This window comes from Neobacillus bataviensis (assembly GCF_019969725.1).
In genome coordinates, this window is the sequence record NZ_JAHXYW010000002.1 from 519,045 (window position 1) to 576,715 (window position 57,671).

Genomic DNA, 57,671 nt, shown 5'->3' on the forward strand with positions numbered 1-57,671 from the left:
CGGAAGCGGGGATATCGTCATTGCTTTTTCAACGGCTCATAAAATAGCGCATTTTTCGGATGAGGTGACGGAAATCCGTAAACAGCTTCGTGAAGACCATCCAATCATAAACCAGCTATTTGCAGCTGCTGCTGAAGCGGCGGAAGAGGCAATCTTCAATTCTCTATCGCAGGCAAATACGACTAAAGGCAGAGCCGGACGAATCGTCCACCATATCGACTTACTAAAAGAGGAGTAAATAACGTGTACCTTACCATAAAAGAAACAGCAGAATATTTATCGATACCGGAGCAGACTGTCAAAAGTCTAATCCAGCAAAAGAAAATCCGCGCCCTCTTTAACGGCAGCGAATATTTAATTTATAAAGAACAATTCAACACTCATTTAAAACAAATGGAAAAATACAAACAACTCGTAGAAGAAATATTAAGCGAACCCATTCCAGAAGATTTAGATGTAAAGGATGAGGACTAGTGAGGGAAATTTTTTTAAAAAGAATTTATGAACCTTTTGATGAGATGGATGGCAGCCGCATTTTGATTGACCGGGTGTGGCCGCGGGGGATGTCGAAGGAAGCAGCGAAGTTAACCCATTGGTTTAAGGATATTTCCCCAAGCCCTGAGCTTCGGAAATGGTTTTGTCATAAACCTGAGCTATTTGATGAATTCCGCAGTAAATATATTGATGAACTCCGGACTGACGAAAAGAAGCTTCAGCTGATCGAGCAAATTATGGATGCCTCCGCAAATAATAAAGTAACTTTACTTTATGGTGCAAAAGATCCAGTGTACAATCATGCTCGCGTTTTGCAGGAAGAGCTTAATAGAAAAAGACAGATAGGAAATGGTTATGTTGAATAAAAAGATTGCATTATCCTGGAGCGGCGGGAAGGATGGATGCATGGCATTGCACCACTTAGTGGAGCAGGGTTATGAGGTTGCATGCTTACTTACGACCGTTCCAGTCGAAATCGGGAGAACCTTTGGTCATGGAGAAAAAACCGAAATGATCAAGCTTCAAGGAAACTCGTTAAATATACCCGTACATTTTATCGCATGTTCCTTTGATCATTATACTGAAGACTTTATTAAAACTCTTAAACAACTAAGAGATCATTATGATCTAAGCGGTATTGCATTTGGAGATTTATATTTTGATCCTCACCGTGAGTGGGGAGAAAAAGTTGCGGAGGCCGCCGATGTTAATGCTATCTATCCCTTATGGATGAAGCAGGAAGAGGCCTCGCAGGCACTTGAAGATTTTGTTCGAAGCGGCTATAAAGCTGTGGTTATTCGAGTAAGAGAAGATATTTTAGATGAGTTGTGGCTTGGCAGAAAAATAGATTCTTCATTTGTTAAGGATATTCTGGTTACTGAAAGTTGTCCGATGGGCGAAGCTGGTGAATACCACACCTTTGTTTATGATGGTCCATTATTTTCAAAAAGAATTCAGCTTGAAAAAGGAAAAATTATTACCCTTGAAACTACAAAGAAATTAGAATTTGAGTATTTTTGTCTAACGGACCATGACTGATAAATATTATTAAAAACTAGGCTGTGTTAAACGATATTGTTGTTTTTTATACTCTGTTGATTGGAGCGGAAATCAACAGACAAATTTAACAGAACCAAAAACTAAGAAATATTATTGTATTCTTTATACCACTCGACAAACTTTTTGATTCCCTCTTTAACAGAAGTTATAGGTTTATAGTTAATATCATTTACTAAGTCGTCAATATCAGCATATGTTTCGAGGACATCGCCTGGCTGAAATGGTAATAATTTCATAACAGCATTCCTTCCGAGGTGTTCTTCGAGCACTTGGATAAAGTCATTAAGGTTTACTGGATGATTGTTACCAATGTTATAGATTTTATAATAAGAATTAGATTTGTCAGGCGGTCCTTTTTTTATAAGTCGATATATGGATTCTATTACATCATCAATATAGGTAAAGTCTCTTTTCATATTTCCATAGTTATAAACCTCGATAGGTTCTTGATTCATGATGGCATTCGAAAATGTAAAGTATGCCATATCCGGTCTGCCCCAAGGTCCGTAAACTGTAAAAAAGCGAAGCCCGGTTGTAGGGAGTTGATATAATTGGCTGTATGAATAAGCCAATAGCTCATTAGCTTTTTTTGTAGCACCATATAAGCTAACCGGATTATCAACACGATCATTTACAGAAAACGGTATTTTTTTATTGTTCCCGTAGACAGAACTTGATGATGCATAAATTAGATGTTTGATTTGATATTTTTTACAGCAGTCAAGTATATTTGCAAATCCAACAAGGTTTGATTGGATATACACGTGGGGATTTTGCAGACTGTATCTTACTCCTGCTTGAGCTGCCAGATTAACAACAATGTCAATGTTATATTGGTCAAAGATACTTTCCAATAACTCGAGGTTTTCGATGGAACCTTTAATGAATGAAAAATTTGGATAGTTTGCTAGAATGCTTAATCTATCATATTTTAAAGTTGTGTCATAATAATTATTTATATTATCAATACCAAGCACATGGAAACCTTCATCTAACAAGCGCTTAGAAAGATGGAAACCTATGAAGCCTGCACAACCAGTGACAAATACGCCTCCAGTTAATCTTTGCACGTTTATTCCTCCAATTCTATTTAACCAAATGCTGCTGGGGATAAACAGTTCGACACAGCAGAAAACTAGGTTATTTTCCTTCCTCGTTAAAGTCTGAAGAATTTTTAATCTGCGAAAAGCTTCCTAAGATAAATTGTAAGTTTCTGATCTCTTCATTTATTCCTATTAGTTTAGTGTTAATTCCAAAAATGGAGTTTGAAAGTAGCGGACTTACATTCATTATTTTGGTGTTTTTAAGAAGAATACTATGTTCAACCATACAATTAATGAGTGATGAATCATCTTGAATTGAAATATAAGGACCTATTTTTGCGTTTTTTAAAATGCAGTTATTTCCAATCAAAACAGGGCCTTCTATTGTGCAATTTTCAAGTATGGTGTTTGATCCAACTTGCACTTTATCTCCCAGCATTTTCGAAAGCACCCATTCGTTGGCGGCCAGCCATCTTCCAATTGTTCCTACATCTGAAAAAGGTTCTTTTGTAATAGAATATGAAATGGAATAATCATGATTGATCATCCACTGAATGGCATCAGTAATTTCATATTCTCCTCTTTTGGAAAGGGATATATTGCGGATAGCATCAAAAATAGATCCATCGAATATATACATCCCGATTACAGCAAGATTACTTTTAGGATGCTTTGGTTTTTCTTCCAAACTAATAACTTGGTGATTTTTGATTTCAGCAATCCCAAAATCACTTCCATTTTTTACTTCTGTTAGAAGGATTGCTCCGTTATTACCTTTAAATGCTTGAATAAGAGTTTCAAGGGGCTCGAGAATGATATTATCTCCGAGCATTAATATAAAAGAATCATTGCTAATAAATGATTCCGCCTGGCTAAGTGCATGTGCGAGTCCCAATTGCTCTGTTTGATAAATATATTGAATCTTTAATTCTTTATGGAAAAAGGAAATATAGTTAATAATTTCCTTTTGTCCGGGATTCATTACAATACCAATTTCAGTTATTCCAGCTTTTTTCATCTTTATGATGCAATCATTAAGTATTGGCTGATTTGCAACAGGTAAAAGAGTTTTTGGTACACTAGAAGAAAAAGGCTGCATGCGTGTCCCTTTACCTGCACAAAGTATGACTCCCTTCATAATATTTCTCCTTTCTGGGTTAAAAATCTGGCATACCAACTCCTGCATAATGGTAGCCCAACTTCTTCATGTCAGATGCATTAAGGACATTTCTGCCATCGAATACAAATGGGGAAGAAATAATACTAATAGCGGTTTTCCAATCAATCTCAATAATTTCTTTCCATTCCGTTAGTATAAGGACAGCATCAGCCTCATTTAATGCTTCCATAGGATTGGATGTATAAATAATAGAAGGATAAATTTTTTTGACATGTTCTGTACCTTGAGGATCGTATGCAGTAATAAAGGCATTATTTTGCAGGAGATAATCGATCATTTTTAGGGAGGGAGCTTCTCTAATATCGTCTGTGTTAGGTTTGAATGTTAAGCCTAATATAGCAATACGTTTTCCTGAGAGTGTACCTAATGCCTTCTTTATTTTTTCCAAAAACCAATCTGTTTGTGTTTGGTTTACATGTGTGACAGCTTGAAGTATATTCAAGGTGATATTATTTTCGGATGCCAATGCCATTAATGCGCTGATATCCTTCGGAAAACATGACCCTCCATAGCCTATTCCCGCCTGGAGAAACTGAGTACCAATCCTGCTATCCATCCCCATACCTTTTGCTACTTCGCCTACATTTGCTCCAATTCTTTCACAAAATCTTGCCAGTTCATTTATAAAGGAAATTTTTGTAGCTAAAAATGCGTTTGAAGCGTATTTAATCATTTCTGCATTTATTGGGGTTGTAAAAAGTATTTCGGAGCTGACATTGTTATACAATTGCTTCATCATTTTTTGTGCTTTCCTTGTTTCACAGCCAATCACAATTCGTTCAGGATGCAAGGCATCGTATAATGCCTTTCCCTCTCTTAGAAATTCGGGATTCGAAATCAGGTCGAAAGGTATCTTCAAATTTCGTTTTGTTAGTTCATTTATGATTATATTTTTTATTTTTGCACTAGTTCCTACAGGGACGGTACTCTTCATAACAATTACTTTGTATTCGTTCATTAAATTTCCAATTGCCCTTGCCACTTCTTCTACATAGGACAAATCAGCTTGTCCGCCCAATAATGATGGAGTACCTACTGTAATGAAAAGGATGGAACATTGATCAATACATTCATCCAATCGGGTTGTGAAAGAAAGTTTTCCAGTTACTGTGAGTTTTTTTAACAACTCTTCTATATCTTCTTCATAGAAGGGAAGGCTTGCAGTTTTAAGTTGTTCTATTTTTTCCTCATCATGGTCAATGGCAAAAACAGTATGTCCACTCAATGCTAAAGCGACGCTTGTTGTAGTTCCCACATAGCCCGTCCCGATTACTGCTATGTTCATTCGTTTGACCTCCTTACCATATTTTTCAAATAAATCCTTATGATTAATGTAGTTTATGAGATGAATCAAGGATTTGAAACAGTTAAAAACCTAATCTACTGAAAGTTTTACTTTAAAGTGGGTGAGTTTTTTTATTACTTCCGCATATGGCCCTTTCATTACTTGTACGATTTCATATCATAAAATAAGTCTATTTGAGGAATCTGTAACAATCAAACTAAAAAAATGGTCTCGCTTTAGCGGACTTCAAAGGAGGGTTATTTTGAAGGAGATAGTAATTCTTCCATGGGAAGAAAGGGAAGATATTAAAGTCTTTGTACCCGATTATGTTAATGCATTAGCAAAAGAGGTTATTAAAAATTATAGTTTTCAGGTTAATAGCATGGAGGTTATAGCAACTAAGGCTGAACAAGGCGGAGCTATTTGGAAAATTTCCACCAGTAAGGGGCCCAAAAGTTTAAAACTGTTACACCGAAGGCCGACCAGAAGTTTATTCAGCCTTGGGGCACAAAGATACTTGGTTGATGTTAAAGGTGCAAGAGTGCCAGCAATCGTCAAAACAAAACATGGACAAGATTTTATTGAAGCTGGCGGAAAAGTATGGTTTGTTGCTGAATGGATTGAACCACTGACCCCGATATCAAAGGATTTGGAAGGAACAAAGCAGCTTTGTTACACTCTTGGTCAATTTCATGCTCAAACTAGGGGCTATGTCCCACCAGATGGGGCTGAAATTGCTTCAAGATTGTATAAATGGCCAAGGAAGTATGAAAAAATGATTACCAAAATGGATTGGTTCAAAAATTTATCCCAAGCCTATAATCACATGCCAGCAAGTTCAACTATATTGAATGTAATCGATAAATTTCAAGATCAAGCCAAAACAAGTCTAAATAGACTGAATCAATCTAAATATTTAGACTTAATAAAAAAAGGAAATAAAGAATGGGGCCTTGCTCATCAAGATTATGGATGGTCCAATTCACAAATGGGACGTAATGGAATGTGGATTATCGACCTGGATGGTGTCGCCTATGACCTTCCCATTCGGGATTTGAGAAAGTTGATTACTGGTAAAATGGCAGAATTATATAAATGGGATGTAACATGGGTTCGTGAAATGATTTTGGCTTATCACAAAGCAAATCCAATATCCCCTGAACTATATGAAGTATTAATGATTGATTTATCTTTGCCCAATGAATTTTACAGATTTATGAAAGACATTGTGAAGGAACCGGAATTATTCCTAAATCCAGTAACAGCAGAAGTAATTACAGCTCTTATCGAGACGGAACAATCCAAATGGCCTGTCTTAAAAGCGATTCAAAATGATTGGAGGAAATAGGAAAATATGAAAATATTAATGGTTTGTACAGAAAAACTTCCTGTTCCCCCAGTATTAGGAGGAGCAATCCAAACATATATTTCAGGGATATTGCCATATTTAAGTAAGCTCCATGATATTACTGTATTGGGGATCAATGATGCAGCTTTGCCGGAAACTGAAACGAAAAATGGAATCCATTATGTTCGTGTACCAGGGAAAATTTTTGAAATCTATCGTGAAGGGGTTGTTCGCTATATTCAAAACAATCACTTCGATCTGATCCACATATTTAATCGCCCACGACTTGTTCTGCCCGTCCGGCAAGTTGCTCCTCAGTCCAGAATTACCTTAAGCATGCATAATGATATGTTCAATTTGGAAAAAATTGATCCGTCAGAAGCAAATGCCGTTGTACAAGAAGTATCAAAAATTGTAACTGTGAGTAATTATGTCGGAAATGTCATCCGCAACCTTTATCCACAAGCATCGACAAAACTCCAAACCATCTATTCCGGAGTGGATACGGAACGATTTCTACCTGGCAGACATTCCAAAATGTATAAAACTAGGAATTCGATTCGAAAAGAACATGGATTAGAGAACAAGACGGTCATTTTATTTGCGGGAAGACTTTCAGCCAACAAAGGAGTCGACAGATTAGTCAGAGCCTTACCATTGCTTTCTAAAAAATATAAAGATTTGGCTTTAGTCATCGTCGGAAGTAATTGGTTTAGCCAAAATGAGATAACCGATTATGTAGCCTATGTTAGAGCATTAGCGGCAACACAGTCAGTACCTGTTATGACAACAGGCTTTGTTAGTCCATATGATATCCAAAACTGGTTTGCAGCGGCTGATTTATTTGTCTGTACCTCAATTTGGCAGGAACCTCTGGCAAGAGTTCATTATGAAGCAATGGCAGCAGGTCTCCCAATCGTTACAACGGCAAGGGGAGGAAATCCTGAAGTTATTCTTCCAAAGGAAAATGGATTAATAGTGGAAAATCCGGAGGATCCAGAGAATTTTTACAAAAAAATAACCGAAATATTATCTGACAAATATATGATGAAAAAAATGGGGGAAAAAGGAAGAGAACTTGCTGAATCCAAATACCAATGGACGAGAGTAGCAGACGAGGTACTTGAAGTATGGAAGCAATCTGAAAATGCCGAAATTCAAATTTCAGAAAAGGAAAGCATGATAACAGAAGATGGAGTCGAGAATGCCGGAATAGAAGTCGAATCCAAAATAGATAATGCCACAGACAGTAAAGATTCTAAAAAAGATAAAGACAAAAACAGTAAAGATCACAAAAAACATAATAGGAAAAATCGATCACATCGATCACATCGATCACATCGATCACATCGATCACATCGATAAAACGGAGTAGATTATTCAACCTTAAATATATGTGAAATGGCTTGGAGGATACCTCCGAGCCATTTTATAAGAATATTCATATTATATAACATACAAAAACACACTAAAGAAATGCGCAAGGCTGCCCAGCAATATGAAAATATGAAAAATTTCATGAAAGCCTAAATACTTAAACTCCAAAAACTTCGGCTTCGCCCCATAGATGACACCTCCAATAGTATAGAAGATGCCGCCTAACACCAATAAAAATAAACCCCAAGGATTTAAACTGCCGGCAAGCGGCGAAAAAACAAACACAATCATCCAGCCCATCGCGATATAGAGTGCCGTCGAAATCCAGCGGGGACAATTAAACCAAACCATTTTAAAAACTACTCCACTTATCGCTACTGCAGAAATAATCGAAAAAAGAATCGCACCGGTTTTTCCGTTCAAACTAATGAAGCAAAAAGGCGTATATGTTCCTGCAATCAAGACAAAAATCATTGAATGATCAAGCCGCCTTAAAAAGGCAATCACTTTATCTCTGGCGATAACCATGTGGTAAGTAGCCGAGGCGGAATAAAGCAAAATCATACTTACACCAAAAATGATAACAGCAGCAATGGTCATTGGTGATGGAGATGACATGGATGCTTTGATAACCATCGCGAGCAGCCCCACAAAGGATAAAAGAGCCCCTGCTAAATGGGTGAGTCCATTGATTGGTTCCCGAATGTAATTGTTCATTTGAATGCCTCCTATCGTAACATGTAGTTTTAATAACTACATATAATGATACTAGTGTGTTATCATCTAGTCAATGCTTATTTCATAAGGTATAATGAAAAATATCAAGCATGAGAACGGGGTAATTAAAATCATGGAAAATATCCATCAACTTATTGAACAGCTTGGCCTAGAAGCGAGTCTGACTTTGGAGGAAATTCCTAATATCGATTTATACATGGACCAAGTCATTCAGTTATTTGAAAATAAATTTGCTGAATCAAAGCGGAATGACGAAGAAAAGGTTCTTACTAAAACGATGATAAATAACTATGCGAAGGGAAAGCTGATTTTTCCAATAAAAAATAAAAAATATTCAAAAGAACATCTCATCTTAATCAGTCTGATTTATCAGCTAAAAGGGGCTTTATCAATCAATGATATTAAAATATTGCTTGATGGCGTCAATAAAAAAATTATCAAAGAGGAAATCAATTTAGACTCCTTTTACAATAGTTATTTAAATCTAACCAGCAAAAATGTCGGGGACTTTAAAATGGATTTACAGGATCGAGAGTCAGAAGTAAAAGATGCGATGGACGATGTTGCCCCGTACCTAGAGCAGGTACTCATGATTTCCTCGCTTGTTCATATGAGTAATTTATATAGAAAAGCTGCCGAAAAGCTAATTGACCAAATTCCAATTGAAAAAGAAGAAAAGCGTCAACGATAGGTTTTGACGCTTTTTGTACTGGAGTTTTCAATCTTAATATCTTGGATACCTTGACCCACATCAATGGATTTAGGAGAGGAATTTTCTATCTCCACGTCACAAATCCGAACACTCTCCGCCCGATTTTCTCCTCCCAATACTTTAATGCCTGCTCCTGCTGTTTTAAAATCCTTAATCAAAATGTTTTTCAAAACTACATTTCTAGCACGATATTGGATCGCCATGACTGGGTTTCCTTTGTAGTCATAATACGGGTCGCCAATCAAGGTAAACTGATTAATGACGACATTTTTATATGCGGAAACAACCAAGCCTCGCGGTGTGGAATCCTTATATAAATCGGAAAAAATCGGAGCGATACATAATAGATTTGCAGCCATGATATTAAAGGCCGTTTTTGATTCAGCATCCGTGCTTTTGTGATGACCGATATGGCGAAAATTATAGGAGCGGTTATCATTCACTGAAATATGTCCAACAATTTGGATATTAGCTGCTGCGGATGAATTTTCATGAGCCTTTATTTCCACTCCGCCAAAGCAGCGGGCAGTAGAATTATTGACGAGCAAGACATTCCGTGAGCCGTCATCAATTTCAATCCCGTTTGAATTTGAGAAGCCCTTTTGATGGGCCCTTCCGCTTGGGTCGCACATATGTGAGTTCGAGATGAAAATATTATCACTATGATGGGTGGTAATGCCGTCATCGCCAAATCCATAGCCATTTAAATGATCAAGCCACACATACATGCTGCCGCCCCGGGCACGAAAACCATCCCCTGCATAATTGTACAAGGTAGAGGAAATGTCAAAACAATGAAGACCTGGATTGATTGCCTCTACATCCTTTACCCAGCCATACGTTACATTTGCGTATGTTAAACAGCTTGAATGATTACCCCAAGTACTCGTTTTTGGACTGTCGCCAAGTCTCTCCACATTCCAGTCCAAGCTCAATGACCCAACGAAAAGATGGTGGTTTCCTCGCCAATGATTGGCGTTAGTAATAAGCCTTGTTCCTTTAGGAGCATCGTCATGCAGCTTAATTGTAGTCACACCTTTTCCAGCACCCTCCAGAATGGTCCAAGACGGCAGGCGGATCCCCTTGGTAACATAAATTCCCTTTGGGATCATTACTTTTACAGAGCCCATTCCTAATGCTTTTTGAAAAGCCGCAGTACAATCTGTCAAACCATCCCCAATTGCACCATAATCAATGATATTTACTTCTTTAATGGCTCTATTTTGTAATTTAGTGAATTCATTGTTTAATAAATCTATCCATTCTGGATAAACCATTCCTTGAGAATCCACATTCATTATGGGTGGAATGCTAAGCTTAGACCTTTTTGAAAAAAGCCGGAAAAACATTTCTGATAAAGAAACGCGTTTCTTAACAACTTTTGGAGCAGAAAATTCCTTTTGATGGAACTGCTTAAAGAGAGCTGCAGTTTCCTGAACAACCATAGAAGGATTATTCGCAAGGCTAGCTAGTATCGCAGCATTTTGATTCGGATCATAGTTTTTAGATAAATCAAGCATTGTTCTCACTCCGTTATTACATTGTTGACTGCCCTTTCGGCAATGGTATTGGTGCAAATTCTAGCTGCAATTTGTTTCCATCGTTGTATTTTTAATCATTTTTTTAATAAATATAATGGTTATTATCTTGCTGTACTTGATTTTAAAAAATATAAGCGAACCGGTCACAAAGGGGTTAACCAATATTAGTGTATAAAATAAAACTTTTGAATCCAAGGAGGGGGATAAATTTTAAGAAAAGAAAAATACTAACAAATGTTCGGAGGTGAAATTTTTCATGGAAGAGAAGGATTTTGAAAAAATTTATGAACAGTATAAACATCAAGGTAAGCAGCAAGCCCAATTGGAAGCAGGTCAAGGTAATAATAACGGAAAAGAAGAGTTCGTCGCTGTAAGGAAAAACGACGATGGCGATATTATTGCTTTTAAGACAAACACAGGGCGGGAGCTGGATTATATCACTGCTCTGGATGAAGCAAAAGCTGGCAAGCTTGCTCATGTTGATGTCTTTCATAAATATGGAAGGGACATCATTCGCAGCGAACCTGATGGTATCAAAGAAAATAATTTAGATCGATTACCGGGATTTTAACAATAAATCGCTGAGTGGCCTTGTAGCTGCTCAGTTTTTTTCTGACTTGAAGGATAATACCATTTTTTGGTGAATATATACACCAATGAAGGTAGGGGAGATACGTATGTACTGGATTACTAGATTGGCAGTTTTAATGCTCGTTTTAACAATGCTATCCTCCTGTATTCGGACGATGGGTTGTCCAGATGGAGCAATCGAATGGGTAGACCTCCTAATGATAAATAATATGAAATATCAGCACCATTTTCCTGAACCAGCAGATGAGGAGATCCACCTGCAAATTGAAAAGGGAAAGCCATTAGGAGAGATAAAATTTAAAATGGCGGATAAAGCCTGCAGTGATCATAAAATGAAAAATGGTGATGCTGCTTATGTTGAAGAAGGAACCACTATTTATGCTGTAAAAGGATACCCCGCGTCTCTTATGGTGGTAGCTAATGACAAAGTATATATTGCTGAGGAAAATAAGTCAGCTAAAACATTAGGGGATTTATATCCCATTAACAATCTTGTGAAAAATATCTATATTGAAAGTACGGAGGACGGTAGAAGAATACATACATTTTCTCCGGAGGTAAAGGAACTATTTTTAAATGAATGGCTGAAATTAAAAATAGAGGATTATAACGTATTACAACAAAAGAATGCTTTTGTGGGGGAACCGGCATTTTTAGAAATAGAATTAAACAATGGCGTTTCATTTAGGCATCTGTATTGGCCTAACTCAAATGCTTTTGGTCAAAATTCCCTGGGGAACAAGACACTTCAAGAATTGATGATGCATGAGCTTGCATCTGCAGGGAATTAAAAAAGAGCTTGGAGATCCAAGCTCTTTACTTATGCGCAAGTTCATATTCACTAATTTTTTCTTCGTAGCTTAAGGTTACGCCAATTTCATCCCAGCCGTTAAGCAGCATTTGTTTTGGGTAGGGAGCAATATCGAATTTAATTTCATAGCCTTCGTTGTCATATACAACTTGGTCTTCTAAATTAACAATTAAGGTATAACCTTCAGTTTGTGCCTTTTTCATAACGGTTTGGACTTGTTCTTCACTTGCTTGAATCGCAAGAATGCCGTTTTTCACGCAGTTATTTTTAAAAATATCGGCGTAACTTGGAGCAATGATGACCTTAAAGCCGAAATCCTGAACAGCCCAAGGAGCATGCTCGCGAGAAGAGCCGCAACCAAAATTTTCTCCTGCAACTAAAATGGAAGCACCTTGGTATTGCGCGGCATTCAGAGGAAAATCCTCGCGTAAATTTCCATCATCATCAAAGCGCCAGTGATAGAACAGGAATTGGCCAAAACCGCTGCGCTCAATCCGTTTCAAAAACTGCTTCGGGATAATTTGGTCTGTATCAATATTGGTTCTGTTTAAAGGACAAACAAGGCCTTGATGAATTCGTAATGGTTCCATTTTTTATCCAACCTCCTGAGCAGTAAATTGACGGACGTCAACAAAATGTCCAGCAACCGCGGCAGCAGCTGCCATTTCTGGACTGACGAGATGAGTACGAGCTCCGTTACCTTGACGGCCTTCAAAATTGCGGTTAGAAGTAGAAGCACATCGTCCGCCAGGAGGCACAATATCGTCATTCATCGCTAAGCACATGCTGCAGCCAGCTTCACGCCACTCAAATCCTGCTTCTTTAAAGACTTCATCAATACCTTCTTTTTCTGCAGCAAGCTTAATGCTGAAAGAACCTGGAACAACAATGGCTTTAACGTTAGGGTTAACCTTGCGGCCGCGGATAACTTCAGCTGCATTGCGCAAGTCGCTTAAGCGTGAATTTGTACACGAGCCGATGAAGACATGGTCAATTTGAACACTTGAAATGGACTGGCCAGCTTCAAGACCCATATACTGCAGGGCACGGGTAATTTCATCTTTTTCACTTGGTTTGTCTGTTTCATCTGGGCTAGGAACATTCGCAGTGATTGGGATACACATTCCTGGGTTTGTTCCCCATGTTACCTGCGGTTCTACTTCCGCCGCTTCAATTTCAACGACAGCATCATAAGCGGCGCCTTCGTCGGTTGCTAATGCTTTCCAGCGGGCGACCGCTTTTTCAAATTCCTCACCTTGAGGAGCATGACGTCTGCCTCTTAAGTATTCAAAAGTGGTTTCATCCGGTGTGATAAGTCCTGCTCTTGCGCCAGCCTCGATTGACATATTACAGACAGTCATCCGTTCTTCCATTGACAGGGCACGGATTGCTTCGCCAGTGTACTCCATTACATAGCCAGTTCCAAACTGTACGCCAAACTTTCCAATGATCGCAAGGATTAAATCCTTTGCTGTAACGCCTGTCCCAAGTTTTCCATTTACTTTTACATTAAGGGTCTTCGGTGGTGCCTGCCAAAGTGTTTGCGTCGCAAGGACGTGTTCCACTTCACTTGTGCCGATACCAAATGCTAGTGCTCCGAATGCCCCGTGAGTAGAGGTATGGCTGTCACCGCAGACAATTGTTTTTCCAGGTTGAGTAAGTCCCAGCTCAGGACCGATGACATGGACAATTCCGTTGTCTGGATGATGAATATCAGCGAGCGGCACCCCAAAATCCTGACAGTTTTGCTGAAGGGTATCGATTTGCTTTTTCGAAATGGGGTCGTTGATAGTAAGACGCTGACGGGTTGGAACGTTATGATCCATCGTCGCAAACGTTAGGTCTGGGCGGCGCACTTTCCGGCCGTTCATTCGTAAGCCCTCGAATGCCTGAGGAGAGGTTACTTCATGAACGAGATGCAAATCAATATAAAGCAAATCCGGCTTTCCTTCTTCTTGATATACAACATGCTGTTCCCAAATTTTTTGGATAATATTTTTTGGTGTTTGCATAGCTTCCTTCCTCACATTAATAGATTTTAATTCTAGAAGGAAACCGCCAGCTCATTATCGAGAGCCTGGCGGTTTCCGTAAATGCTTCTTAAACGTAACAGCTCATGATACATTTTGAAGGACTTTGAGATTTGATATAATCTACAACCAATCGGGTCATTTCAGCAGTTCCTACTTTGCGTCCTTCAGCAATTTGCAGGTCGGCTGTATGGAAGCCAGCATCAAGTACGGATTGAACCGCGTCCTCAATCATCTTCGCCTCGTCATCAAGCTTGAATGAATACCTAAGCATTAAGGCAGCAGATAGAATCATAGCAACTGGGTTAGCAATACCCTTTCCAGCAATGTCCGGTGCAGATCCATGAACAGGTTCGTATAGGCCAACCCCAGACTCATTCAAGCTGGCTGAAGGGAGCATGCCTAGCGAACCAGTCAATACAGAAGCCTCATCACTAAGGATGTCGCCAAACATATTCTCAGTCACAACAACATCGAAATACGAAGGATTTGTAATCAGCTTCATTGCTGCCGCATCCACTAGAACATGTTCAACGGCAACGTCAGGATACTGAACCTTTTTCTCTTCAACAATTTCCCGCCATAGCTTGCTGGATTCTAGCACGTTTGCTTTATCTACAGAAGTAAGGCGGCCGCGGCGGCCTTGAGCTGCTTGAAACGCTTTGTCTACTATTCTTTCAATCTCTTTGCGGGTATAGGCAAGAGTATCAACCACTGTCTGACCATTGTCACGACGCTCACTTGGAGTTCCAAAGTAAATGCCGCCAGTTAATTCACGTACGATAAGGAGGTCGCTTCCTGAAACTACTTCTTCCTTTAATGGTGAAGCATGAAGCAGGTTTTTAAAGCCTTTGATCGGACGAAGGTTTGCATATAAATCCAGTGCCTTTCGGATACCAAGCAAGCCTCTTTCTGGACGCAGGTGCGAAGGGTTGTTATCCCATTTTGGTCCCCCTACAGCACCAAGTAAAACCGCGTCGGCTAGCTTACAGGCATCAACGGTTGATTCTGGAAGGGGAGTGCCGTAAAGGTCAATGGCTGCTCCTCCGATTTCATGGGTTTCGAAGCTAAAAGAGTGGTTATATTCTTCAGCAATTGCATTTAATACATCTTTCGCAGATTCAATAACTTCCTTGCCGATACCATCACCGGGAAGTAAGACAATTTGTTTTTTCATTAGAAGCAACCTCCTCATTTTTTTGGTTTATGATGGGCGCCTGCTATTAGGCGCCAAGTTTTTTATAGTGCTGCTGGTTCTTTGATAAAAGCTTTTTGGTTAAAAAATACACGATTGACAGCGTTCAAGAATGCTTTTGCGGAAGCTTCGAGCACATCCTGCGCGGAGCCGCGGCCGCTGACATTCGTTCCGTTCACAGTCATTTTTACATGGACTTCTGCGAGAGCATCGCGTCCGCGTCCAACTGAGCTTAAATTAAAATCAGTCAAATGAATTTCTTCCTTAACCAAAGCCTCTAAAGTGTTAAATAAGGCCTCTACACTTCCGCTTCCTGTACGGGCAGTCTCTGCACGGATACCTTCTGGAGTCGTAAGGGCAACCGTTGCAGTAGGAAGGTTTGCTGATGCGTACTGGACTTGGAATGCGACAAGCTCATATTTTTTCACATCGATCGCTGCTGTTTGGATATCCATTAAAATTGTAAATAAATCCTCATCTGTTACTTCTTTTTTCCTGTCTGTTAATTGCTTAAAGGATTTAAAAGCATCGTTAAGCTTTTCTTGTGATAATTCAAAGCCCAGCTGCTCGATTTTATCTTTAAAAGCATGGCGGCCGGAATGCTTTCCAAGAACAAGGTCGTTGGATCCAACTCCAACCATTGAAGGTGTAATAATTTCATAAGTTAATGCATTTTTTAAGACGCCATCTTGGTGGATGCCGGATTCGTGCGCGAAGGCATTTTTTCCAACAACAGCCTTATTAGGAGGGACCTTCATCCCGGTAAAGCGGCTCACCAAGTCACTGGTTCGTTTGATTTCTTTTAAAACTAGATTAGTAGTGAAAGGATATTTATCCTTACGAATATTTAAAGCAACAGCAATTTCCTCTAAAGAAGCATTACCTGCACGTTCACCAATACCATTAATAGTACCTTCTACCTGGGTAACGCCATTTTCAATCGCTGCAAGTGAGTTGGCAACGGCCATCCCTAAGTCATCGTGACAATGGCATGATAAGGCTGCCTTATGAATATTTGGAACGTTTTCCCTCACGTAACGAAACATACGGCCATATTCTTCAGGTGTCGTGTAACCAACTGTATCAGGAAGATTAATGACAGTTGCGCCGGCATCAATGACTTTCGTAATAATTCGGACAAGAAAATCAAGATCTGACCGGGAAGCATCTTCAGCTGACCATTCAATTTGCGGAAATCTTTGTCTAGCGTATGAGACCATATCCACAGCTGTCTGGACAACTTCATCCTCAGTTTTCATTAATTTATATTTCATATGGATAGGGGAGGTAGCAATGAAAACATGTAATCTTGGTTCGGCTGCATCTTTTAAGGCATCCCACGCAATGTCAATGTCCGATTTTGTTGCACGGGCCAAGCCAGTCACAGAAGAGTTTTTAATTGCTCTGGCAATGGCTCTTACGGCTTCGAAATCGCCTTGAGAGGAAGCCGGAAAGCCGGCCTCCATAATATCAACGCCAAACCGCTCAAGCTGTCTGGCGATTTCTAATTTTTCAAGCTGGTTTAAATTTACACCAGGAGATTGTTCGCCATCGCGTAAGGTTGTATCAAAGATGTTAACGTGAACCATTTACCACCACTTCTTTCTTTTGGTTTACTGGTTTTTTAATAAATGGCATTAAGGCACGAAGTTCACGACCGACTACCTCGATTTGATGATTGTTTTCGCTGCGGTTAATTGCATTGAATTGTGGACGGTTTGCTTGGTTTTCAAGGATCCATCCTTTTGCAAATGCACCTGTTTGAATATCTTTTAATACTTCTTTCATGCGGGCCTTTGTATCTTCGTTAACAACGCGTGGTCCGGAAACGAAATCGCCCCACTGAGCAGTATCTGAGATAGAGTAGCGCATATTTTCTAATCCACCTTCGTATAAAAGGTCAACGATTAATTTTAATTCATGTAAGCACTCGAAGTAAGCTACTTCTGGCTGATAACCAGCTTCTACAAGCGTTTCGAAGCCTGCTTTGATTAGGGCAGTAGTACCGCCGCAAAGAACAGCCTGCTCTCCGAATAGATCTGTTTCTGTTTCTTCTTGGAATGAAGTTTCTAATACACCTGCACGAGCAGAGCCAATACCTTTTGCATAGGCAAGGGCAAGTTCACGTGCTTGACCTGTGTAATCCTGGTAAACTGCATAAAGGGCAGGGACGCCGGCACCTTCAGTATACGTACGACGTACTAAGTGTCCTGGACCTTTTGGTGCAACTAGGAATACGTCAACATCTGCAGGTGGTACGATTTGTGTAAAATGAACGTTAAAGCCATGAGCAAAAACTAAAGCATTTCCGGCTTCAAGATTTGGTTTGATGCTTTCTTCATAAACTTTTGGCTGCATTTCGTCTGGAAGAAGAACCATTACTACGTCTGCTTGACGAGCCGCTTCTGCAACTGAAGTTACTTCTACACCATCTTCAACAGCTTTATCCCAAGATTTCCCGCCGCGTAAGCCAACAACTACATCAAAGCCGCTTTCCTTTAAGTTAAGAGCATGGGCATGACCTTGTGAGCCATAACCGATTACCGCGATTTTCTTTCCTTGTAAAACTGCCTCTTGAATATCACCGTTATATAGTACTTTTGCCATTATGAATCATCCTCTCAAATATATTAGTTATTTTAATAGTGAATATGTTGGTAGATCGTTTACTTGTGGCTGATGACCTCGTTGGAAGGCTGTCAGCCCTGTTCTGGCAATTTCTTTAATGCCGAAAGGCCGTAGTAACTCTATCAAAGCATCGATTTTGTCAGGGCGGCCTGTAATTTGAACGGCTAAACTATCTTTACTCACATCGATAATCAAGGCGCGGAAAGGATCAATAATTCCGTTGATTTCGCTGCGAAGCTGTGAACTGCTGGCCACTTTTATGAGTGCAAGTTCCCGTACAACGATTGCTTTATCCGTAATATCGGAAACTTTTAAAACATCAATTTGCTTGTTTAATTGTTTGGTAACCTGCTCAAGTCGCTGATCGTCTTCCACTTCAACAACCAGAGTCATTTTTGAGATTCCTTCGGTTTCGGTTTTCCCAACTGAAATACTCTCAATATTAAATTGCCGCCTTTGTAACAGGCCAGTAACTCGATTCAAAACACCACTTCGGTCTTGAACTGTTAGAGTGATAATTCGTTTCATGATGGTTTCACCCCAATCATTTCATGTATCCCTTTACCCGGAGCAATCATTGGAAAAACTTTTTCCTGCTGGAGAACTCGGCAATCCATAAGAACAGGACCATCATAAGCAAATACTTCCGGAAGCTTTGTGATTAGTTCTTCCTGTGTTTCAATCTTTAACCCGCGAATATGATAGCTTTCTGCCAGCTTTACAAAATCAGGCTGTGATTGAAGAATCGATTCGGAAATGCGGTTCCCATGAAGCAGTTCTTGCCACTGACGAACCATTCCGAGCGCTCCATTATTAACGATAATGATTTTGATTGGCAGGTTTTGTTCATATATAACAGATAGCTCCTGCAGGGTCATTTGGAAACCAGCATCCCCAACAATGGCTACGACAGTGCTTTCTGGAGCAGCCATCTGCGCTCCTATTGCGGCAGGAAAGCCAAAGCCCATCGTTCCTAGTCCGCCGGAGGTTACCCAGCGATGCGGCCTGTCAAAATTGTAAAATTGTGCAGCCCACATCTGATGCTGGCCTACATCCGTTGTTACCACTGCTTCCCCATTTGTAACTTTATGGATTGCTTCAATCAGCCATTGTGGGCTCATGCCGGTAGGACTATGTTTATACCAAAGTGGGAATTCCGCTTTATATTGTTTAAGCGTCTCTAACCAGGCTAAGTGTTCCGGCGATTCAGCTGTCTGATTGATCAGCTCGACTAAAGCTTCTTTGGCATCGGAAACGATAGGAATAAGAGTCGGAACATTCTTACCTATCTCGGCTGGATCAATGTCAATATGGGCCACTTTTGCAGTTGGTGCATAGTGTTTTAGGTTACCGGTAAGACGGTCATCAAAACGGGCGCCGATATTGATAAGCAAATCACATTCATACATTGCCATGTTTGCGGTATAGGTACCATGCATACCACCCATTCCTAAAGACAGAGGATTGTTGGCTGGAAATGCCCCTAGACCAAGCAATGTTGTTACCACTGGAAGTTGATGTTTTTCTGCAAATTCCGTTAATTCCGCAGAAGCTTTGCCGTGAAGAACACCTGCACCAGCAAGAATGAGAGGCTTTTTCGCCTTTCCAAGTGCATCCGCCAGTTTTTTGATTTGAAGCGGGTTTGGCTTAGTAGTCGGCTGATAACCTGGCAAATGAATGCTTACTTCTTGTGGCTCTTCGAATAGTTCCCCAGCGGAAATATCCTTTGGAATATCGATTAGGACTGGTCCGGGACGCCCGGTTGAAGCAATATGGAAGGCTTCCTTCACGATTCTTGGCAGGTCGGAAATGGATTGCACCTGATAATTATGCTTGGTTATTGGAGTCGTGATGGCCATAACATCTGCTTCCTGGAAAGCATCTGTTCCGATGACGCCTCGGGCAACCTGTCCTGTAAAAACCACAAGCGGTAAGGAGTCCATCATAGCATCTGTAATTCCTGTCACCAGGTTCGTTGCTCCAGGTCCTGATGTGGCAAGGACGACTCCTGGTTTCCCAGTAATTCGTGCATAACCTTCCGCAGCATGGATGCTGCCTTGCTCATGACGGAAGAGGACGTGATTAATTCTTGCCTTTGCCCGATAAATCGCATCGTAGATTGGAAGAACAGCCCCGCCTGGATAACCAAAAATGGTTTCAACTCCTTCATTAATTAATAAATCAATGAGAAGGTCTGCCCCTGTTTTTGGTGCGGTACTGGTTTGGAATTCCAGTTTTGCTTCTACTTTCACCTTGTATTCCCTCCTTAAGGGTATTTGAATATTTAAAATACTCAGCCTATGGCTGATTTTGTTCAAGCGCAGTAAAAAAGGCCCTATTCTACCCGAATAAACTGCATTCAAGAAATCAAAAGCAGAATAATCGGGGAGAAAAGGCCTTTTCATTTTCTCGGTACCACCCGGTTTCACAGCATTCTTACGAATACTGCCTTATGAAGCGACAATTAAAAAAACGCTTCTTTTGGTAACAGGTGCTATTAATTTAACACCCGATTGCACCTAGTAAGCGAGAAGCTTTTCAGCGCAACACTCAGGGATGATGTCAGAATAAGTTGTATTACTGGGCTTCCAGCAACCCCAGCTCTCTGAAAATACAAATTCTTATTCCTTTATTCCCGTCATCGATTTATTATATTTTTTTGTCAATTGATTCTTCACTTAACACGTTTAGTACCTTAGCTTCCTTGGGAAGGGGAGGGGTACTACTAATTCCCTGCGTTTTCAAACTTTGATTACTGTCTAGCTCCAGCAACCAGCGACTAGTGTCCTTCGCTCTCCGCCCTACGATAAGTCAAGCACGAATGCGCTGACGCTCTTCGTGTTTCCTTTATCTCAGTTGGAGCGCTCCAGGCCTGTCGTGCGCTAAACGGTCGCTTCCGCTTTTCTCTATATCTTCATAATCCCGCCAGTATTGGCAGAGGTAACAAGCTTTGCATATTTTGCTAGATAACCAGTTTTAATTTTTGGTTCTGGTTTAACCCAAGAGGAGCGTCTTTCAGCTAAAACCTCTTCATCTACGAGAAGTTCAATGGAGCGTGCTTCAAGATCAATTAAAATTTTGTCGCCATTTTCAACAAGGGCGATAGGACCGCCTTCGGCTGCTTCCGGTGAGATATGACCGATTGAAATCCCTCGGCTTGCACCAGAGAAGCGGCCATCAGTAATGAGGGCAACTTCTTTCGCTAACCCGCGTCCAGCAATTGCAGAAGTAGGTGCGAGCATTTCCGGCATCCCCGGTCCGCCTTTTGGACCTTCATATCGAATAACAACAACGTGGCCAGATTTTACAGTGCCGTTGTTAATATTTTCTTGTGCCTCATCCTGTGATTCAAAAACAATCGCTTCACCAAGGAAGGTTTTAATCGATGGATCTACTGCTCCAACTTTGATAACCCCGCCATCCGGTGCAATGTTTCCATATAGGATGGACAGGCCGCCAACAGGGCTATATGGATTATCTTTTGTCCGGATAACAGCCTCATTTGTGATTGTTGCTTCCTTCACATTTTCAGCAAGAGTTTTTCCTGTAATTGTTAAGCAGTTATCATGCAGGGCACCTTCCACTTTATACAGCTCATTGATGATTGCACTGACACCGCCTGCACGATGAACATCGTCCATAGAATAATCAGATGCCGGCATAATTTTTGCTAAATATGGAACTTTTTCAGCGATTTTGTTAATATCGCGGAGATCGTATTCAATTCCGGCTTCATGGGCGATGGCTAGTGTATGTAACACTGTATTCGTTGAGCCTCCCATTGCCATATCAAGTGCGAATGCATTATCAATTGCTTCTCTTGTAATGATATCGCGTGGGCGAATATCTTTTTTGACTAATTCAATCAAATGTCTTGCAGCCTGACGAATTAACTCATGTCTTTCTTCTGAAGTCGCGACGATGGTCCCGTTTCCTGGAACGGTCATTCCGAGTACTTCCATGAGACAGTTCATCGAATTGGCTGTAAACATCCCTGAACAGGATCCACATGTAGGGCAGGCCTGAGTCTCGATGTCTAACAGCTGCTGCTGACTAATGGTACCGTTATGGTAGGCACCAACTCCTTCAAATACTGAAGTGAGGGAAAGCTGCTTTCCAGAAGAGGAAACACCTGCTTCCATTGGACCCCCAGAAACAAAAACAGAAGGTACATTGGTTCTGGCGGCTGCCATTAACATTCCCGGAGTGATTTTGTCACAGTTTGGAATGTAAAAAACACCGTCAAACCAGTGGGCGTTAATAACTGTTTCGGCACTGTCAGCGATGATTTCACGGCTTGGGAGGGAATAACGCATTCCGATATGTCCCATGGCAATACCGTCATCAACGCCAATTGTATTAAATTCGAAAGGTATGCCGCCGGCTTCCCGGATAGCTTCTTTAACAATTTCACCGAAATGATTAAGGTGTTTATGTCCAGGGATAATATCAATATAAGAGTTGCAGACACCGATAAACGGTTTTTCTAAGTCACTCGTCTTTACCCCGGTTGCGTATAATAGGCTGCGGTGGGGAGCACGGTCAATTCCCTTTTTAATCATATCGCTTCGCATTTTTCTATCTCCTAACTGACGATGGCATGGTTTGCGCCTGTCGGATAACAAGCCACACCGTCGGTTGTGACAATTTGTCTAAATTCCTCTAATAATTGGTTCGTTATTTCTCCAGGCTTGCCGTCTTTAATTACTCGTTGATCCACTTCAATGACGGCAATAACTTCTACTGCTGTTCCAGTTAAGAAAACTTCATCGGCCACATAAACATCATGTCGTGTGAAAGGAGTTTCCCTCACTTCGAAACCTTTTGCTTTAGCAACATCAATAATGGCATTTCGTGTAATGCCTTCTAATGCACCTAAGTAAACGGGAGGAGTATAGATAACCCCATTTTTTACAATAAAAATATTATCTGCTGAACCTTCTGTTACATAACCTTGATCATTTAGCATTAATGCCTCTTGAACGCCAACCTGATTGGCTTCCAGTTTAACAAGGATATTATTTAAGTAATTCAGCGATTTAATTTGTGGGCTCAGTACATCTGGGCGATTTCTTCTGCTCGCAACAGAGGCGATTTTAATTCCATGCTCATAAAACTCTTTTGGATACATGGTTAATTCCTCAGCGATAATGATGACATTTGGATTAGAGCAGGAAGAAGGGTCCAGTCCAAGATTCCCTTTACCGCGTGAAACAACGAGACGTATATAGGCGCTTTCTAGCTGGTTTCTTCTAATCGTTTCCACGATTAGCTCCGTCATTTCCTCCTGTGTATATGGAATCTTCAACATAATGGATTGAGCGGATTCATATAGCCTTTTCAGGTGGGCATCGAGCCTGAAGACGTTCCCGCTATATACGCGAATACCTTCGAATACTCCGTCACCATATAAAAAGCCATGGTCAAATACTGAAACGACAGCATCCTCTTTCTTGACGAACTGGCCGCCAAGGAATATCCATTGACTTCCCAACTTAACCACTCCTCTTTCATGATAAAACGCTTTAAATGATTAAATCCTCATTTTAAAAGAATAGCCTTGCCCCATCCCTGTTGTAGGGGATGAACAAAGGCATCATTTATCTATTAGATTCTTATTGACGATAATCATACAACCAATCGGAAACATGGTCAATACAAAAATCAGACAATTCAAATTAATCAAAATAATTGTTAGCGTTTTCATTCTTGTCATGATAAGGAAAAGGAGAGGAAAAATTTTTTTGAAAATTTTTTTAAGTGAATATTTTTGCCGTAGAAAGGAGGGGGGGAAACCAGAGGGAAATAACGTGATAGTGTTGGAAACTCGGATTAATTGCATTTTTAGCATTTAGTCCATTTAAGCAGAAAACACTACTGTAAAATAGCGTTTTTACTTATTCCAGCTTTGCGAGATATTCGTACACCTCCCTTAAATTACCGAAACCTTTCTTCTGAGCTATCTCTAGATAATATCGCCAAACTTGTGCAGTCATAGCGGCATCTCCCAGCGCATGGTGCCGATCCTTAATCTGAATTCCGCAAATGCCGCATACGTCTTCAAGCGGCATTGATTTCAAATAAGTATCCGATAGACGGATTAAAAATGAGGTATCAATGATGCGATGATTAAATTTGGTTCGTAAAAAGTCCCAGGTTATTTTTTTCATAAAGATCTGTTCATGGTTGGCGTGATGGGCAACTAGGATAGCTCCGTCAACGAATTTGAAAAACTGCATTAATACTTCTGCAGCAGTCGGCGCATTTCGCAATTCTTCTTCACTCAGATTGGTTAAGGCGGCAATTTCATCAGATAGTGATTGCTCTGATTTTATCAGTGAATAAAACGTTTCTGCGGTCTCGATATGCGGCCCCTTCATTTTAATGGCGCCGATAGATAGAACGTAATCCCCTTTTTCAGGGTAAAATCCTGTTGTTTCTATATCGAACACAACTACTTTTAATTCGTTAAGCGGGGAGTCTAGAGTGTTTTTTTGTCTCATTTCTTTTTGCAGATTCCTGATAAAGGCCATCTGTTGAGGAGTAGATTGTCCTTGTATTCCTGCATAAATATTCAAATTGAGCTTTCCAGAAATTTGCCGAAAAAATTGGAACATCTCATTCATTCCCACTTTTAATCATCCTTTTCTATTAATCTTCTTACTAATCGAAAGAAGGCGGCCCCGTTTCTAATAATGGTTTTTAACTCTTTATTTTGTTCTTTGCTGAGGATTTGGATGGGTAAAAAATGTCCAGATTTATAGTCAGTGTGATTTCCATATAAAAGCCGGTAGTTTAGTAACCTTAAAAACAGCGTTTTGTATATGTCCTTTTCAATGGAAGAAAGACCTGCCTCCTTCAGCTGCTCGAGTCTCGAAAGGGTAGAGGTCCCGGTCACATTAGCTTTAATAGCTAAAAGTCGTACAGCATTAACATATGGAAAGAGTCCTGCTTCTTTTAGATTGAGAGAACCGGCATATGGACCGTGTGTTTCGATTAATAGATTTCCTAGTATGTTTACGCCTTTCTTAAGGTATAGTGTATTTCCTAAAACCTTAGAGATAAGATGTTCTTTATGGATCGTTTGATAGACGATTGATTTTAGTTTTTCTATATTTTCATTCCCGCCATATAGGGATCTTCCATCGATAAAAATGAGTAAATACCGTATGGATTCGAAAGAGGAGTCGAGAAGCCAATTTGTTAACTGCTGCTGCCATTCGAACATGGATTTACACCACATTGGATTGTTGGACATAACACCGCCATCACAGTAATCGTAACCTGTCTGATATAATCCTGCTGTAATCTCCATTCCTAATTCCAAAAAATAGGCTTGTGCTTCTGGGCTTAGTTCCTGATAAATGATACCGTGGTCTTGGTCACTCCAAATAGACTGTTCCGATCTGCCAGCGCTGCCCATGACAAAAAAAGAAAAGGAACAGGGAGGGGAACCATACTTTTCTTTTGTTCGGCAGACGGCTAATTCGATTACTTGTTTCATGATTTCATCATGGAGATTATTTAGCCTAAAGTGGTCGCGAGAAACCTCCCCTATCCGGCTATCCCTGTAATTTCTAATCTCTATGTAGCTGGAGTTCCCCATCCGTTTCACCGCTTTTCTTTAATAGTTAACCCCCACCCCAAAAACGGAGGGGCAGGAATCATGATACATGAAAATTTTATGCATTTAGTTTTTGTTCTGCCTTCATTAATTCAGGGTAGCCGTAACTGCCGTGTTCGCTCATATCCAGCCCAATGATTTCTTCTTCTTCGGAAACGCGAAGTCCGTTCATAATTGCTTTCATAATGGATAGAAGAATGAATGATACGATAAAGGCAAAAGCGCCGCAGGCAAGAACTCCGATTGCTTGAACACCTAACTGATGCAGGCCGCCGCCGTAAAATAATCCTGGCTGACCAACGGTTGCTAATTCTTTTGTTGCAAAGAAGCCAGTTGATAACGTTCCCCAAACTCCAGCTGTTCCGTGAACAGATAGTGCAGCAATTGGATCATCTATTTTTCTTTTTTCAAAAAAGCGGATGCTGTAAAAAACAAGAATTCCTGAGATAAAACCAATCAGGACAGCTGCCCAGGTATCAACAAAAGCACAAGAAGCAGTAATAGCAACTAACCCTGCCAACGCGCCGTTTAACATCATTGGAACATCAGCTTTTCCTAAAACCATCCACGAAATTATCATTGCTGCGACAGTACCTGCGGCGGCTGCCAAATTTGTATTGAGGGCAACGAAGCCGAAGAAGCCTTTGTCAACGGATAAAGTACTGCCGGCGTTAAATCCAAACCAACCAACCCAGAGAAGTAATACACTTAATGCTGTAAACACTTGGTTATGGCCAGCTAAATTGTTCGCAGATCCATCTTTATTATATTTACCAATCCTTGGTTTTAAGATAATGGTTGCGGCCAGGGCTGCCATCGCTCCAGTTAAATGGACTACGGTGGACCCGGCAAAGTCTTGTTTCCCATGCTCTGCCAACCAGCCGCCGCCCCAAATCCAATGGGCGATTGGAGGATAAACGATTACAGAGAAAAGAACAGCAAATACTAGGTAAGCACCTAATTTAGCGCGTTCGGCAAATCCGCCAAATGCGATCGTTAGTGATATGCCCGCGAAGGCTAATTGAAATAAAAAGAAAACAGCACCGGAGAGTGATAAACTATCGATATCATAGCCTGAGTAAAAGAAATCGGAAAAGCCGATCAGGGAATTGCCGCTTCCAAAAATTAACCCAAAGCCCACAGCCCAAAATATAATAGAGCCAATTCCAAATGTAAGGATCGTTTTGCCGGCAATGTGCCCGGCATTTTTCATGCGGGTCGAACCGGTTTCTAATAAGATGAACCCTCCAATCATTAAAATGACAAGGACAGCTCCCAACATGACCCACATACTGTTCATCAAGAATATTGTATCCATTAATGCTCCTCCTTTTAACTATGTTAATTTTCTTAACATTCGGTGTAGTTGTATTTTTACATGGATGTGGATGATGTTTCTATAAGTTTGTTAGAATACCTCACATGGTTTTTGCTTTTACCAAAAAAAGAACCAACTTCTGTTAGGAAGTAGGTCCTTTTCGTAATCCAAACTGGGCGTTTAGTTGCCCTTGGATCATCTTTCTTCTGACATCTTCTTGGTTTTGTTTCTTTTGGGCGCGCAGCATTTCCTTTCGGATTTCATGTGTCTGGACGCCGTCTTCAATTTTGTTGGCGATTTCCACCAACAGCTCTACGTCGGCAAAGGAGTATTTTCGGCTGCCGCCTGGTGTTCTTTCAGGGAAAATCAATTTTCTTTCCTCGTAATAGCGAATTTGACGTTCGGAAAGACCGGTCAGGTCCCTGACGACCCCTATGGTAATAACCTTTTTATCTTTATAGGACATGTCATTTCCCATGACTTCTATCACCACACAATATTAGCATTCTATAAAACTGTTACGTACAAGATATTTTATGTTATATTTTCTCACATGAGATGGGGATTTGGAACAAAAATGATTAAATTTTGAAAAAATATATCATGAGGGAGTTGATTTTTATTTGTTGTCAGGGGAAAAAGCTTTTTTGTAAATACCCTTCAGTTCACTTATTGTAAGAGAGGTAAGTTTAGGGTCAGTGGATTGAAGGGTACCTGATTCTAACAGTCTTTTAATATAAAAAGTCCGCAGCTTCTCTATTCCATCCCTGAAATGTTTTCCCAACCTTTTCCTCTCCTTTATTAGCAATTTTGGAGTGTTCTTAAAAGTTCATTTGCTCTAGAGCCAAGTGTTTTCATTAATTCTTCATACAGCTCATCTCTTAATTGATCTAATTTAAGTATTTTTTCAGCTAATTGAATGTCATTCTTTTGATACATAATAATCTCCCTTTCAATAGTTTATAATGAAAAGTTAGCTGAATTTTTGCAGTTTGTCAGCGAATCTGTTAGATAAATTAACAACCTTTTTCCACTATAGGTTGGTTTTGAAAGTGATTCTCACAAAAAAGAACCAGGCAATTGCCCAGTTCTGTATTTTTTAGAATTCTCCATCAAAAGGTGTAAATGGAATGTTAAATCTTCTTTCCAAGACACGAAGCCGTTGATTAACGCGCTGCAGCCGGCGTTGAAGCTGGTTGATTTCTCTCTCTTGGCGCTCATTTTGCCTTTCAAGTTGATTGAGGCGGCGCTCTATTTGCTGAGGTTGTCTATCAGGTTCATAATGTTCATAATGTTCATAATCATAATACTCTGGTTGTGAGTAAGGCAACGCTTGTGTATACGGGTTAAATTGTCCGTAAGAGTTATAGTCAATTGGGGTTTGAGGGGCTTGGTAATAACCGTATTGATTCATCAGGCAACTCTCCTTTTGTAATAGATACCCTATAAGTTATGTAGTTATTCGCGGAGAGAGACGGCGAATGCCTATATCGCCCTTAAAACAATTTCTCCCAGACTGAACTAACAGAAAAGGAAAAAAGTGATAATATTTTTTCTAGGATATTATGTTGATTATTTTACTTTAGCCTATTAATATAGTAATAAATTAAAAAGTTGAATAAAAATCCATAAAAAATAATATTTATTTTTATTCAAAATATTATTAATGTTTGGTAAAATTATTTTTATAAAAAAATATTTAGGAGGTCAAGAAATGAAAAAAATGAAAGTTATTTCTACTGTATTAATAGCAGCATTTGTTTTTATTCTTTCTGCGTGCGGGACGAGCAAAACGACTGGAGGCAGCGGTTCCGATGATAAAACGCTAAAGGTCGTAACAGATGCAGCTTATGCGCCATTTGAATACTTAGATAAAGGGAAAGTAGTCGGGTTTGATGTTGATTTTATGAATGCAGTTGCCAAGGAAGCTGGAATAAAAATTAAGATTGAGAATGTAGGCTGGGATCCTTTATTTGTGGAATTAGACAAGAAAACAGCTGATATCGGTATGTCTGCCATCACCATTAACGATGAAAGAAAGCAATCATATGATTTTACAAGACCTTATTTCCTATCAACCAACAAGATTCTTGTTCCAAAAGACAGCGATATTAAGAGCGGGGCAGATTTGAAAAACAATAAAACAATTGCTGTTCAAAATGCAACGACAGGTCAGGAAGCGGTTGAAGGCCTTCTTGGTAAAAATAATGAGAAAATCAAAAAATTTGAAAATAACAATCTTGCGATTCAAGAATTAAAAAGCGGCGGAGCGGATGCAGTTGTTGCCGATAACACTGTTATTGAACAATACGTTTTAAACAATCCAAAAGATAACTTTGTTGTCATTGAAGATTCTACTGCTTTTGCACAGGAGTTTTACGGACTAATGCTGCCAAAAGGAAGCAAGCTGAAAGCAGATTTGGATAAAGCGATTAATACCCTTATGGAAAATGGGGAGTATGCAAAAATTTACAAGAAGTGGTTTAAAGTGGATCCAGATGTAAGTAAATTACCAAAAGAATAAGAACCGTTAAGAACAGGAAATTGCGTAACTCAATTAATAGCAGTTACGCAATTTTTGGTTATATTGCGGAAACAGGCTTCATGATGAATAGGCAGGGGGATGTTAGATGGATATTAGATGGGACATTTTAGCTGAATATGCTCCATTTTTTCTTAAAGGAACGTTATTAACGATAGGACTTTCAATTGCAAGTATTTTAATAGGAACTATACTAGGCTTGTTTATTGGATTAGGGAAAATGATGCGAAATAAGCTTCTCGCATTACCGTTTAGTGTGTACGTTACCTTTTTTAGGGGGACGCCATTACTAGTACAAATTTTATTAATACACTTTGCAGTTGTTCCCCTTTTTCTAGGGGAAACAAACGCGATTGCGGCGGCTATTGTAACCCTTTCTTTAAATGCAGCAGCCTATATCGCTGAAATTTTCCGCGCCGGTATCCAATCGATTGATCGGGGGCAAATGGAAGCAGCCCGCTCACTCGGGATGAATCATGTACAAGCTATGCGCCATGTGATCCTGCCGCAGGCAGTTAAACGAATGATTCCTCCACTGGGAAATGAATTTGTCGTGTTAATTAAAGAATCATCGCTGGCATCAATCGTTGCCGCCCCAGAGCTAATGTATTGGGGGAAAGCGATGCAAGGGCAATATTTTCGTGTCTGGGAGCCGTATGTAACGGCGGCGATTATTTATCTAGTATTAACTCTTTCTTTAAGCTTTCTGTTAACGCGTCTGGAAAGGAGGCTGGCAACCGAATGATAAAAGTAGAAAAATTAAAAAAGTCATTTGGAAGCAATGAAGTTCTCAAAGATATTAATGTTACCGTCAAGCCGCAAGAGGTAGTGGTGGTGATTGGACCTTCAGGTTCTGGAAAATCAACATTTCTGCGCTGCTTAAATATGCTTGAGACGATTACGGGCGGCCATGTCTATATTGAAGGAATCGATTTGACCGATAAAAAGACGGATATCAACAAAGTGCGGACAGAAGTGGGCATGGTATTCCAGCAATTTAACCTGTTCCCTCATAAAACGGTAATTGAAAATATTATGCTGGCTCCAATGAAGGTAAGAAATGTGCCGGCAGAAAAAGCGAAGGCAAAAGGTTTGGAGCTTTTAAGAAAAGTTGGCTTAGAAGAAAAAGCAGAGGCCTATCCGGATTCTTTATCAGGTGGACAAAAGCAGCGTGTGGCGATTGCCAGGGCGCTTGCGATGGAACCAAAGATTATGCTTTTTGATGAACCAACCTCCGCGCTTGACCCGGAAATGGTCGGTGAGGTATTAGAGGTTATGAAGCAATTGGCCAAAGAAGGTATGACGATGGTCGTTGTCACACATGAAATGGGCTTTGCAAAAGAAGTGGGAGACCGCGTCATTTTTATGGACGGTGGAGTTGTCGTTGAAGAAAACGTTCCAAAGGAATTATTCGAAAATCCGAAAGAAGACCGGACCAAGTCATTTTTGAGTAAAGTATTATAAGAAAAAGTGAGGCTGAAGCAGCCTCACTTTTTCTTATGGGCTTGACATTAAAAGTCAAAAACGTCAACGATTTGGTCCGCTTTTATTCGGTTTTGGCATAAACGAAAAAGTTGATCATAAAACCCGTCTACTTCTTCCACTGATGCGGGGAGTTTGATTTGTACGGTAGTGGAGCCAAACATTTGCTTAAAATAAGCTTTCCGCTGATCGTTTTTTCCGTCACGTTTAAACGGTTTGTACATCCAAATAATGTGCGGGGAACCGTCTATATCCTGAACTTGGCGAAGTTCGGCTACTGTCGTTGATTTATCATGGGCATAAATCACCAAATAATAAATATCATTGCGATGCCAATCAATAAAGACAAAATAATAACTAGTGTCGGTTTCTGGACGAGTCACCTCATAGGCAGCTAACGTTTTCTTTCCGTTTGTCCACTGGTGGAACTTTGGAAGGGTGCCGCTGACCGTATCAAGTTTTCTAATTTCGTAGATGGATGAATTTGATTGTTCAATATAATTTGATAATAAAATTGCTTGGTCCTTATCCAAAGTTTTTTCTCCTTTAGTCTTTGGCCTAATTATACTTGGAAGGTTGATAAGAAAGGAAGTCTATTGTGACGTTATTTGCATCACTTTTTCATTTGTTGCTTTTGATTTTCTAGTTTTGTTTTTCTTGGAATTTTTGGCATTCCGGTATTGTGAAGGTGATAGATCTGTTACACGTTTAAAGGATTGTGCAAAGAATGACTGAGAAGAAAAGCCGGTAATGGCTGATATACTAGAAATTGGGTAATTAGTAGTTTCTAACAAAATCTTACTTTCCCGGATACGGATTTGAATTAAATATTCAATCGGTGAAACGCCGAATGCTTTCTTGAAGGAGTGGGAAAGGTAGTATTTATTGATATGACCAACCTCTGCAAGAGTAGATAAATTAATCTCTTCACGAAAATGCTGCTTAATATAATTTTTGATGAATGCCACATCTTTACTAATCTTTTCAGAAGAGGTCTTCTCAAGGTTAAAAGTCTTTTTTCTCATCATTTTAAGTAGTAGGATTTCTAAAATATTCTGGATGATCAACTCATAATCTTCCTTTTGATTTTCCACTTCCTCCATCAATTGCTGGAGGTAAAAGAGATAGGCCTTATGCTCCTCTTTATAATTAAAAAAAGTGGCCTGTATCCCAGGGTCATCTGGGGATGAAAAAGCGAGGCCCTGGATACCAAGTGCAATATATTCGAGCGGGTAATCGGGGCCGGATTTTTCGGTGTGCTCGATATTCGGATTAATCACAATTAAATCATGCTCTTTGATGGGGACTTCCTCTTTTGAATAGATAAAAGTTCCTCTCCCCTTGGTAATATACAAAATTTCTGTAAAGTGATGAGTATGATTTGTACTATGCCAATCTTTATCAAATTTTGCTTTTGTTACATAGAGAAGTTTGATAGGAAGATGGCCTCGTTCTGAATTTGGAACTTCATAAACCTCATTGGACAAATAAACCCCTCCTTCATAGACACTTTTCTCCATATTATAGATATTTTAGTGAATTATTACAACGGAAAACAAGATATCTAAAAAACAGAACAAGATGTTTATTGTGAAAGCGTTTTTACCTCTCGTATAATTTACCCATAAAGGGAATAGAAAAAGGAGGGTCAAGATGAAGATGAAAAAGAAGCTTTTTTTGTCAGGAATGACAGCGTTATTATCTCTTAGTTTAATAGCTTGTCAGAGTAGTGAAACCTCAAAGGTGGATGACTCGAAGGACGGTAAAGATTCAAGTAAGAACCAAACTCTTCACATTGCAGCACTTGAATCAGCTTATGGGAAAGATATGTGGACCAAAGTGGCACAAGCCTATGAAGAGGCTAATCCGAATGTTAAGGTTGAGTTGACGGCAGATAAAAATCTTGAAGAAGTCATCAGCCCGAATATGAAAGCGGGCAACTATCCTGATGTAGTGTTATTGGCAACTGGAAGAAAACTGGCGCTGACCGAAACATTGATTAAAGATAAAGCATTAGAAAACATTACAGATGTTTTGGATAAAAATGTTTTTGGTGAGGATTTCAAAGTAAAGGATAAGCTGGTACCAGGTTTCACTGATACACTCGCCACTAATCCATATAATGATGGAAAAACGTATATGGCACCGATGTTCTATAGTCCAACAGGGTTATTCTATAATGCTGCCTTATTAAAAGAAAAAGGCTGGGAAGTACCAAAGACATGGGATGAGATGTGGGCATTAGGTGATAAAGCAAAAGCAGAAGGAATCTCTTTATTTACGTATCCGACGACAGGTTACTTTGATGCCTTCTTCTATTCTTTACTATTAGAAGTGGGAGGACCTGATTTCTACAATAAAGCAATGAAATATGAAGATGGCATTTGGGAATCACCAGGAGCAACGAAAGTCTTTGAGATTGTCGGTAAATTAGCGAAATACACGGCGCCAACAACCGTTGCCAATGCGAATGACAAAGACTTTACGAAAAACCAGCAATTGATTCTCGATAATAAAGCACTGTTTATGCCAAATGGTACGTGGGTCGTGGGCGAAATGAAAGATGCCCCAAGAGCTGATGGCTTTGAATGGGGAATGACAGCGTTGCCGGCTATTGAAGATGGCGGTGACCGTTATGCCTTTACGTTCTTTGAACAAATGTGGGTGCCAGCACAAGCGAAAAATAAAGACGCAGCAAAGGATTTCTTAACGTTTGTGTATTCGGATAAAGCAGCTGAAATATTTGCAGAAGCTGGTGCGATTCAGCCAATAGAAGGGATTTCTGAAAAACTGACGGGTGACAATAAACTATTCTATAGTATTTATGATTCCGGAGCAAAGGCAGGTATGGGTGGATTTGCCGCAACAGAAGCTGTTGAGGGTGTCAGCATGGCAGATACATTATTCAGATCGGTCGACAGTATTGTTTCTGGAGATAAGAAGGTAAAAGATTGGCAAAAAGCCGTTGAAAAGGTGAGTGACAAATTACGGTCAGCATTAAAATAATAATTCACTAGTATAACGGTGAGAAATCTTCCTCACCGTTATATTTATTAATCGAGGTGATAGTCATGAATAAAACGACAGAAAAAAGGATTTTTATTTTTATTTGTACGGTACCTGCACTGATTTTGTTAACCATTTTTATGATTATTCCTACGATTCAGGTGTTCAGGATGTCTTTATATAAGTGGGGCGGATTTTCTAATAATAAGGTATTTGTCGGGCTCGATAACTTCAAAATTCTGTGGAATGATATGAACTTCTTCCGATCCCTTCAAAATAGTATTGTATTGATTGTAATCGTTACACTCCTCACCATGGTGGCGGCCATCTTGTTTGCCACTTTGTTAACGAGAGAAAAGATGAGAGGCAACAGTTTTTTCCGAATTATTTTCTATATCCCTAATATCTTATCGGTGGTGGTCATTGCTGGTATTTTCTCTGCGATTTATGATCCGACCACAGGTTTGTTGAATAATTTACTTGCATTATTTAATCTGGAGCACTTGCAAAAAATGTGGCTCGGCAATCAAAAAATTGCTATTTACAGCATCGGCGGTGCGCTCGTCTGGCAGGCAATTGGCTATTATATGGTCATGTACATGTCAAGTATGGCCAGTATTCCGGAAAGTTTTTATGAGGCTTCTGCCTTGGAAGGAGCGGGAAGGATCAGGCAATTTTTTAGTATTACCCTGCCGTTAATTTGGAATAACATCCGGACAACGTTAACCTTCTTCATAATTAGTACGATTAATTTAAGTTTTCTACTCGTCCAAGCGATGACGGGCGGCGGGCCTGACGGAGCGACGGAAGTCTTTTTAAGCTATATGTATAAGCAGGCTTATACCAATTCTTCCTATGGTTATGGCATGGCGATTGGCGTGGTGATCTTTCTATTCTCATTCGCCTTATCTGCAATCGTCAGCTTTGTCACCAAACGGGAAGTGTTGGAGTATTAAGGAGGTCCATGAACGATGAAATCACAAAAAGGAATGAGTGCTGAAACAGTTTACCGTATATTTATCTACGTTGCTCTCATTACATTAGCCGTCTCTATCATTATCCCTGTAGCATGGGTTTTCTTAGCTTCAGTGAAGCAAAACTCGGAATTTTACGGAAGCCCATGGGCCATGCCAAAAGGTTTCTATTTTCAAAATTTCATTGATGCTTTTCAAAAGGCAAACATGGGTACCTATATGTTAAACTCCGTCCTCGTGACTGCTTTGGCGCTGCTCATATTATTGGCTGTTGCCCTGCCAGCGGCCTATGTGCTTGCCAGATACAACTTTAAAGGCAGTCTATTTATGAATGGCTTGTTTAAAGCAGGATTATTTATCAATGTAAACTATATTGTTGTTCCGATATTCCTACTGTTGTTAGATGGGGATACCTTCTTAAGGGGACAATTTGGCGATGGATTCCTGCTGGACAATTTATTTATTTTAGCTGTTGTTTATGCCTCGACGGCACTGCCTTTCACCATTTATTTGCTGTCCAGCTATTTTCAATCACTGCCTTCCACTTATGAGGAAGCGGCGCTCGTCGACGGCGCTGGATATTTTAAGACTATGATTTCGATTATGATTCCTATGGCCCGTCCCAGTATTATAGCTGTTATTTTATTTAATTTTCTAGCCTTTTGGAATGAATATATTATTGCTCTAACCTTAATTCCAGGTCCGAATAAGACATTGCCTGTGGGGCTGATGAACTTAATGGCGGCTCAAAAGTCTGCCGCTAATTACGGCCAAATGTATGCGGGTATGGTACTCGTCATGCTCCCCACTTTGATTTTATATGTCATGGTACAAAAGAAATTAACACAAGGAATGACCCTTGGCGGATTGAAGGACTAACAGCCGCCTAGAGAAATCCGATCGGAGGACTTATCCATGAAAGCTACTATAGTCGTGATCCTAAAGCTCGTCGTTTTAATCATTTGTCTCTCATTGGTTTTAATTGGCCAAAAGACAGTGGGTAAACTTGAACTGGGCTTGATGTTACTCGGATTAGCCGGTCTCTTAGGGCTGCTATATGATTACAATCGAAAATATGTGTAAAAAAGGACTCGATATCAATGGATTATAAGATTGTGGAGGCGTTTAGATGATTACCTATGATAAAAAAAGCTGGAAGATTCATAACAAAAGAATCTTTATCCTTTCAGCTGCCATCCACTATTTCCGTCTTCCAAAAGCGGAGTGGAGCGAAGTCTTAGACAAGGCAAAAGCAGGGGGCTGCAATACAATTGAAACGTACATACCGTGGAATTTTCATGAAATGAATGAAGGCGAATGGGATTTCTCCGACGACAAGGATTTAGTGCATTTTTTTCAGTTATGTGCTGACAAAGGTTTGTATGTGATTGCAAGACCGGGCCCATATATTTGTGCAGAATGGGATTTTGGCGGATTTCCTTGGTGGCTTTCTACGAAAAAGGGAATTCAATATCGTTCCGCCGACCCTGTCTATTTACAATATGTAGATAAATATTTTGATCAGGTTATACCCATCATTGATGAATTTCAATTGACGAAAAATGGGACCGTCATCATGGTCCAAATAGAAAACGAGTTCCAGGCTTATGGAAAACCAGATAAAACGTATATGGAATACCTACGGGACGGTATGATGGCAAGAGGCATTGAAGTACCATTTGTTACCTGCTACGGAGCCGTTGATGGTGCTGTGGAGTTCCGCAATTTTTGGTCAGGTGCCGAACATGCGGCAGAGATTTTAGATGAGCGGTTTGGCGATCAGCCGAAAGGAGTTATGGAGTTTTGGATCGGCTGGTTTGAACAATGGGGCGGAAATAAAGCGAATCAAAAAACACCTGAGCAGCTTGAACGTGAGTGTTACCAGCTCTTAATTAATGGATTCTCTGTGATCAATTATTACATGTATTTTGGCGGCACCAATTTTGATCATTGGGGCGGCAGAACCGTTGGAGAACAGACTTTTTCGACCACATCGTACGATTATGATGTTGCGATTGATGAATATTTACAGCCAACAAGAAAATATGAAGTTTTAAAAAGGTTTCATTCATTTACAAAGTGGCTCGAACCTGTATTAACCAATGCAGATCAAAGGGGGACGGATTTAAAACTTCCTAGTTATCTAAAATCTCAGCGGGTCGTCAGTCCTTATGGTGAAGTAATATTTATCGAGAATCATAGACAGGAGCGAGTTCAATCTCAGGCTTTACTTGATGGTGAAACGGTTTCGTTTACGATTGAGGCAAATGCGGTTTTACCGCTTGTCCGTCATGTGGACGTAGGAAACAGCTTTTCTATTGTGACACTCACTGGTCAGACGACCGGGTTCGATACCGATAAGGCGGTCATTTATCATGAGGAAGGACAGCGTTCATTTTTGAAATTACAGCTTAATAGAAAGGCTGAAGTTCATTGTCCAATGCCGAATCGTTTTGAAATCAGTGAAAATGACCTGGTTACGTTTCGTTTATTCCATGGAAACCAGCCGCAAACCGTTCAGCTTTCCTTTGAAGATGGTACCAGCTTTTCGATTGAAGTGGTTTCAAGAAAATCTTTAGAAAAAGCAGTTCCTCATTTGGAAAAGAGCTCGGCAATTCATCCTTTACAATGGGAAAAAGCAGACGAAAAGCTTTGTTTTTTAAGCGGAAATGTGAAAGAGGCTGACAAACCGCTTGATTTTAGCAGCTTCGGACAGTTTAGCGGGTATTTAGGTTATGAAAGTGAATTTTATGCTGAGGAAACGAAGGAGACGACGATTGTTTTTACAAGAATCGAGGATCCCGTTTTGGTCTTCTGTAATGATCAATATGTCGGCAAGCTTAGCATGATTGGGGCTGCAGCTATTGAGCTTCCTGTTAAGAAAGGGAAAAATACATTAACATGCCTTGTCCAGAATATGGGGAGATTCAATTTTACCCAAGCACTCGGCGAACCAAAAGGGATGAGTGAAGCCCCTGCTCTTAATGGAAAGTATCTATCAATACGGGAAGGTTGGCAAGTTGAAGGGTGCGGTGTACCTCATCATTTAACCAACATCCCAAAAATTGAAGGGCGTATTGGTTTTTTGAAATCCTTCTTCAATAACGGCTATGATTGTGCAATCCTTGTTGGTGAGGGAGTTTCACGAGTTAAGGTGAATGGAAGGTCCGTAAAAATGTTGATGGAAAGTCAAACAGCTTGGTCTAGGGGCAATGCTGTTTATGGGATTGCAGATATCAGCGATGCTTTAAAGCAGGGGGAGAACGTAATTGATTTAGATGCTCAAAATCTTTCTAGTATTCGCCGGTTTGATCTTTATTTGTTTAATGAAAAGGAGCAAATCCGTAATTGGAAAACAAAATCATTTGCTCAGCTTCAAGAGGAAAAGGAATGGACAGTTGTGGATCCACAAACCATTTCTCCACGCTGGTATAAAAGTTCTTTTGACTGGAATCCAGAAAACGGTCCGATTGTAAAAATTCGGTTGGATGGTATGAGTAAAGGCTGTTTTTGGGTAAATGGCCATTGTTTAGGACGGTACTGGAACATTGGCCCGCAGGAGGAATATAAGATTCCGGCATCCTTTTTAACTCAACATAATGAAGTTGTCATTTTTGATGAAGAAGGCATGAGGCCAGATCAGGTGGCTATTCACTCATATATACCATTTGTAGAGTAAAAAATAAGAAGTTCTTGCGTAATAAGATCTTGGTAGTTTTTAAATGTTTTATCAGGGTCTATCAATATCTGATAGACAATTATAATCATAGTTTGTCGGTTTAATAAAAGGCTTACAATAAAAGCTGCAGTGACCTCACTTTGAAATCATTGTGGCTTTTTCCAATTTACGAACCAATTCACTGGACAATGAAGAAAATATTTAAATCCATACTAAAAAATTGATAGCAACTAAAAAAATAGTGATTACTGAGCTATGTAAAAGGGTCCCCCATTTGTAGATTAACTAGCTTACAGAAATAATTGAATAATTTTCCAATGGTAGAGCCATGTTAAGAAAGATGTCGAGGGTGTGTTCTTCTGGTGGAATTTTTCAGACGAATGATCGTGATTCCAATTGCATTTCCCGTCTACATGATTGGGATTCCCTTGCTGTTGTTGGTGGTTGGCAAGATCCGAAAAAAATATGCATAAACCCAATTGGCAGGAGGTTCAAAGTTATATGAAACCTCATTACTTGGGGGAGGACCATATCGCCATCACCAGCTAAATTCATTATTGTCCATAATTAGCTGGGCTGCAGGCCTAAAACATTTTCATTCGTGGTGGTAGCTGCTAAGCCATAGAGGTTTGAGACAAACTTGCATTTCAATAGGGAATAGCAGCAAATGATTTACTACATATTTTTGCTGTAATTAATTTGTTTTAATAAACTCTTAAAATCGAGTTCAGCAATTAATACACTCAATAAAATAAGTGTTGCCCCAAGGTAACCTTTAAGTTCCAGCGTTTCTCCTGTGAAAACAAAGGCAAAGCCTGCCGAAAACACCGGCTCTAACGTAAAAATAAGACCTGTATGTGTAGGGCTGGTATACTGCTGGGCTATGATTTGAACAATGAACGTGATTGCAGTGCAAAATATGCTTAAAACGAGGATTGCAAACCATGATTCATTCGTATCGGGAAGTTTGGGTGTTTCCATAAACATGGAAACAACAAAGGCGAACAATCCAACAAAACCTAGTTGTAGAACCCCAAGTGAAATGGAATCGGCATGCTTAGTCATCGCGCCCGTCACAAGGATATAAACGGCATAGAAAAAGGCACATAAAATGCATAACACATCCCCAAAACCGATCCTTAATTCGCTGTTCAATGTCAATAAGCTGATTCCCACTATGGTCAACAGGATTCCGACCACTACTCTTTTTTCGGGTCTTTTCTTAAAATATACAAATTCTAGTACGGGGATGAATATGACAGTCAGACTCATTAAGAATCCGGCATTCGAAACCGATGTATACTTTGTGCCAAACGTAGCACAAATATAAATGAGAAACAAAATCGAAGCTAATATAAATGCATATTTGACCGTTTTGAAATCGATTTTGATTAAATGCTTGAAAAATACGATGCCTGAAATAAAAAAGGCAATCAGAAAACGTAATGCAATTAAATTATATTCTTGAATATGATTGAGGCCAATCTTTGTAAGTAGGATGGATGCACCCCAAAAAAACGTAATCATTAGTAGCGCTAAATCTGCTTTTAATTGCAATTTCATCTCTATTTCCTCGTTCTTTATAAACTATTAATCATTTTAGCGTTCAATAAATATTGAAGCAAACTTTTTTTTTCTCGGATTATTGAAATAACTTAAGCATGAACATGATCGGCTGCTTTTACTAGATTAAAGACATTGTGAAGGTTTGTACTTAAACAGACAGGGGGTTAGTTCAAAAAGTGCTAAATTATTTTTTGCTAATAAAGGAGCAGCCTGGGGAAAATAAATACAAAAGACGGTTCTTCTGCCCTTAAAGTAGGAGAATCGTCTTTTTAATTTTCAAAATAGGAAACCGCATTTTCAGCAAGAGTACCTTACTTTCAACCATTAGACCAAATCTTTTCTAAGAACCTTGTTCAAAATAATAATGGTTATATTTTAGGTTAACTAATAACCAATAAAACAACCTTAAAATTGACTAAAGATTAGCATTTAATAGATTATTTGTAGTAATTAAAATTGGCATGATTCTTGCTTTATAAAAAGCTGTAACTTCAGAATTTTATAACACAATGAAATGAGGTGGACGACTTATAGTGGAGCCAATCAAAATAATGAGGTAAAAAACTCCAAAGGATAGAGGAGGCGCAAGATGAAAAAAGAAATTCGGAATTGGAGGATACTAAATGCAATCCATTTGGAAAGAGGCAGCAGTTGAAAAGACAGCTGATCAGGAGAGAGTAGAGAAGAAAAGAAGATTCGTACAGCCTGACGCTTATGTTCTATTATTTTTTGTTGCATTGATCTGCGCTATTGTCACATACATTTTACCGGCAGGTGAATTTAAAAGGATAATAAAAGGAGACATTACCTTAACGGTACCTGGAAGTTTTCATTTTGTTCATTCACATCCCACTGGTTTCGTAGACTTCTTTACTAAAATCCAAAACGGAATGGTAATGGGCGCACCGCTTATTTTCCTTATCCTATTTACAAGCGGAGCCTTAGCTGTCATTGAAAAATCAGGTGCGATAGATGCGTTTCTAAAGTCCACCCTTACTCGTTTCAGGCATCGCTTGCTGTTTTTAATTATACCTGTAGGATTCATATTGTCTGCTTTGGGAACGACTGGAATTGTGGTCAATTCAGTAATCGCTTTCATACCATTAGGATTATTTATCGCTCGTGGATTGAAATTGGATGCTATTTTCGGCGTTTCCCTTATCTATTTAGGAACTTATGCTGGTTGGAACGTACCTGTTTTTGCTCCTCAAACGCTTGGACTATCCCAGCGTATTGCCGAGCTTCCGCTTTTCTCGGGAATAGGCTACCGGATCATTATCTACCTAACATTTCTCGGTGGAACTCTTTTATATGTATATTTGTATGCACGTAAAATTCGAAAGGACCCGACCAAGAGCATCCTTGGCCCAGAATCGTTCACTTCTGAGACTGCAATGATAGGTACCGAAGTAGAGACTACGGTAAAGGTTTCCTTGCAGCAAAAGCTAATCTTATCGTTTGCGGGATTATCTTTGCTAGGTTTTATTATTTTCTCTCAGATATTTAAATGGACGGAAAATGAAATGGCTGGTCTTTTCATTTTTATTGCCATCGGCGCTGGTTTAATCGCGCGAATGAGTGCAAATGACATTGCATTGACATTTATTCAAGGCTGTAAACAAATGGTCTATGGAGCTCTCATTGTGGGGATGGCCAGAGCAGTGGGCTTAATCCTTAATGATGCAAAGATATTAGACACCATCGTCAATGCGTTGGTCCATCTCCTTGAACCGTTGTCTCCGATTGCCGCTTCAATTGGAATGTATATCGGAAGTGCGGCTCTGCACTTTTTGATTTCTTCCGGTTCCGGGGAATCCACCGTGTTGATGCCGATTCTTGTCCCTTTGGCGGATTTGCTGCATATTACGCGTCAAGTAGCTGTCCAGACGGTTATGCTTGGGGAAGGAGTAGTAAATACCATCAATCCGACATCCGGCGTGCTAATGGGTGTACTAGCAATGAGCGGCATCTCCTATGGAAAATGGCTGAAGTTCATGCTTCCATTAACGGCAGTTTGGTTTGTTCTCGGATTAATTTTCATCATTATCGGCATGATGATCAACTGGGGACCTTACTAAGAAATAAACGATAAATATAGGGGATTTCAAATATGGATAAAGTACTAGAATACTTTAAGCAACACCAAGAAGAGATCCTAGAGGATCTAAAAACACTTGTACTGGCTGAGTCGCCTTCACATTCAAAAGTACGGGTAGATCAATGTGGAGAAGTGATTCAACAGCTGTTTAAGAAGCATCTTGACGTTGAGGCGGAAGTGATTCCTCAGGAGCATGCGGGGAATCACCTGCGGTTTAGTTATGGGAAAGGCGATGCCCAAATCTTAATCATAGGCCATTTTGACACTGTCCAGGAGGTAGGAAGGCTTTCCTACCGTGTAGAAGGAAACAAGGCGTATGGGCCGGGCATCCTGGATATGAAAGGAGGAATTATCCAGGCTCTTTGGGCGCTGAAAGCTTGCCGTGAGTTGGGGATTTCCTTAAACAAGAAAATCGTTTTCTTATGTACAAGCGATGAAGAGGTTGGAAGCAAAACATCTAGGGCATTAATCGAACGGGAAGCTTTAAAGAGCCAGGCTGTTCTCGTTCCGGAGCCGGCAGCGCCACATACAGGTGCACTTAAAACAGCCCGAAAAGGAGTTGGCAGGTTTTCGATCCAGATTAAAGGAAAAGCAGCGCATTCAGGGCAAAATCACCAGGATGGAATCAGCGCGGTACAGGAAATGGCTCATCAGATTTTATTCTTACACTCACTTACTGATTATAAGTTGGATACAACTCTAAATGTTGGCGCGGTAAGAGGAGGGACCGTCGAAAATGTGGTAGCAGAACAAGCGGAACTGGCTGTGGATCTGCGAATCAGCCAGTTCCGGGAGGCGGAACGTGTTTCGAAAATCATTTATGGGCTAAAGCCGCATCTAAAAGGGATATCCTTACAAGTTGCAGGTGGAATTACCCGCCCGCCTATGGAAAGAACAGCTCAAAATGAAAAATTGTTTAATCTGGCAAAAACATGTTCATCTGAATTAGGGTTTCACTTGACTGAGGAATCAGTGGGTGGAGGCAGTGATGGGAATTTCACTTCCGTATTAGGCATTCCTACGCTAGATGGGTTAGGTCCAGTGGGAGAAGGTAACCATGCCGAAAATGAGCATATTGAAATCGATCAACTTCCCGTTAGGGCAGCCCTGATTACCCACCTTCTACGTAAGCTATAATTTTAAATAAACAAAAATGCAAGTGCCCGTTTGGTGCTTGCATTTTTTTCGCATAGGAAAGTTTAATTTAGAAAAAGCGTGAAAAACAAACAAATTTTCCAATCGGGATAAAAAACTTCCTCTAATAGCCGTCTCGTTCCCTTGAAATAATCCAATAGGAATTATTTAGGTATAGTTATAGGCTTGTGTTTAGGTTATTATTACCCTAAAAAAGGGGTTTTAAAAGGAGAGAAAAATGGAGAGACCAAGTATTTTACTGCTAACAAGAGGGGAAAAGCTAGCACAAACCTTTGAGACTAACCTGAGGATGTTCTTCGGTACCAATATTCAGATTTATATCGTTCATGAGCACGGGGAGCTGGATAGCCAATTAGTGGATAAGTGTGAACTGATTCTAGTTTCCTCCGAAAGTATATTGGATCGTTTACCGAAACTACTACATGAGCGGGCCCTGTTTGCCAGAAGAACCGTTCATTTGCCAAAGCTCGAGCAACTGATGGATTTGGCTCCGGGAACCCAATGTCTATTTGTCTCGAACAGTATGGACACGATTGTAGATGCCATCGAGCTTTTGAATCGCCTGGGATTTGATCATTTGCACTTTATTCCATATGTTCCGCAGACAGCGGAAATCCGGCCTGTACTTGAGGATATCGATGTGGCGGTAACTCATGGATTAAAAGAACTTGTCCCGGAGACGATTGGTAAAGTGATTGATTTGGGCATACGCCCGATCGATTTGACAACGATTTATGATATTGCTCAACAATTGAATCTTCCTATAGAAAATGCGCATTTCTATACAGCGGAGTTTTTCCGTGATTTTGTCCGCCTTGGAAGAAATTTAGCCAATTCCGTAAACAATGAAAAGCGGTTAAATCAAAAGCTGGAATCCATATTTAATGCTGTTCATGAAGGAATTATCAGTATGGATGAATGGGGATATATTACGGTTTTTAATGAAGAAGCCGAGAAAATACTCAGCCTGTCTGCAGAGAATTGTCTTGGAAAGACGTGCTGGGATGTAATCCCTGAGTTTAACCTGAATCAGATTTTTCAATCCCACGCGGAGGAGTCCAATCAATTATTGGAGATACGGAACAAAGTTCTTCTGGTTACCAAAGTTCCCATGATGCTGGACGGGCATTTGATGGGCGTCGTTGTTACGTTTCAAGACGTCACGATTGTTCAACGAATTGAACAGGAAATCCGCAAAAAAAACAGCCGTCTGGGATTAACGACAAAATATTCTTTTGAAAATATTATCGGTGTAAGCGGGTCCATCACCTCTACGAAAAAGGTTGCTGTCAGACTGGCAGAAAGTGATTTTACCGTATTGATCACAGGAGAAAACGGTACGGGCAAGGAAGTATTTGCCCAAGCGATTCATAAATATTCCACCCGGCGGGATGGCCCATTCGTCCCGGTCAATTTTGCCGGCCTTACAGAAAGTTTGGCAGAAAGTGAATTGTTTGGATACGAAGAGGGCTCTTTCACAGGAGCTAAAAAAGGAGGGAAAATGGGGCTATTCGAATTGGCTCATAATGGAACCATTTTTCTGGATGAAATTGGGGATGCTCCTCTCAGTATTCAGGCAGCCTTGCTGCGTGTGCTCCAAGAGCGGCAAGTGATGCGGGTAGGAGGAAATCGCGTAATTCCCATCAATGTCAGGGTGATCGCTGCCACGAACCGAAACCTGAATAGTATGGTGTCAAAGGGTGCTTTTCGGGAAGATTTGTACTATAGACTCAATGTTTTGCCGTTAAATATCCCAAATCTTAGAGAACGGCAAGAGGATCTTTTTATCCTCATTGACAATTTCCTTCATGATAATGGGCGAAAACTGCGATTTACACCTGAAGTAAAAAATGTTCTTTTAAATTACAGCTGGCCAGGTAATATTCGGGAGTTGGAAAATTTCATTAAGTATCTGAAGGTAATTGTAGAAGGAGATACAGTGAAATTACAACATATTCCTGATCGTATATTGAATAGCAACGGTATCTTGTCACGCCCTCACGGTCCGGCAGACGGAGGGGAAACCGTGGAAAGAGAGGAAATCCTTCAATTCTTGTCACGTCACGGTTCCCTAATGGATTATGAGGATATATTGACAATCCTGTGGAATTTCAGTAAACGCCAGGAGCGAGTGGGACGGACCGTTTTATGCTCATTGATCTCCCGTCCTTTATCCGAAGCTCAAATTCGCAATAAACTATCGATCCTCCAACGGTGTAGATGTGTCGAAGTAGGTGTCAAGAAGCAAGGTACAACGATTACTCCTACGGGAATACAGGTTTTACAATGGATCAAGGAGTAAATAATTAATTGAAAAGAAATTTATTTTTAAAACACAATCTGCAATTACTAACGAAGAATCCCTTTTGATGAAATCTTTTTTCAAAATGGATTCTTTCTTTAATAAAAATGGATTAATGACCTTCCATAAAATGGAGCATTACTGAATAACGGTAATGCTTTTTTTTTACCATCATGTAAATATCTTAGCATGAGTACCTCACTTTCAAATACTTTCATTGGACCAAATCTTTTCGAAGAGAAGATTTAATCTGTTCTAAGAACCTTGTTCAAAAAATAGTAATGGTTATTTTTTAGGTGTTTCATTAACCGATAAAACACCCTAAAAATTGACTGAAGATCAGCATTTACTAGATTATTAGTAGTAATTAAAATTGGTATGATTCTTGCTTAATAAAATATTGTAACTGCTGAACTTTATAACACAATGAAATGAGGTGGATGGCTTATTGAGGAGCCAATAAAAAAATGAGGAAAAAATCTACAAAGGATAGAGGAGGAGCAAGTTTATAAAATGTTTTTAAATAGTGAACCGTCTTTCTCACAGAAAGCAGCAGATGAAAAACATTACATCTATTCTGGAACGATCGAGAAAATTATGCCGGCTGCTCTTTTCTATGGGAAAGAAACTCACTTTGTTGAGAGAGCTTATTGTAAAAATCATCAGACATTATGGGTAACTATAACATTATTTAATTGAGATACAGCACGATACTATTATTCACCAGTCCAAAAAATTTGATAGATGGAGAGTAGCTATTATGGAATTAAGACATCTTAAAACTTTCAAATTCGCGGCAGAGTACTTAAATTTTACAAAGGCTGCTCAGCAGTTAAACTTCACTCAACCTGCTGTAACTGCACAACTTCAGACGCTCGAACAAGAATTGAAACAACAGCTATTTATACGAATAGGAAAGAAGAACTTTTTGACGCCTGCAGGTGAAATCCTAAGAACATATACAGATCAGCTATTTTCCATAGTGGAGGAGATTGAATCATCTTTCTCCGATCTTTCAAATTCTTATGGCAATATTACGGTTGCCGCTAGTGAAGGGTATTGTGCGAAGTGTTTTCCTTATGTCATTTCTGAGTACCAGAAGTTATATCCCCATGTACAGATTAAGGTGATTTCTTGTAATAGCGATGAAGTTATAAAAGGGATCGAATCAAACAAATACGATATAGGGATTATTTCGGGCGAGCTAAGTAAAAATGGAATTACAAACATTATGATTGCAGAGGAAGACATGGTTCTAGTGGTTTCAAAAGATTTATATGCTAGGTACCCGGAAGACCAATTACTGACGAATTTTCCTTTTATTAAATATCAAGCTGGAGAATATTTTGAAACGATAATAAATAAATATTTGATACAATCGAAACTTTCATTACAAAACGTAATAGAATTTGGAAGCTTAGATGCGATCAAAAAGGCCGTATTAATTAATATTGGGGTAGCGTTGTTAATCAGTACCTACATAAAAAAAGAAATTAGCAATGGTGATTTAGTTCCGATCCTAGTTACTGAGAACAAAGTAAAAGTAAACACCTCTATCATTACGTTAAAAGAAAAGGAAAACGTAGTAACAATTCAATCTTTTATTGATGTAATCCAAAAAATTTGGAATAGAATTCCTACTATGGAGTAAAAGCCGAACGATATTCTGTTAGTAGTGATATAACACCGTTTTTAATGGGGAGGTAACTTTGTGGCAGGTAGAACAGTAGGCAACAGGGACATATTAAACCATAGTGATGACTGCACTCTATTACGAATCAAGGAATCCACTTTAAGAAAGTATGCCTTACTGCTTCAGGAGGATCTGGTTCAAAAACTTTAAAACAGTTGCAATGGGTCTCTAACTCTTAAACATATTGATACTATTACTCGAACTTTTTCTTATGTTGCCAGACTGCGTGTAATAACCGTAGATAAAAATCCAGGATCAATAAAATAATGTTATGGTTACCATAATGTTTCTTAATTTTACAAAAACTTTATAAAAACTTAAAGTTTTAATATAAGCTGCAGCAGTCAAGAACACGAATGAAAAGCAACTTATATTAATTATTTGGTTGTGGTGAAACAATAAATTAGGTCTGTAATTATTATAGATTAGATGAGAAACTCATCTGATCTATTATATTCAAATACTAAGAGGGATGTAGTCAGGCAAATGCATAATTACCACGCTAAGGTATTTTGAAAAAAGTTGTATGGGACATTTGAAACCTTTCTATACCAGAATATATAACATCCCGTTAGGGTTACTCTATTGAAACTAACTACGGATGCTGACAAATCAGATATTCTAACCTTTACGTTGTAAATCCACAAAATCTTGACGCTACCTCTTATTATTTTACAAAATTGGCTGATTCTATTAGCACATAAAATATATGAGGTGAGAAGGAACCATGCTATCGACAGACTTTACAAGTCAATTAAGAGAATTACAAGAGTGTATAGAGAACAAACGGAATGAATTGATTGAACTAGGAATGACTTATGGATTTGCAGATAAAATAACTATCAAATGCAGTCAAGATCTTGATAAGTTGATCAATATACAAATGCATGCAGTTGTTAGTATAGGGTTAAAATATCAAGGTGTAAAGCGATTATACAGCAGTTGTTTTGTGTGAAAAGCATCACATTAATCTTTATATTGGGTGTGTCGTATTTAATAGTTTTATTGGAAATATAAACTATTAACCTTATATTATCGAAACCGGATGCAAAAAATCCATTGTGATTGTGGGGAAATTGAGTTGGAATCAACCGCAGCTTGCGTAGTTGGTGGGGTCTTCACAACTGGCGGAATCGGAACTGTACTTGGAATTAAATGAAAGTAGCAAAACGCTTATTAGCATTTTAAAAATGGAGGTATTTTTGTGAGTGAGAAAGAAAAAAGGTTACAGTATAAAACTTCTATTATTCTGGGAAAAGATACTAGCCAAATGACGTTAAACAATATTATTGAGGAAATGATTCACGTTATTGAGGAAAAAAACAAAAGTATCAGTGAATTAAATAGAAAAATATTAGTGAAAATCACTTTATAAAACTTAATTAAAGTTGATTTTGCGGAGACTATAATTATTATAGTTTGGTAGAAACTATTCTGAAAAGAACCAGGTTGTTGGGTTGACTCCACAAGTGTTGGTGATATAATTTAGGTTATTAAAAGAATGTTAGTATGGTTTGGAGGCAGGTTTAGTAAAATGAAACCATTGCAGCATGAAAGTTTAATTCCGCTATATCACCAATTGATGGAAAGGTTAAAGGATTCGATTGAAAAGGGACATTGGACTCCGGGAGATAAAATCCCTTCGGAAAATCAATTAATGGACCAATTTAGTGTCAGCCGTAACACGGCTAAAAAAGCGATTGAGGAGCTTGTACAGGAAGGAATACTGTACCGAATTCAAGGAAAAGGAACCTTCGTCGCAAAACCGAAATTGCAGCAGTCATTGATGGGATTTTACAGTTTTAGCAAAGTATTAAAAGAAAAAGGATTGAATCCTAAGGATATCATTTTGAAAATAGAAGAAGTCAAACCAACTGCCAAAATTAAGGAAGCACTGCAGCTGGAGAATGATGAGAATGTCATTGAAATGAAACGCCTTCGCTGTGCCAATGATGAGCCATATATTTTGGAATCATCTTTCATTCCGAAACACGTAGTTTCAGATATGGAGCAGCTAAAAAAGGTAGGCGAAATTTCTTTATATGATCTATTTTCACAACAATTTAATATTATGGTAACCAGAGCAAAAGAGGCATTTGAACCTGTTCTCATTCGTAGTGACGAAAGTGTATATCTGCAAACAGAGGAAGGTCGTCCGGCACTCCTTCTTGAAAGAACTGCCTTTGATGTTAATGGGGTTCCTGTGGAATTTTGTATATCCATTGTACGTGGTGATCGTTGCCGCTTCTACACCGAACTAAGCTAATCAAATATGACTCATAGCATTCTCGCTATGAGTTTTTTTTAGGTCAACTTATACCAACAAACCAATGAAATTTCACTTAAATTTAAGTTGATGGGTTGACAGGTTAATCATAAAGAAGTTATATTCAAATTAGTTATAATTTTCGGTCAAAAGAGTCAGCTATTTTTTAAAAAAATCTTGTACCATCAACCCATCGTTTAAATTGATGAAAGGACAACCTCTTTTTACAAAACATTTAAAAAATTTAAAAGGAATTTCCGAAATGGGATAAAAATTTGGTATCCTATTAGAGAAAGCGCTTAAGTTCAACCTAAGAGGTGTTTTATTAGTGGCAAGATTAAAGGATATTGCGGAATATGTTGGTGTTTCCATTTCTACTGTATCAAGAGTGATTCAAAATGATCAGACCAGAAACGTTCATCCCGAAACGAAAGCGAAAATTTGGGAGGCTGTAAAGGAGTTAGGTTATATACCCAATCAGCATGCTCGAAGTTTAGTAACCAACAATCAAGAAAAGAGTAAGACAAGAACTATGAAAATCGGCTGGGTAGCCAATCCAAAATCAGCAGAAACCAACCCCTATTTTGCAACAATTTATACAGGTATTCGTGATACATTAGCAAATAAAGATTATACCCTTATTAGTATTACCAAGGATGAAATTGAAAACGAGGTATTGCTTCTTAAGACGATTCATGATTTAGGGATTGAAGGACTGCTCCTGATTGATAAAATTGATGATAGTCTAATCGAATATATTCAGCAGCAAATCCCTGTAGTAGGGCTGGACTTTTATTATTCAGATAAAAATATGGCAATCGTAGACTATGACCGTAAGGCTGCCATGAAAACAGTGGTCCAGTATTTAATGAAACAAGGACACCGGGACATAGGGTTTATTGGTGGGGGTGTTGATCCTGCCATTGAAGATTTGTCTGCAGAACATCGTTTTAAAGGTTTTCAGCTAGCCATGGAAGAAGCAGGACTATCAATACAACCTGAATGGGTTATTAATACAAAGTGGAAAATGTCAACCAGCTATGAGCAAATGAAAAAACTGCTCAAAAGGGAGCCGTTGCATTTGCCGTCCGCAATGGTTTGCGCAAGTGATTTAATGGCTATTGCTGCAATCAGGGCAGTCATCGAAAATCATCTTAGAATCCCTGAGGACATTGCCTTCTTTGGCGTAGATAATCTGGAAATGGGGAAATATTCATCCCCGCAGCTTTCAACGGTAGAAATCCCAAAATATGAAATGGGAAGAATGGCGGCTAAAACGATTATGGAAATGGTAGAAGAGGAAGTAAAACTTCCGATAAAAATAATCCTGCCGTTTGAATTAGTCATTCGTGAGTCCTCAAACATAAAACGAACCTAATTGGTTCTTTTTTAATCAACGCTTGGAAAACGTTTGGATTAAAACGGGAAAAAATTCGGAAAACGAAATATTGATGAAGATAGGAGAGTTATCATGAAACCACTGACGGCTATTTTAATTGGAGCAGGTGACAGAGGAGCAAGAGCCTATGCGCCTTATGCTTTAGAGTATCCTAATGAATTAAAGATAATTAGTGTGGCGGAGCCAAATGGAGAAAGAAGAAACAGACTTCAACAAGCCCATAAAATATCCGATAAAAATTGTTATGAATCATGGGAAGAGGTATTGAATCAAGAAACAAAAATAGCGGATATTGCCATTATCTGTACACTTGACCAAAATCATTTTAAGCCGACGATGAAAGCATTGGAATTAGGCTATCATGTTCTGTTAGAAAAACCTATGTCTCCAGATCCAGCGGAATGCATTATGATGGAACGCGCTGCTAAAAAGTATAATCGACAGCTGACCATATGCCATGTACTAAGATATACAGAATTTTGGGCAACTATTAAAAAGATTATCTCCAAAGGGGAAATTGGAGAGGTCGTATCGCTTCAACTAAACGAAAATGTGGAAGTCATGCATATGTCCCACAGCTTTGTCCGTGGTAATTGGAATAATAAGCAAAGAACCAGCCCGATGATACTTCAGAAATCTTGTCATGACATGGATATTATTTCGTTTGTGATCGGCAAAGATTGTAAACGTGTTAGCTCATATGGTTCGCTCATGCATTTTAAGGAAGAAAATGCACCTGTTGGAGCGCCGAAAAGATGTTTAGAGGGTTGCCCAGCAGAGCTCGTATGTCCGTTTCACGCTGGTAGATATTATCTTGGGGAAGGCAAAGCATGGGCAAAGAAATTTACTGAAGATGATAGCAATGAAGGAATCATAAAGGCATTAAATGAAACGCCTTATGGAAAATGCGTGTATCGCTCAGATAATGATGTGGTTGATCACCAAGTGGTCAATATGGAATTTGAGGGCGGGGCAACAGCAACATTCAGCATGTGCGGCTTTACAAGGGAACAAACCCGCATTGTTCAAATCATGGGAACAAAAGGAGAAATACGTGGAAATATGGAAGAAAACAGCATCTCCATCTTTGATTTTCTCACAAAACAGGAAACGGTCATTAAGTTTGATAATCCCATTGGGGGGCATGGCGGCGGAGATAGCGGCATCATGAGAACCTTCCTAAGAGAGATTCAATATGGAAATAAACAGGAAAGTGTTTCTTCGGCTTTTGCCTCTGTAAGAAGTCACCTAATGGCATTTGCTGCTGAAGAATCCAGGCTCAATCAGGGACAATCGATTAAAATTGATGATTATTTCACTAGTTTAGTAGGAAATATAAAAAGTTAAAGTAATCTCCTAATATTAAAAACTATTTTATTTAGGGAGGTGGTAATCGCTAAAAAAATAGGTTCCACACATGGTTATAGTGATTGTAATAAAATTGAAAAAATTGTAGGGGTTATCAAAGGGTAACAGGTCATTATTTCGTTGTTAGAAATCTACTAAACAATTAATAGAAGGAAGGGAAACAAGATGAAAAAGTGGTTTATCATGCTTTTAACAGTAATTTTAGGATTACTAGGGTTAGCCGGATGTAGTAATAGCAATACAACTTCAGGTAATGGCAAAGATGACAAAGTGGAAATCACCTATGGGTTCTGGGATAAAAAGCAAGTCCCTGCCGTAGAAGAAATAGTTAAGCTATTTAACGAAAAATATCCGAACATTAAGGTGAAAACAGAATTGACTCCATATGGTCAATATTTCCAGAAGCTCGAAACTGCTGCCACCGGGGGTGCCTTGCCGGACGTTATGTGGATGAATGGTGCCCATGTTGAACAATATGCAGACGGAAAGGTAATTCTTCCGATTAGTGACCTTGCCAAGAAAGATAACTTTAGTTTAGATAATTATCCGAAATCTTTAATTGATCTTTATACTGTTAATGGAAAAGTGTATGGAATTCCTAAAGACTTTGATACAACAGGCTTATGGTATAACAAAAAAATCTTTGATGAAGCAGGCGTGCCTTATCCAGACGAAACGTGGGACTGGAATAAGTTGAAGGAAGTCGCCAAAAAGCTGACAAATAAAGATAAAGGTATATGGGGTTATGCTGCTTTAATGGGCAATCAAGGCGGCTATTATGATTTCATATGGCAAAATGGCGGTTATATTATTTCTGACGATGGCAAGTCTGTTGGTTTTGATCAGCCTGAGGCGATTGAGGCACTTAAATACAATATTAGTTTTATTAAAGAAGGGCTATCTCCAACACAAGCTCAAATGACAGAAACGGCTGCATCCGAATTATTTTCTTCAGGAAAAATAGCGATGATGTTTGATGGACCTTGGATGGTTCCGGAATATAAGAATAATCCTGATTTAAACGTTGCTGTTGTACCAAAAGGAAAACAACGTGCTGTTGCGATTCATGGGTTGTCGAATGTCATCGCTGCGAATACAAAGCATAAAGACGCTGCGTGGAAGTTTGTTCAGTTCTTAGGCTCAAAAGAAGCAGCGGAAATATATGCGAAAACAGGAACAGTGATTCCTGCTTTTAATGGGACCCAAGATGCTTGGTTACAATCTGTTCCAACTTTGAACCTTAAAGCCTTTATTGAGGGTGTGGAATATTCTGTCCCATTGCCAAGTGTGAAAAGTACAGGGGAAATTTGGCAGTATGAAACAGATGTTCTTAAAAAGGCTTGGAGTGAGGAAGAAAGTGTAGAAGATGCCGTAAAGGAACTAACGAAAAAGGCAAACGATGCTTTATCTAAGAAATAAAAAAATTGAAGAGGAGAAAATTGTTTCTTCTCTTCTTTTTCTAATAAGGAGGGAATACAGTGAAGGAACTTCCTCTACAGGTTGAAGTGAAAGCGAAAAACAAATTTAAGGTTTCGAGCTTAACAAAGACAAGGAAAAGATCGGATTATTTTTGGGCCTATCTTATGATTGCTCCTACCATGCTGGGCTTGTTTATTTTTTACTTGTGGCCCATCATTCAGACCTTTTACTTTAGTTTCACTGAATGGGGAGCATTTGGACAATATGAGTGGACAGGGATAGATAATTATAAGCGGATGCTTGAAGATAGCAATCTATTAAAATCGTTTAAGAATACAGGAATATATATTATCTTTACGGTCCCAATCGGGATTTTCCTTTCTATTTTGGTTGCGGTGCTCCTAAATCAAAAAATAAAGGGTAAATCAGTTTACCGGACATTATATTTTTTACCTGTCATCACGATGCCGGCTGCCATCGCCATGGTTTGGAAATGGCTTTTCAATTCTGATTACGGACTACTAAACTACCTATTATCTTTAATCGGAATCAAAGGGCCGCATTGGGTAAGTGATCCGAAAATTGCCTTATATTCAATTATTGTGGTTGCCATCTGGAGTGGGATCGGTTATAACATGGTCATTTTCCTCTCAGGACTGCAAGGAATTCCAAAGACCTATTATGAAGCAGCGGAAATGGATGGGGCAGGACCAATCAGGGTTTTCTTTAAAATTACACTCCCGCTGCTCTCTCCGGTTATTTTCTTTGTAAGCATCATGTCTTTAATAGGAGCATTCCAAGTGTTTGATCTAATTTTCATGATGATTGGAAAGGGCAGTACAGCGTTAGAAAGTACCCAATCAATTGTTTATTTATTTTATCAGCATGCATTCGTCTTAAACGATAAAGGATATGCAGCAGCCATCGCTGTTCTCTTATTAATCGTTATTCTGATAATTACAGCGATTCAAATGATGTTGCAGAAAAAATGGGTTCATTACGACTAAAGGAGGGAGAAGTATTGGAAAGAACAAGGCACCTTATACAAAGTAAGACATTCTTTATCCATTTCATCCTAATTGTGGGCTCAGTGGCAATGGTCCTGCCCTTTTTATGGATGATTCTAACCTCATTAAAAACCTATGCTGAGTCGATTCATGTACCGCCTGTTATTATCCCAGAGGATTTCAAATGGGGGAACTACAAAGAGGTATTTGGGCTGCTGCCATTTTTCAAATTTATGTATAACACTTTTATTGTTACAGTCGTACGAACCGCCGGGCAGCTGTTTTTATGTTCCTTGGCCGCCTATGCCTTTGCCCGTATTGAATTTCCAGGCAGGAATTTTCTATTTATGATTGCATTATCAGTTCTCATGGTTCCTGGGCAAGTTTTTTTGCTGCCGCAATACATGATTATTGTGAAATTAGGCTGGCTTAATACATTGCAAGCAGTTATTGTCCCTGGTTTGTTTAGCGCCTTTGGTACATTTCTGCTCCGTCAATTCTTTATGGGGCTTCCAAAAGAACTGGAAGAGGCAGCCAGGCTCGATGGCTGTAACCATTTCCAAATTTATTGGAAGATTATGCTTCCACTAGCCAAACCAGGTTTGGTTGCATTGGGTATTTTCACTACCCTTTGGAGCTGGAATGAATTAATGTGGCCAATGATCGTCAATAGTTCCACTGAATCGATGACACTTTCTGTCGGATTGTCCTCGCTCCAAGGTCAATATTTAACCAATTATCCAATCCTTATGGCAGGCTCCTTTTTGGCCATCCTGCCAATGCTGGTTCTATTTATCATTCTGCAAAAGCAATTTATTCAAGGCATTGCTGTAACAGGTGGAAAATAAAGAATATTATTCCATATAGGGTTGACCCAACAAGTTGTGGTGATATACAATAAATAATGACAAGAATTTAAACTAAATTTAAGACATTTATAAAAACTCATAGCTTGTAGTCTATGAGTTTTTAATAAATGTAACTTGTACCAACAACCCATCTATATACGTTTGGAGGTGCACAATTGAAAAAGGCAATTGGTATTGATATTGGAGGGACAAAGATTGCAGCGGGCATTATTTCTGAAACAGGGGAATTACTCAAACGTACAGAGGTAAATAGTGATCCTTCTGACAAAGAAAAGATGTTTGCTAAAGTGGTAGAAGCGATAGAGGGAGTTCTTGAAGATTCTACTTATTCGTTAGCGGACATTGAAGGCATTGGTGCAGGGGTACCGGGCAAGGTGGATCGACAACAGGGCATTGCGATTTTTCAAAATAATATACCTTGGGCCCAGTTTCCTGTCACTGCCAGGTTACAGGAGCAATTTGGGCTCAAGCGCATTACGATTGACAATGATGTTTATATGGCAGCTTTTGCCGAGTGGAAGGCGTCCCAGGCAAAAAGTGATGAGACGTTTGTCTACGTGACGATAAGTACGGGCATCTCATGCTCTATTATTCATAATGGTTCATTTTTAAGAGGGGCCGGATTTGCTGGAGAACTTGGATTAATTCCTGTTCTTTCGGCGGGGAAGGAATTAGAGCGGCTGGAAAATATATCTGCAGGACCAGCAATCGAAAAATTAGCACAAAAGGAAATGCAAACGGCATCTCTGTCGACTAAGGATGTCTTCGAACGCTATAACGAAGGGGCACGCGGGTTTCAACCCATAATTGATGAAATAACGGACAATTGGATACAGGGTTTATATTCGATTTCCTGTTTACTAGACCCTCATAAAGTAGTTTTCGGCGGCAGTGTGATCGCTAACAATCCTTTTCTGCTTAACATCATTAAAGAAAAATTAAAATTATTCCAAATCCCTGAACAACAGCATCTTTTAAGTCAAATGTCCATTAGCACAATGAAGCAGAATAATGGAGTGATTGGTGCTGGGTTACGGGTATTCGAAGGAATTTAACAAATCTTAAGAGGAGTGACACCATTTGTTTACTTTAAGTATGGAAAATTTAATGCCATTGGGAGCATCATTTACAACGCAGGAAATCAAGCAGCAGCCTGAATTATGGGGCGAAACATTTACATTGTATTCGAAGAAGAGACTTGAAATTGAAGCATTTTTACTGAACCTGACAGAAAAGCACGATACTATCCGGGTCATTTTTACAGGGGCCGGAACTTCCGCGTATGTCGGTGACACCATTACCCCATATTTAAAAGAAAGAGTCGATGAGAAAAAGTGGAATCTGATAAGTGTTCCAACAACAGCAATTGTGTCAAATCCTTACCAATTTTTAAAGGCAGACATCCCAACATTATTGATTTCCTTTGCGAGAAGCGGTAACAGTCCGGAAAGCGTTGCAGCAGTGGAATTAGCAGAACAAGTGATAACGGACCTCTACCAGATTACCATCACCTGCTCAAAGGAAGGAAAGTTAGCACAACGGGCAATAGGGGATGACAGCAACCTCCTACTATTGATGCCAGAAAGATCTAATGATCAAGGCTTTGCGATGACAGGAAGCTATACCTGTATGACCCTAACAGCGCTGCTTATCTTTGATTCCATATCTGTGGAAGAAAAATTGACCATTGTTGAAACCATCCGCCGCATGGGTGAAAGTGTAATTAACAGGGGAGCAGATATTGAAAAAATGATTGTTTCCGATTTTGAAAGGATTATTTATCTTGGCTCAGGTGGTTTTGAGGGCTTGGCAAGAGAGGCACAATTAAAAATTTTGGAGTTAACTGCTGGTAAAATTTCCACTTCCTTCGA

The 57,671-nt window shown here is 39.4% G+C and carries 56 protein-coding genes (2 of these 56 cut by a window edge); 32 read left to right on the forward strand and 24 right to left on the reverse strand.

Going from position 1 to position 57,671, the window contains the following annotated elements:
- The 4 genes in view from LC455_RS07315 to LC455_RS07330 are tightly spaced (at most 5 nt apart) and all read left to right on the forward strand, a layout consistent with a single transcriptional unit that may run on beyond the window.
- A protein-coding gene (locus LC455_RS07315) for a DmpA family aminopeptidase (protein WP_223589448.1) crosses the window boundary here: on the forward strand, positions 1-238 show its 3' end. It extends 791 nt beyond the left edge of the window; 238 of the gene's 1,029 nt are visible here — the last part of the coding sequence; the start codon falls outside the window, past its left edge; its stop codon occupies positions 236-238.
- 5 nt (positions 239-243) lie between these two features.
- Positions 244-474: an excisionase family DNA-binding protein gene (locus LC455_RS07320; protein WP_223589450.1), complete on the forward strand. Its 231-nt coding sequence runs from the start codon at positions 244-246 to the stop codon at positions 472-474.
- Positions 474-860, forward strand: a complete 387-nt coding sequence (locus LC455_RS07325; RefSeq protein ID WP_223589451.1) for a DUF488 domain-containing protein — start codon at positions 474-476, stop codon at positions 858-860. The genes LC455_RS07320 and LC455_RS07325 overlap by 1 nt, the downstream gene beginning before the upstream one ends.
- Positions 850-1,533: a diphthine--ammonia ligase gene (locus tag LC455_RS07330; protein ID WP_317851414.1), complete on the forward strand. Its 684-nt coding sequence runs from the start codon at positions 850-852 to the stop codon at positions 1,531-1,533. The genes LC455_RS07325 and LC455_RS07330 overlap by 11 nt, the downstream gene beginning before the upstream one ends.
- Before the next feature lie 101 nt (positions 1,534-1,634).
- Here the strand turns inward: LC455_RS07330 and LC455_RS07335 are convergent, their stop codons facing one another.
- From LC455_RS07335 to LC455_RS07345, 3 genes are all read right to left on the reverse strand, one after another.
- Positions 1,635-2,624 (reverse strand): NAD-dependent epimerase, encoded by a 990-nt coding sequence (locus tag LC455_RS07335; RefSeq protein ID WP_223589453.1) that lies wholly within the window; start codon positions 2,622-2,624, stop codon positions 1,635-1,637.
- Positions 2,625-2,694: 70 nt separating this feature from the next.
- Entirely contained in the window at positions 2,695-3,735 is a 1,041-nt protein-coding gene (locus LC455_RS07340) for a sugar phosphate nucleotidyltransferase (RefSeq protein ID WP_223589455.1), read from the reverse strand.
- A 19-nt stretch (positions 3,736-3,754) separates the two neighbouring features.
- A complete protein-coding gene (locus tag LC455_RS07345; RefSeq protein WP_223589457.1) occupies positions 3,755-5,062 on the reverse strand; it encodes a UDP-glucose dehydrogenase family protein in 1,308 nt (435 codons plus the stop codon).
- Positions 5,063-5,324: 262 nt separating this feature from the next.
- On the opposite strand from LC455_RS07345, the gene LC455_RS07350 reads away from it, so the two are divergent.
- A complete protein-coding gene (locus tag LC455_RS07350; RefSeq protein ID WP_223589459.1) occupies positions 5,325-6,410 on the forward strand; it encodes a CotS family spore coat protein in 1,086 nt (361 codons plus the stop codon).
- A gap of 6 nt (positions 6,411-6,416) precedes the next feature.
- Positions 6,417-7,775, forward strand: a complete 1,359-nt coding sequence (locus LC455_RS07355) for a glycosyltransferase family 4 protein (RefSeq protein ID WP_223589461.1) — start codon at positions 6,417-6,419, stop codon at positions 7,773-7,775.
- An 81-nt stretch (positions 7,776-7,856) separates the two neighbouring features.
- On the opposite strand, the gene trhA is transcribed toward LC455_RS07355, so the two are convergent.
- Complete coding sequence (gene trhA / locus LC455_RS07360) at positions 7,857-8,504, reverse strand: PAQR family membrane homeostasis protein TrhA (protein WP_223589463.1); 648 nt, start codon at positions 8,502-8,504, stop codon at positions 7,857-7,859.
- A gap of 133 nt (positions 8,505-8,637) precedes the next feature.
- Between trhA and LC455_RS07365 the strand changes: the two genes are divergently transcribed.
- A complete protein-coding gene (locus LC455_RS07365; RefSeq protein WP_223589465.1) occupies positions 8,638-9,216 on the forward strand; it encodes a DUF1836 domain-containing protein in 579 nt (192 codons plus the stop codon).
- On the opposite strand, the gene LC455_RS07370 is transcribed toward LC455_RS07365, so the two are convergent.
- Entirely contained in the window at positions 9,207-10,757 is a 1,551-nt protein-coding gene (locus LC455_RS07370; RefSeq protein ID WP_223589467.1) for a glycoside hydrolase family 55 protein, read from the reverse strand. The genes LC455_RS07365 and LC455_RS07370 overlap by 10 nt on opposite strands.
- Before the next feature lie 277 nt (positions 10,758-11,034).
- Between LC455_RS07370 and LC455_RS07375 the strand changes: the two genes are divergently transcribed.
- Positions 11,035-11,349, forward strand: a complete 315-nt coding sequence (locus tag LC455_RS07375; protein ID WP_223589469.1) for a DUF3892 domain-containing protein — start codon at positions 11,035-11,037, stop codon at positions 11,347-11,349.
- A 106-nt stretch (positions 11,350-11,455) separates the two neighbouring features.
- A complete protein-coding gene (locus tag LC455_RS07380) occupies positions 11,456-12,160 on the forward strand; it encodes a hypothetical protein (RefSeq protein WP_223589471.1) in 705 nt (234 codons plus the stop codon).
- Positions 12,161-12,185: 25 nt separating this feature from the next.
- On the opposite strand, the gene leuD is transcribed toward LC455_RS07380, so the two are convergent.
- From leuD to LC455_RS07460, 16 genes are all read right to left on the reverse strand, one after another.
- On the reverse strand, positions 12,186-12,770 hold the full coding sequence (leuD, locus tag LC455_RS07385; protein ID WP_223589472.1) for a 3-isopropylmalate dehydratase small subunit: 585 nt from the start codon (positions 12,768-12,770) through the stop codon (positions 12,186-12,188).
- A gap of 3 nt (positions 12,771-12,773) precedes the next feature.
- On the reverse strand, positions 12,774-14,192 hold the full coding sequence (gene leuC / locus LC455_RS07390) for a 3-isopropylmalate dehydratase large subunit (protein ID WP_223589474.1): 1,419 nt from the start codon (positions 14,190-14,192) through the stop codon (positions 12,774-12,776).
- Between the two features lie 88 nt (positions 14,193-14,280).
- Positions 14,281-15,387 (reverse strand): 3-isopropylmalate dehydrogenase, encoded by a 1,107-nt coding sequence (leuB, locus tag LC455_RS07395; protein WP_223589476.1) that lies wholly within the window; start codon positions 15,385-15,387, stop codon positions 14,281-14,283.
- 62 nt (positions 15,388-15,449) lie between these two features.
- Entirely contained in the window at positions 15,450-16,994 is a 1,545-nt protein-coding gene (locus LC455_RS07400; RefSeq protein WP_223589478.1) for a 2-isopropylmalate synthase, read from the reverse strand.
- Positions 16,981-18,012: a ketol-acid reductoisomerase gene (ilvC, locus tag LC455_RS07405; protein WP_223589480.1), complete on the reverse strand. Its 1,032-nt coding sequence runs from the start codon at positions 18,010-18,012 to the stop codon at positions 16,981-16,983. The genes LC455_RS07400 and ilvC overlap by 14 nt, the downstream gene beginning before the upstream one ends.
- Before the next feature lie 27 nt (positions 18,013-18,039).
- Complete coding sequence (gene ilvN, locus LC455_RS07410) at positions 18,040-18,561, reverse strand: acetolactate synthase small subunit (protein ID WP_223589482.1); 522 nt, start codon at positions 18,559-18,561, stop codon at positions 18,040-18,042.
- Positions 18,558-20,285: an acetolactate synthase large subunit gene (ilvB, locus tag LC455_RS07415; protein ID WP_223589483.1), complete on the reverse strand. Its 1,728-nt coding sequence runs from the start codon at positions 20,283-20,285 to the stop codon at positions 18,558-18,560. The genes ilvN and ilvB overlap by 4 nt, the downstream gene beginning before the upstream one ends.
- A gap of 654 nt (positions 20,286-20,939) precedes the next feature.
- Positions 20,940-22,607: a dihydroxy-acid dehydratase gene (gene ilvD, locus LC455_RS07420; protein ID WP_223589485.1), complete on the reverse strand. Its 1,668-nt coding sequence runs from the start codon at positions 22,605-22,607 to the stop codon at positions 20,940-20,942.
- A gap of 11 nt (positions 22,608-22,618) precedes the next feature.
- Positions 22,619-23,527: a branched-chain-amino-acid transaminase gene (ilvE, locus tag LC455_RS07425; protein ID WP_223589486.1), complete on the reverse strand. Its 909-nt coding sequence runs from the start codon at positions 23,525-23,527 to the stop codon at positions 22,619-22,621.
- Positions 23,528-23,930: 403 nt separating this feature from the next.
- A complete protein-coding gene (locus LC455_RS07430; protein ID WP_263297721.1) occupies positions 23,931-24,659 on the reverse strand; it encodes an exonuclease domain-containing protein in 729 nt (242 codons plus the stop codon).
- An 8-nt stretch (positions 24,660-24,667) separates the two neighbouring features.
- On the reverse strand, positions 24,668-25,639 hold the full coding sequence (locus LC455_RS07435) for a DUF294 nucleotidyltransferase-like domain-containing protein (protein WP_223589489.1): 972 nt from the start codon (positions 25,637-25,639) through the stop codon (positions 24,668-24,670).
- A gap of 76 nt (positions 25,640-25,715) precedes the next feature.
- A complete protein-coding gene (locus LC455_RS07440; protein ID WP_223589491.1) occupies positions 25,716-26,975 on the reverse strand; it encodes an ammonium transporter in 1,260 nt (419 codons plus the stop codon).
- 142 nt (positions 26,976-27,117) lie between these two features.
- A complete protein-coding gene (locus tag LC455_RS07445) occupies positions 27,118-27,453 on the reverse strand; it encodes a MerR family transcriptional regulator (protein ID WP_223589493.1) in 336 nt (111 codons plus the stop codon).
- Positions 27,454-27,594: 141 nt separating this feature from the next.
- Positions 27,595-27,783 (reverse strand): Fur-regulated basic protein FbpA, encoded by a 189-nt coding sequence (fbpA, locus tag LC455_RS31880; RefSeq protein WP_369075752.1) that lies wholly within the window; start codon positions 27,781-27,783, stop codon positions 27,595-27,597.
- On the reverse strand, positions 27,777-27,914 hold the full coding sequence (locus tag LC455_RS07455) for a hypothetical protein (RefSeq protein ID WP_223589496.1): 138 nt from the start codon (positions 27,912-27,914) through the stop codon (positions 27,777-27,779). Before LC455_RS07455 ends, fbpA begins: the two co-directional genes overlap by 7 nt.
- Before the next feature lie 160 nt (positions 27,915-28,074).
- Positions 28,075-28,389, reverse strand: coding sequence for a hypothetical protein (locus tag LC455_RS07460; protein ID WP_223589498.1), 315 nt, complete (start codon positions 28,387-28,389; stop codon positions 28,075-28,077).
- Between the two features lie 300 nt (positions 28,390-28,689).
- On the opposite strand from LC455_RS07460, the gene LC455_RS07465 reads away from it, so the two are divergent.
- The 3 genes from LC455_RS07465 to LC455_RS07475 all read left to right on the forward strand — a co-directional run bounded on the left by LC455_RS07465 (position 28,690) and on the right by LC455_RS07475 (position 30,981).
- On the forward strand, positions 28,690-29,499 hold the full coding sequence (locus tag LC455_RS07465; protein ID WP_223589500.1) for a basic amino acid ABC transporter substrate-binding protein: 810 nt from the start codon (positions 28,690-28,692) through the stop codon (positions 29,497-29,499).
- A 106-nt stretch (positions 29,500-29,605) separates the two neighbouring features.
- Positions 29,606-30,262, forward strand: coding sequence for an amino acid ABC transporter permease (locus LC455_RS07470; RefSeq protein ID WP_223589502.1), 657 nt, complete (start codon positions 29,606-29,608; stop codon positions 30,260-30,262).
- Complete coding sequence (locus LC455_RS07475; protein ID WP_223589504.1) at positions 30,259-30,981, forward strand: amino acid ABC transporter ATP-binding protein; 723 nt, start codon at positions 30,259-30,261, stop codon at positions 30,979-30,981. The genes LC455_RS07470 and LC455_RS07475 overlap by 4 nt, the downstream gene beginning before the upstream one ends.
- A 47-nt stretch (positions 30,982-31,028) precedes the next feature.
- Here the strand turns inward: LC455_RS07475 and LC455_RS07480 are convergent, their stop codons facing one another.
- The gene (locus LC455_RS07480; protein WP_223589506.1) at positions 31,029-31,532 is read right to left on the reverse strand and encodes a hypothetical protein; all 504 of its coding nucleotides are present in this window, start codon (positions 31,530-31,532) and stop codon (positions 31,029-31,031) included.
- A 60-nt stretch (positions 31,533-31,592) separates the two neighbouring features.
- The gene (locus tag LC455_RS07485) at positions 31,593-32,486 is read right to left on the reverse strand and encodes an AraC family transcriptional regulator (protein WP_223589508.1); all 894 of its coding nucleotides are present in this window, start codon (positions 32,484-32,486) and stop codon (positions 31,593-31,595) included.
- Between the two features lie 172 nt (positions 32,487-32,658).
- On the opposite strand from LC455_RS07485, the gene LC455_RS07490 reads away from it, so the two are divergent.
- The 5 genes from LC455_RS07490 to LC455_RS07510 all read left to right on the forward strand — a co-directional run bounded on the left by LC455_RS07490 (position 32,659) and on the right by LC455_RS07510 (position 38,658).
- Positions 32,659-34,005 (forward strand): carbohydrate ABC transporter substrate-binding protein, encoded by a 1,347-nt coding sequence (locus tag LC455_RS07490; protein ID WP_317851422.1) that lies wholly within the window; start codon positions 32,659-32,661, stop codon positions 34,003-34,005.
- A gap of 65 nt (positions 34,006-34,070) precedes the next feature.
- Entirely contained in the window at positions 34,071-34,961 is an 891-nt protein-coding gene (locus LC455_RS07495) for a carbohydrate ABC transporter permease (RefSeq protein ID WP_223589512.1), read from the forward strand.
- Positions 34,962-34,976: 15 nt separating this feature from the next.
- Complete coding sequence (locus LC455_RS07500; RefSeq protein ID WP_223589513.1) at positions 34,977-35,858, forward strand: carbohydrate ABC transporter permease; 882 nt, start codon at positions 34,977-34,979, stop codon at positions 35,856-35,858.
- Between the two features lie 36 nt (positions 35,859-35,894).
- The gene (locus tag LC455_RS07505) at positions 35,895-36,062 is read left to right on the forward strand and encodes a DUF6903 family protein (protein WP_223589515.1); all 168 of its coding nucleotides are present in this window, start codon (positions 35,895-35,897) and stop codon (positions 36,060-36,062) included.
- 46 nt (positions 36,063-36,108) lie between these two features.
- The gene (locus tag LC455_RS07510) at positions 36,109-38,658 is read left to right on the forward strand and encodes a beta-galactosidase (protein WP_223589516.1); all 2,550 of its coding nucleotides are present in this window, start codon (positions 36,109-36,111) and stop codon (positions 38,656-38,658) included.
- 675 nt (positions 38,659-39,333) lie between these two features.
- On the opposite strand, the gene LC455_RS07515 is transcribed toward LC455_RS07510, so the two are convergent.
- Entirely contained in the window at positions 39,334-40,221 is an 888-nt protein-coding gene (locus LC455_RS07515) for a DMT family transporter (RefSeq protein WP_223589517.1), read from the reverse strand.
- Positions 40,222-40,847: 626 nt separating this feature from the next.
- Here LC455_RS07515 and LC455_RS07520 point away from each other — a divergent pair.
- The 15 genes from LC455_RS07520 to LC455_RS07590 all read left to right on the forward strand — a co-directional run.
- Positions 40,848-42,302, forward strand: a complete 1,455-nt coding sequence (locus LC455_RS07520; RefSeq protein WP_223589518.1) for a YfcC family protein — start codon at positions 40,848-40,850, stop codon at positions 42,300-42,302.
- A gap of 32 nt (positions 42,303-42,334) precedes the next feature.
- Positions 42,335-43,459: a M20 family metallopeptidase gene (locus LC455_RS07525; protein WP_223589520.1), complete on the forward strand. Its 1,125-nt coding sequence runs from the start codon at positions 42,335-42,337 to the stop codon at positions 43,457-43,459.
- Positions 43,460-43,694: 235 nt separating this feature from the next.
- Complete coding sequence (locus tag LC455_RS07530) at positions 43,695-45,779, forward strand: sigma-54 interaction domain-containing protein (RefSeq protein WP_223589521.1); 2,085 nt, start codon at positions 43,695-43,697, stop codon at positions 45,777-45,779.
- 760 nt (positions 45,780-46,539) lie between these two features.
- Positions 46,540-47,430, forward strand: a complete 891-nt coding sequence (locus LC455_RS07535; protein ID WP_223589523.1) for a LysR family transcriptional regulator — start codon at positions 46,540-46,542, stop codon at positions 47,428-47,430.
- A 60-nt stretch (positions 47,431-47,490) separates the two neighbouring features.
- The gene (locus LC455_RS31335) at positions 47,491-47,622 is read left to right on the forward strand and encodes a hypothetical protein (RefSeq protein ID WP_263297699.1); all 132 of its coding nucleotides are present in this window, start codon (positions 47,491-47,493) and stop codon (positions 47,620-47,622) included.
- 577 nt (positions 47,623-48,199) lie between these two features.
- Positions 48,200-48,427: an aspartyl-phosphate phosphatase Spo0E family protein gene (locus LC455_RS07540; RefSeq protein ID WP_223589525.1), complete on the forward strand. Its 228-nt coding sequence runs from the start codon at positions 48,200-48,202 to the stop codon at positions 48,425-48,427.
- Positions 48,428-48,676: 249 nt separating this feature from the next.
- Positions 48,677-48,847, forward strand: a complete 171-nt coding sequence (locus tag LC455_RS07545) for a hypothetical protein (protein ID WP_223589527.1) — start codon at positions 48,677-48,679, stop codon at positions 48,845-48,847.
- Positions 48,848-49,006: 159 nt separating this feature from the next.
- Positions 49,007-49,738, forward strand: coding sequence for a GntR family transcriptional regulator (locus LC455_RS07555; protein ID WP_317851415.1), 732 nt, complete (start codon positions 49,007-49,009; stop codon positions 49,736-49,738).
- Between the two features lie 328 nt (positions 49,739-50,066).
- Positions 50,067-51,116 (forward strand): LacI family DNA-binding transcriptional regulator, encoded by a 1,050-nt coding sequence (locus tag LC455_RS07560; RefSeq protein ID WP_223589528.1) that lies wholly within the window; start codon positions 50,067-50,069, stop codon positions 51,114-51,116.
- Positions 51,117-51,209: 93 nt separating this feature from the next.
- Entirely contained in the window at positions 51,210-52,484 is a 1,275-nt protein-coding gene (locus LC455_RS07565) for a Gfo/Idh/MocA family protein (RefSeq protein WP_223589530.1), read from the forward strand.
- Between the two features lie 186 nt (positions 52,485-52,670).
- A complete protein-coding gene (locus LC455_RS07570; protein WP_223589531.1) occupies positions 52,671-53,924 on the forward strand; it encodes an ABC transporter substrate-binding protein in 1,254 nt (417 codons plus the stop codon).
- An 86-nt stretch (positions 53,925-54,010) separates the two neighbouring features.
- Entirely contained in the window at positions 54,011-54,931 is a 921-nt protein-coding gene (locus tag LC455_RS07575) for a carbohydrate ABC transporter permease (RefSeq protein WP_440446385.1), read from the forward strand.
- An 89-nt stretch (positions 54,932-55,020) separates the two neighbouring features.
- Complete coding sequence (locus tag LC455_RS07580) at positions 55,021-55,779, forward strand: carbohydrate ABC transporter permease (protein WP_223589853.1); 759 nt, start codon at positions 55,021-55,023, stop codon at positions 55,777-55,779.
- A 176-nt stretch (positions 55,780-55,955) separates the two neighbouring features.
- A complete protein-coding gene (locus LC455_RS07585; protein ID WP_223589534.1) occupies positions 55,956-56,855 on the forward strand; it encodes an ROK family protein in 900 nt (299 codons plus the stop codon).
- A gap of 25 nt (positions 56,856-56,880) precedes the next feature.
- Positions 56,881-57,671 carry the 5' portion of an SIS domain-containing protein gene (locus tag LC455_RS07590; RefSeq protein ID WP_223589535.1) on the forward strand. It continues 376 nt past the right edge of the window, so only the first 791 of its 1,167 coding nucleotides appear in the window; its start codon is at positions 56,881-56,883; its stop codon lies off the right edge, out of view.

Coding starts and splice junctions, on each gene's coding strand:
- LC455_RS07505 (WP_223589515.1), top strand. CDS start 35,895: ATGAAAGCTACTATAGTCGTGATCCTAAAGCTCGTCGTTTTAATCATT.
- LC455_RS07535 (WP_223589523.1), top strand. CDS start 46,540: ATGGAATTAAGACATCTTAAAACTTTCAAATTCGCGGCAGAGTACTTA.
- LC455_RS07515 (WP_223589517.1), bottom strand. CDS start 40,221: ATGAAATTGCAATTAAAAGCAGATTTAGCGCTACTAATGATTACGTTT.
- LC455_RS07465 (WP_223589500.1), top strand. CDS start 28,690: ATGAAAAAAATGAAAGTTATTTCTACTGTATTAATAGCAGCATTTGTT.
- leuD (WP_223589472.1), bottom strand. CDS start 12,770: ATGGAACCATTACGAATTCATCAAGGCCTTGTTTGTCCTTTAAACAGA.
- LC455_RS07490 (WP_317851422.1), top strand. CDS start 32,659: ATGAAAAAGAAGCTTTTTTTGTCAGGAATGACAGCGTTATTATCTCTT.
- LC455_RS07570 (WP_223589531.1), top strand. CDS start 52,671: ATGAAAAAGTGGTTTATCATGCTTTTAACAGTAATTTTAGGATTACTA.
- ilvD (WP_223589485.1), bottom strand. CDS start 22,607: ATGCGAAGCGATATGATTAAAAAGGGAATTGACCGTGCTCCCCACCGC.
- LC455_RS07530 (WP_223589521.1), top strand. CDS start 43,695: ATGGAGAGACCAAGTATTTTACTGCTAACAAGAGGGGAAAAGCTAGCA.
- LC455_RS07500 (WP_223589513.1), top strand. CDS start 34,977: ATGAAATCACAAAAAGGAATGAGTGCTGAAACAGTTTACCGTATATTT.
- LC455_RS07330 (WP_317851414.1), top strand. CDS start 850: ATGTTGAATAAAAAGATTGCATTATCCTGGAGCGGCGGGAAGGATGGA.
- LC455_RS07520 (WP_223589518.1), top strand. CDS start 40,848: ATGCAATCCATTTGGAAAGAGGCAGCAGTTGAAAAGACAGCTGATCAG.
- LC455_RS07495 (WP_223589512.1), top strand. CDS start 34,071: ATGAATAAAACGACAGAAAAAAGGATTTTTATTTTTATTTGTACGGTA.
- LC455_RS07365 (WP_223589465.1), top strand. CDS start 8,638: ATGGAAAATATCCATCAACTTATTGAACAGCTTGGCCTAGAAGCGAGT.
- LC455_RS07555 (WP_317851415.1), top strand. CDS start 49,007: ATGAAACCATTGCAGCATGAAAGTTTAATTCCGCTATATCACCAATTG.
- LC455_RS07355 (WP_223589461.1), top strand. CDS start 6,417: ATGAAAATATTAATGGTTTGTACAGAAAAACTTCCTGTTCCCCCAGTA.
- LC455_RS07470 (WP_223589502.1), top strand. CDS start 29,606: ATGGATATTAGATGGGACATTTTAGCTGAATATGCTCCATTTTTTCTT.
- leuB (WP_223589476.1), bottom strand. CDS start 15,387: ATGAAAAAACAAATTGTCTTACTTCCCGGTGATGGTATCGGCAAGGAA.
- LC455_RS07340 (WP_223589455.1), bottom strand. CDS start 3,735: ATGAAGGGAGTCATACTTTGTGCAGGTAAAGGGACACGCATGCAGCCT.
- LC455_RS07440 (WP_223589491.1), bottom strand. CDS start 26,975: ATGGATACAATATTCTTGATGAACAGTATGTGGGTCATGTTGGGAGCT.
- LC455_RS07565 (WP_223589530.1), top strand. CDS start 51,210: ATGAAACCACTGACGGCTATTTTAATTGGAGCAGGTGACAGAGGAGCA.
- LC455_RS07435 (WP_223589489.1), bottom strand. CDS start 25,639: ATGGGGAACTCCAGCTACATAGAGATTAGAAATTACAGGGATAGCCGG.
- LC455_RS07375 (WP_223589469.1), top strand. CDS start 11,035: ATGGAAGAGAAGGATTTTGAAAAAATTTATGAACAGTATAAACATCAA.
- LC455_RS07370 (WP_223589467.1), bottom strand. CDS start 10,757: ATGCTTGATTTATCTAAAAACTATGATCCGAATCAAAATGCTGCGATA.
- LC455_RS07525 (WP_223589520.1), top strand. CDS start 42,335: ATGGATAAAGTACTAGAATACTTTAAGCAACACCAAGAAGAGATCCTA.
- LC455_RS07445 (WP_223589493.1), bottom strand. CDS start 27,453: ATGGGAAATGACATGTCCTATAAAGATAAAAAGGTTATTACCATAGGG.
- trhA (WP_223589463.1), bottom strand. CDS start 8,504: ATGAACAATTACATTCGGGAACCAATCAATGGACTCACCCATTTAGCA.
- LC455_RS07475 (WP_223589504.1), top strand. CDS start 30,259: ATGATAAAAGTAGAAAAATTAAAAAAGTCATTTGGAAGCAATGAAGTT.
- LC455_RS07380 (WP_223589471.1), top strand. CDS start 11,456: ATGTACTGGATTACTAGATTGGCAGTTTTAATGCTCGTTTTAACAATG.
- LC455_RS07430 (WP_263297721.1), bottom strand. CDS start 24,659: ATGAATGAGATGTTCCAATTTTTTCGGCAAATTTCTGGAAAGCTCAAT.
- LC455_RS07455 (WP_223589496.1), bottom strand. CDS start 27,914: ATGTATCAAAAGAATGACATTCAATTAGCTGAAAAAATACTTAAATTA.
- LC455_RS07540 (WP_223589525.1), top strand. CDS start 48,200: ATGCTATCGACAGACTTTACAAGTCAATTAAGAGAATTACAAGAGTGT.
- LC455_RS07510 (WP_223589516.1), top strand. CDS start 36,109: ATGATTACCTATGATAAAAAAAGCTGGAAGATTCATAACAAAAGAATC.
- LC455_RS07460 (WP_223589498.1), bottom strand. CDS start 28,389: ATGAATCAATACGGTTATTACCAAGCCCCTCAAACCCCAATTGACTAT.
- ilvC (WP_223589480.1), bottom strand. CDS start 18,012: ATGGCAAAAGTACTATATAACGGTGATATTCAAGAGGCAGTTTTACAA.
- leuC (WP_223589474.1), bottom strand. CDS start 14,192: ATGCAAACACCAAAAAATATTATCCAAAAAATTTGGGAACAGCATGTT.
- LC455_RS07400 (WP_223589478.1), bottom strand. CDS start 16,994: ATGGTTCACGTTAACATCTTTGATACAACCTTACGCGATGGCGAACAA.
- ilvN (WP_223589482.1), bottom strand. CDS start 18,561: ATGAAACGAATTATCACTCTAACAGTTCAAGACCGAAGTGGTGTTTTG.
- LC455_RS07580 (WP_223589853.1), top strand. CDS start 55,021: ATGGTCCTGCCCTTTTTATGGATGATTCTAACCTCATTAAAAACCTAT.
- LC455_RS07345 (WP_223589457.1), bottom strand. CDS start 5,062: ATGAACATAGCAGTAATCGGGACGGGCTATGTGGGAACTACAACAAGC.